Annotated in this window: 47 protein-coding genes and 1 tRNA gene; 16 read left to right on the forward strand and 32 right to left on the reverse strand. The window is 37.9% G+C overall.

The features are described from left to right. The first annotated feature begins 264 nt into the window (after positions 1–264). Positions 265–1,092: a tyrosine-type recombinase/integrase gene (locus ACOH2D_RS12525; RefSeq protein WP_449535444.1), complete on the forward strand. Its 828-nt coding sequence runs from the start codon at positions 265–267 to the stop codon at positions 1,090–1,092. Beyond that, positions 1,092–2,231, forward strand: a complete 1,140-nt coding sequence (locus tag ACOH2D_RS12530) for an IS91 family transposase (protein WP_449535445.1) — start codon at positions 1,092–1,094, stop codon at positions 2,229–2,231. The genes ACOH2D_RS12525 and ACOH2D_RS12530 overlap by 1 nt, the downstream gene beginning before the upstream one ends. 304 nt (positions 2,232–2,535) lie before the next feature. On the opposite strand, the gene ACOH2D_RS12535 is transcribed toward ACOH2D_RS12530, so the two are convergent. Next, positions 2,536–3,282: an SDR family NAD(P)-dependent oxidoreductase gene (locus tag ACOH2D_RS12535; protein ID WP_449535446.1), complete on the reverse strand. Its 747-nt coding sequence runs from the start codon at positions 3,280–3,282 to the stop codon at positions 2,536–2,538. 105 nt (positions 3,283–3,387) lie between these two features. Between ACOH2D_RS12535 and ACOH2D_RS12540 the strand changes: the two genes are divergently transcribed. The 3 genes from ACOH2D_RS12540 to ACOH2D_RS12550 all read left to right on the forward strand — a co-directional run bounded on the left by ACOH2D_RS12540 (position 3,388) and on the right by ACOH2D_RS12550 (position 6,025). Further along, positions 3,388–3,720, forward strand: a complete 333-nt coding sequence (locus tag ACOH2D_RS12540) for a winged helix-turn-helix transcriptional regulator (protein ID WP_449535447.1) — start codon at positions 3,388–3,390, stop codon at positions 3,718–3,720. A gap of 338 nt (positions 3,721–4,058) precedes the next feature. Continuing rightward, positions 4,059–4,886, forward strand: a complete 828-nt coding sequence (locus ACOH2D_RS12545; protein WP_449535444.1) for a tyrosine-type recombinase/integrase — start codon at positions 4,059–4,061, stop codon at positions 4,884–4,886. Then, positions 4,886–6,025 carry an IS91 family transposase gene (locus ACOH2D_RS12550; protein WP_449535445.1) on the forward strand — a complete coding sequence of 380 codons (1,140 nt, stop codon included), beginning with the start codon at positions 4,886–4,888 and terminating at the stop codon, positions 6,023–6,025. The genes ACOH2D_RS12545 and ACOH2D_RS12550 overlap by 1 nt, the downstream gene beginning before the upstream one ends. Positions 6,026–6,474: 449 nt before the next feature. Here the strand turns inward: ACOH2D_RS12550 and ACOH2D_RS12555 are convergent, their stop codons facing one another. The 4 genes from ACOH2D_RS12555 to ACOH2D_RS12570 form a co-directional block, all read right to left on the reverse strand. Beyond that, positions 6,475–6,840, reverse strand: a complete 366-nt coding sequence (locus tag ACOH2D_RS12555; protein ID WP_449535448.1) for a hypothetical protein — start codon at positions 6,838–6,840, stop codon at positions 6,475–6,477. A gap of 159 nt (positions 6,841–6,999) precedes the next feature. Continuing rightward, on the reverse strand, positions 7,000–7,425 hold the full coding sequence (locus ACOH2D_RS12560) for a hypothetical protein (RefSeq protein ID WP_449535449.1): 426 nt from the start codon (positions 7,423–7,425) through the stop codon (positions 7,000–7,002). Positions 7,426–7,627: 202 nt separating this feature from the next. Then, positions 7,628–8,038: a hypothetical protein gene (locus tag ACOH2D_RS12565; RefSeq protein WP_449535450.1), complete on the reverse strand. Its 411-nt coding sequence runs from the start codon at positions 8,036–8,038 to the stop codon at positions 7,628–7,630. A gap of 105 nt (positions 8,039–8,143) precedes the next feature. Next, positions 8,144–9,208, reverse strand: a complete 1,065-nt coding sequence (locus ACOH2D_RS12570) for a tyrosine-type recombinase/integrase (RefSeq protein ID WP_449535451.1) — start codon at positions 9,206–9,208, stop codon at positions 8,144–8,146. 211 nt (positions 9,209–9,419) lie between these two features. On the opposite strand from ACOH2D_RS12570, the gene ACOH2D_RS12575 reads away from it, so the two are divergent. After that, positions 9,420–9,773: a hypothetical protein gene (locus ACOH2D_RS12575; RefSeq protein WP_449535452.1), complete on the forward strand. Its 354-nt coding sequence runs from the start codon at positions 9,420–9,422 to the stop codon at positions 9,771–9,773. A gap of 61 nt (positions 9,774–9,834) precedes the next feature. On the opposite strand, the gene ACOH2D_RS12580 is transcribed toward ACOH2D_RS12575, so the two are convergent. Next, the gene (locus tag ACOH2D_RS12580; RefSeq protein ID WP_449535453.1) at positions 9,835–11,082 is read right to left on the reverse strand and encodes a site-specific integrase; all 1,248 of its coding nucleotides are present in this window, start codon (positions 11,080–11,082) and stop codon (positions 9,835–9,837) included. A gap of 249 nt (positions 11,083–11,331) precedes the next feature. Continuing rightward, positions 11,332–11,416 (reverse strand) — tRNA-Ser (locus tag ACOH2D_RS12585). Between the two features lie 177 nt (positions 11,417–11,593). Here ACOH2D_RS12585 and ACOH2D_RS12590 point away from each other — a divergent pair. Both ACOH2D_RS12590 and ACOH2D_RS12595 read left to right on the forward strand, forming a co-directional pair. Then, positions 11,594–12,223 carry an NAD(P)H-dependent oxidoreductase gene (locus tag ACOH2D_RS12590; RefSeq protein WP_348036038.1) on the forward strand — a complete coding sequence of 210 codons (630 nt, stop codon included), beginning with the start codon at positions 11,594–11,596 and terminating at the stop codon, positions 12,221–12,223. A 68-nt stretch (positions 12,224–12,291) separates the two neighbouring features. Continuing rightward, positions 12,292–13,485 (forward strand): DegT/DnrJ/EryC1/StrS family aminotransferase, encoded by a 1,194-nt coding sequence (locus tag ACOH2D_RS12595; RefSeq protein WP_449535454.1) that lies wholly within the window; start codon positions 12,292–12,294, stop codon positions 13,483–13,485. Positions 13,486–13,693: 208 nt separating this feature from the next. On the opposite strand, the gene ribB is transcribed toward ACOH2D_RS12595, so the two are convergent. From ribB to pheT, 7 genes are all read right to left on the reverse strand, one after another. Then, on the reverse strand, positions 13,694–14,842 hold the full coding sequence (gene ribB, locus ACOH2D_RS12600; RefSeq protein ID WP_449535455.1) for a 3,4-dihydroxy-2-butanone-4-phosphate synthase: 1,149 nt from the start codon (positions 14,840–14,842) through the stop codon (positions 13,694–13,696). 30 nt (positions 14,843–14,872) lie between these two features. Next, positions 14,873–16,855 carry an LptF/LptG family permease gene (locus ACOH2D_RS12605; RefSeq protein ID WP_449535456.1) on the reverse strand — a complete coding sequence of 661 codons (1,983 nt, stop codon included), beginning with the start codon at positions 16,853–16,855 and terminating at the stop codon, positions 14,873–14,875. Positions 16,856–16,869: 14 nt separating this feature from the next. Next, positions 16,870–17,511: an outer membrane lipoprotein periplasmic chaperone LolA1 gene (lolA1, locus tag ACOH2D_RS12610; RefSeq protein WP_348035982.1), complete on the reverse strand. Its 642-nt coding sequence runs from the start codon at positions 17,509–17,511 to the stop codon at positions 16,870–16,872. A gap of 41 nt (positions 17,512–17,552) precedes the next feature. Next, positions 17,553–19,982, reverse strand: a complete 2,430-nt coding sequence (locus ACOH2D_RS12615) for a DNA translocase FtsK (RefSeq protein WP_449535457.1) — start codon at positions 19,980–19,982, stop codon at positions 17,553–17,555. Between the two features lie 127 nt (positions 19,983–20,109). Further along, entirely contained in the window at positions 20,110–20,481 is a 372-nt protein-coding gene (locus ACOH2D_RS12620) for a diacylglycerol kinase family protein (protein ID WP_348035319.1), read from the reverse strand. A gap of 9 nt (positions 20,482–20,490) precedes the next feature. Then, on the reverse strand, positions 20,491–20,991 hold the full coding sequence (gene tpx, locus ACOH2D_RS12625; RefSeq protein ID WP_348035320.1) for a thiol peroxidase: 501 nt from the start codon (positions 20,989–20,991) through the stop codon (positions 20,491–20,493). A gap of 161 nt (positions 20,992–21,152) precedes the next feature. Further along, a complete protein-coding gene (gene pheT, locus ACOH2D_RS12630; protein WP_449535458.1) occupies positions 21,153–23,579 on the reverse strand; it encodes a phenylalanine--tRNA ligase subunit beta in 2,427 nt (808 codons plus the stop codon). 196 nt (positions 23,580–23,775) lie between these two features. Here pheT and ACOH2D_RS12635 point away from each other — a divergent pair, with 196 nt between their 5' ends. Continuing rightward, positions 23,776–24,987 (forward strand): peroxiredoxin family protein, encoded by a 1,212-nt coding sequence (locus ACOH2D_RS12635; RefSeq protein WP_449535459.1) that lies wholly within the window; start codon positions 23,776–23,778, stop codon positions 24,985–24,987. An 89-nt stretch (positions 24,988–25,076) separates the two neighbouring features. Here ACOH2D_RS12635 and ACOH2D_RS12640 read toward each other — a convergent pair whose 3' ends face one another. The 5 genes from ACOH2D_RS12640 to recG form a co-directional block, all read right to left on the reverse strand. Further along, complete coding sequence (locus ACOH2D_RS12640) at positions 25,077–25,658, reverse strand: MiaE family protein (protein WP_449535460.1); 582 nt, start codon at positions 25,656–25,658, stop codon at positions 25,077–25,079. Positions 25,659–25,801: 143 nt separating this feature from the next. Further along, positions 25,802–26,767, reverse strand: coding sequence for a tRNA dihydrouridine synthase (locus tag ACOH2D_RS12645; protein WP_449535461.1), 966 nt, complete (start codon positions 26,765–26,767; stop codon positions 25,802–25,804). A 283-nt stretch (positions 26,768–27,050) separates the two neighbouring features. Continuing rightward, positions 27,051–27,986, reverse strand: coding sequence for a serine hydrolase (locus ACOH2D_RS12650; RefSeq protein ID WP_449535462.1), 936 nt, complete (start codon positions 27,984–27,986; stop codon positions 27,051–27,053). A gap of 37 nt (positions 27,987–28,023) precedes the next feature. Beyond that, the gene (locus ACOH2D_RS12655) at positions 28,024–29,163 is read right to left on the reverse strand and encodes a serine hydrolase domain-containing protein (RefSeq protein WP_449535463.1); all 1,140 of its coding nucleotides are present in this window, start codon (positions 29,161–29,163) and stop codon (positions 28,024–28,026) included. A gap of 526 nt (positions 29,164–29,689) precedes the next feature. Next, complete coding sequence (gene recG, locus ACOH2D_RS12660; protein ID WP_449535464.1) at positions 29,690–31,792, reverse strand: ATP-dependent DNA helicase RecG; 2,103 nt, start codon at positions 31,790–31,792, stop codon at positions 29,690–29,692. A 216-nt stretch (positions 31,793–32,008) separates the two neighbouring features. Between recG and ACOH2D_RS12665 the strand changes: the two genes are divergently transcribed. The 3 genes from ACOH2D_RS12665 to ACOH2D_RS12675 all read left to right on the forward strand — a co-directional run bounded on the left by ACOH2D_RS12665 (position 32,009) and on the right by ACOH2D_RS12675 (position 35,961). Then, entirely contained in the window at positions 32,009–34,003 is a 1,995-nt protein-coding gene (locus ACOH2D_RS12665) for a M1 family metallopeptidase (protein ID WP_449535465.1), read from the forward strand. Positions 34,004–34,092: 89 nt separating this feature from the next. Further along, the gene (locus ACOH2D_RS12670; protein WP_348035377.1) at positions 34,093–35,007 is read left to right on the forward strand and encodes a patatin-like phospholipase family protein; all 915 of its coding nucleotides are present in this window, start codon (positions 34,093–34,095) and stop codon (positions 35,005–35,007) included. Continuing rightward, entirely contained in the window at positions 35,008–35,961 is a 954-nt protein-coding gene (locus ACOH2D_RS12675) for a patatin-like phospholipase family protein (protein WP_348035378.1), read from the forward strand. It abuts the gene before it with no gap. 86 nt (positions 35,962–36,047) lie between these two features. Here ACOH2D_RS12675 and ACOH2D_RS12680 read toward each other — a convergent pair whose 3' ends face one another. Next, on the reverse strand, positions 36,048–36,572 hold the full coding sequence (locus ACOH2D_RS12680) for a DUF7935 family protein (protein ID WP_348035379.1): 525 nt from the start codon (positions 36,570–36,572) through the stop codon (positions 36,048–36,050). A 192-nt stretch (positions 36,573–36,764) separates the two neighbouring features. Between ACOH2D_RS12680 and ACOH2D_RS12685 the strand changes: the two genes are divergently transcribed. Next, the gene (locus tag ACOH2D_RS12685; RefSeq protein WP_449535466.1) at positions 36,765–38,303 is read left to right on the forward strand and encodes a hypothetical protein; all 1,539 of its coding nucleotides are present in this window, start codon (positions 36,765–36,767) and stop codon (positions 38,301–38,303) included. Between the two features lie 169 nt (positions 38,304–38,472). Further along, positions 38,473–40,788, forward strand: coding sequence for an ATP-dependent helicase (locus ACOH2D_RS12690; protein ID WP_348035381.1), 2,316 nt, complete (start codon positions 38,473–38,475; stop codon positions 40,786–40,788). A gap of 332 nt (positions 40,789–41,120) precedes the next feature. Here ACOH2D_RS12690 and ACOH2D_RS12695 read toward each other — a convergent pair whose 3' ends face one another. Beyond that, a complete protein-coding gene (locus ACOH2D_RS12695) occupies positions 41,121–41,306 on the reverse strand; it encodes a hypothetical protein (protein WP_449535467.1) in 186 nt (61 codons plus the stop codon). Between the two features lie 45 nt (positions 41,307–41,351). Between ACOH2D_RS12695 and ACOH2D_RS12700 the strand changes: the two genes are divergently transcribed. Next, a complete protein-coding gene (locus tag ACOH2D_RS12700; RefSeq protein ID WP_348037328.1) occupies positions 41,352–41,972 on the forward strand; it encodes an L-threonylcarbamoyladenylate synthase in 621 nt (206 codons plus the stop codon). Positions 41,973–42,276: 304 nt separating this feature from the next. Here the strand turns inward: ACOH2D_RS12700 and ACOH2D_RS12705 are convergent, their stop codons facing one another. The 3 genes from ACOH2D_RS12705 to ACOH2D_RS12715 all read right to left on the reverse strand — a co-directional run bounded on the left by ACOH2D_RS12705 (position 42,277) and on the right by ACOH2D_RS12715 (position 44,832). Next, on the reverse strand, positions 42,277–43,146 hold the full coding sequence (locus tag ACOH2D_RS12705; protein ID WP_348037324.1) for an OmpA/MotB family protein: 870 nt from the start codon (positions 43,144–43,146) through the stop codon (positions 42,277–42,279). A gap of 95 nt (positions 43,147–43,241) precedes the next feature. After that, complete coding sequence (locus ACOH2D_RS12710; protein ID WP_449535468.1) at positions 43,242–44,255, reverse strand: glycosyltransferase family 2 protein; 1,014 nt, start codon at positions 44,253–44,255, stop codon at positions 43,242–43,244. 127 nt (positions 44,256–44,382) lie between these two features. Next, a complete protein-coding gene (locus ACOH2D_RS12715; RefSeq protein WP_449535469.1) occupies positions 44,383–44,832 on the reverse strand; it encodes a type I restriction enzyme HsdR N-terminal domain-containing protein in 450 nt (149 codons plus the stop codon). 106 nt (positions 44,833–44,938) lie between these two features. Between ACOH2D_RS12715 and holA the strand changes: the two genes are divergently transcribed. Further along, positions 44,939–45,943 (forward strand): DNA polymerase III subunit delta, encoded by a 1,005-nt coding sequence (gene holA, locus ACOH2D_RS12720; RefSeq protein ID WP_449535470.1) that lies wholly within the window; start codon positions 44,939–44,941, stop codon positions 45,941–45,943. Between the two features lie 199 nt (positions 45,944–46,142). Here holA and ACOH2D_RS12725 read toward each other — a convergent pair whose 3' ends face one another. From ACOH2D_RS12725 to ACOH2D_RS12760, 8 genes are all read right to left on the reverse strand, one after another. Then, entirely contained in the window at positions 46,143–46,727 is a 585-nt protein-coding gene (locus tag ACOH2D_RS12725; RefSeq protein WP_449535471.1) for a hypothetical protein, read from the reverse strand. 121 nt (positions 46,728–46,848) lie between these two features. After that, positions 46,849–47,319 (reverse strand): hypothetical protein, encoded by a 471-nt coding sequence (locus tag ACOH2D_RS12730; protein ID WP_348037316.1) that lies wholly within the window; start codon positions 47,317–47,319, stop codon positions 46,849–46,851. A gap of 6 nt (positions 47,320–47,325) precedes the next feature. Beyond that, the gene (locus ACOH2D_RS12735) at positions 47,326–47,703 is read right to left on the reverse strand and encodes a DoxX family protein (RefSeq protein WP_348037314.1); all 378 of its coding nucleotides are present in this window, start codon (positions 47,701–47,703) and stop codon (positions 47,326–47,328) included. 84 nt (positions 47,704–47,787) lie between these two features. Continuing rightward, positions 47,788–50,199, reverse strand: coding sequence for an alpha-ketoacid dehydrogenase subunit alpha/beta (locus ACOH2D_RS12740; RefSeq protein WP_449535472.1), 2,412 nt, complete (start codon positions 50,197–50,199; stop codon positions 47,788–47,790). A gap of 152 nt (positions 50,200–50,351) precedes the next feature. Continuing rightward, a complete protein-coding gene (locus tag ACOH2D_RS12745) occupies positions 50,352–52,718 on the reverse strand; it encodes a S9 family peptidase (RefSeq protein ID WP_449535473.1) in 2,367 nt (788 codons plus the stop codon). A 368-nt stretch (positions 52,719–53,086) separates the two neighbouring features. Continuing rightward, entirely contained in the window at positions 53,087–53,470 is a 384-nt protein-coding gene (locus ACOH2D_RS12750) for a hypothetical protein (protein WP_449535474.1), read from the reverse strand. 6 nt (positions 53,471–53,476) lie between these two features. After that, positions 53,477–56,323, reverse strand: coding sequence for a gluzincin family metallopeptidase (locus ACOH2D_RS12755; RefSeq protein WP_449535475.1), 2,847 nt, complete (start codon positions 56,321–56,323; stop codon positions 53,477–53,479). 214 nt (positions 56,324–56,537) lie between these two features. Beyond that, the gene (locus tag ACOH2D_RS12760) at positions 56,538–57,227 is read right to left on the reverse strand and encodes an LOG family protein (RefSeq protein WP_348038661.1); all 690 of its coding nucleotides are present in this window, start codon (positions 57,225–57,227) and stop codon (positions 56,538–56,540) included. Positions 57,228–57,671: the final 444 nt, after the last annotated feature.

Here is a 57,671-nt window from a genome sequence, read left to right on the forward strand (position 1 = left end):
AATATTGACCGAGCCTGTGGAAATTCCGCAGGAATTTCCAAGTAGGCGAGAACTAAGCAATTATTTTTACACGGTGTTGAACGAATCCTCCCTACCGGTCGGAAGCCCTCCTGAAAAGTTCAGATCCAATGTCCTTTCGTAAATATAATAGATTTATTAATTTGTAGCTAAATATTAAATCTAATATCATGTTTAAAAAAAAGTAAAACCATTGCTGAGCGTGCTTTTGAGGAAGTAGCTGGTTTCAGCACACTTCAAAACAAATTGGAGCAGAGCTTTTCCATCAACGGCAAAGCGAAAAGCACCTTAAACAATTACCTCCGATGTTTGGCACATCTTGCCCTGCACTACAAGCAAAGCCCAGAAACGCTCTCGGTCGAGAACATTGAAGACTATCTTTACCATTGTCAAAAACTTCACAACACACCTTCCGAAAGCTTCTTCAAACACACCATTTTTGGGCTCAGGGCCGCCTACAAAGTCATGGGGATGGAGGCCAAGCGCGTGGCCTTGCCCCAGATCAAACGAGACTTAAAACTTCCAACAGTATTGAGCCAAGAAGAAGTCAGGCGGCTTTTAAAGGCGCCCAAGTATCTTAAACACCGTCTGATCATTGGGATGCTCTACGGCTGCGGACTTCGCAGCTACGAACTGTGCAACCTCAAACTGTCGGACATCGACTTTGATCGCAGAACGGTCTTTGTTCCCAAGAAAAAAGGGAAGATTGACCGCTATGTACCCTTGAGCAAATATTTATCGAGAGGGTTAAAGACGTATATAAAAACGGAAAATCCCCAACTCTATCTTTTCAACAGCCAGGTTACCAAAGATGGGGAATCGCGGGGGCTGACCACCAATGGCATCGGTTGGATAATCAAAGAAAACCGCAGCAAGATAGGCAGTTCCAAAAAGATAACCGCCCACACCTTACGCCACACCTATGCCACACATCTGTTGGAATATGGCGTTGATATTGTCAGTCTAAAGGAACTTTTGGGCCATGCGCATATCGAGATGACCCTGACCTATCTGCATGTGGCCAATCTGCCCAGTGGTTCGAAATTTTCGCCACTGGACAAGCTCTATGATTAATGCGTCCCAAACATACGGTTGCTGACATTTTAGAAATGGAACAGCTACAGCTCAAGAGTTTGAGCCTGACCTCGTGGCATTACCGTGCCCTGCAGGCCATAAGAAGGTGCCGAACCAAAGCTATGGGCGGACATATTGATAAATGCGATTGTTGCCACGCACTGCACATCAGCTATAACAGTTGCAGGAACAGACATTGCCCGACCTGTCAGGGGCACAAGCGCGAGGAGTGGATCAGGGCACGAAAGGACGAACTCTTGAACGTTCCCTATTTTCATGTGGTGTTTACACTTCCCAGCGAGTTTAATGGCTACGCTTTGAGCCATGGCAAAATAGTGTACGGCAGTCTGTTCAAAGCTGCTTGGCAGACCCTGCAGCAATTTGGGGACAATCCCAAGCACCTTGGTGGGAGAATGGGCATGATCGCGGTGCTGCATACTTGGGGCCAGAACATGAGTTTGCACCCGCACTTGCACTGCATTGTGCCAGGTGGTGGCTTGAGCAGATCGGGACAATGGAAAAAGGCTAAGAACAAGGGCAAATATTTGTTCAATGTAAAAGCTATGAGTCCAGTTTTTAGAGCAAAATATATCGCTGAGCTTAGAAAAAGTGGCTTAAAGATCCCTCAAAAAGTTTATAATGCGGTGTTCGGTAAAAAGTGGGTAGTTTATGCCAAAGAACCTTTTAGAAGTCCAAAATATGTGATCGAATATTTGGGCAGATATACCCATAAAATAGCCATTAGCAACCATCGGATTACTAATATTGATCTCGAAAACAGAAGTGTAACCTTTACAGCCAAAGATTATCGCCGTGCAGGAAAGAAAGTCCCCTTGACCTTGTCGAGCCAGGAGTTTATCAGACGCTTTGCACTGCATATTTTACCCAAGGGGTTTACCCGAATACGACATTATGGTATTTTGAGCAGCAGCTGGAAAAAGGAGAAATTGCCACAACTACAGGCAGAACTTGCTACGGTAAAGTTGGAGGCCATCAAAACAATACAGCCGCTTTTACACCGCCGATGTCCTGTCTGTAAAAAAGGGAGACTGCATACAATTTTGCTTTTTAATGACCGTGGGCCTCCCGAGAATTGGCGCGTTTTACAAAAAGATAGAAAATTGAATAAGAGCAGCTAAAAATTATTCTGCAAATGCAGACTGGCTCTGCTATGCCTTGACTTTAAAATTGAAAGATAAAAACCAGAGATCGTAAATTGAAACCACTTAAAAGCCACGGAGAATGTTATAAAATAATTGAAACCTATACATCTTGACCACACAAATACCAGCGTAACCTCCAAGTATCCTTTCCTCAACTTAACGTTTTACCCATAAGGCGGCAAATCAACCGGATTCGTCAACACAGGATTCAGCTCTGGCCTATCGGCGAGCCGAATCCTTAGTTATTGGCAACTGGCTTTTTTCCAGTTATTTGGTTTTTTTAATTTCTTCCAGCCATTACACCTCCATCTGTGTCCCAAATTGCTCCAGTAACCCAAGACGCTTTTTCCGAAAGTAGAAATAAAATACTGTTCGAGATGTCAGAAGGTGCTCCATTTCTTCCAATTGGATGAAATCCATTAAAACCCTCTAATGCTTTTTCAGCTTGTTCTTTCCCTCCAAAGACTCCGTGATAAACAGGTGTATTTACTACAGCTGGGGAAACTGCATTAACTCTGATATTATCATATGCTAATTCCATAGCTAAGTGTTGAGTTAAAGAATGTAAACCTGCTTTTTGCATAGAATAAGCAGAAGATGGTGTAGCTTTTACAGCTTGCTTTGCCCACATAGAACCTACATTTACTATAGAACCTCCATTTGTATTTTTCATTTTATTTGCTACACTTTGAGTTATGAAAAAGAAACCTCTATTTAAATCTAAATACGAATTATAATCTTCCATTGTGTGTTCCAGAAATGGTTTTGGCCCAAAAATACCAGATGCATTGACCAAATAATCTATATTATCTAATGATTCAATTTCCGCAATCAATGATTTTACTTCTTCGGTATTAGAAATGTTTACTTTATGTTTTATCAAGTTAGGCATATCAGTTACTTTTTCCACATTTCTACCAACAATATGAACTATAGCTCCATTTTCTAATAAAGCATTTGCTGTTGCACTTCCAATCCCACTTGTACCTCCAATTACTAAGGCTACTTTGTTTTTAAATTCTTCCATTTTTATTTGTTTTAATCACTATACTATTTATAGTTGCAAAACTAAGTATAGTTTTATACTTTTGCAATAACGGTCAAAAAGGATAGTTTAACTTTTATCTGAATTATGTATAAATTTAAAGGAAGAGAATACCCTTGTTGTACAAGTTTAACAATGGGAATAATAGGTGGGAAATGGAAAACAGTAATTTTATTCCATTTGTTAAGTGGAAAGTTACGTTATAATGAGTTAAGAAAGGAAATGCCAACAGTAACTGAAAGAACTTTGAGTTTACAGTTGAAGACATTGGAAGAAGACGGAATAATTAAAAGAGAGGTTTTTACTTCAAAGCCTCCGTTAAAAGTAGAGTACTCCTTGACCGATTTTGGTAAAACTTTAATCCCGTTAGTGAAATCGATTGCTGATTGGGGTAATTTAGTGGTCAAGGATTATTCTTAGTTGATGTTCGCTTTAGCTTGTTGCCAACGTTTATGCGTAAGAATAGTTGCGTGGGTTAAACACCTAAAATAGTAAAAATTGACCGAGCTTGTGGAAATTCCGCAGGAATTTCCAAGTAGGCGAGAACTAAGCAATTATTTTTACACGGTGTTGAACGAATCCTCCCTACCGGTCGGAAGCCCTCCTGAAAAGTTCAGATCCAATGTCCTTTCGTAAATATAATAGATTTATTAATTTGTAGCTAAATATTAAATCTAATATCATGTTTAAAAAAAAGTAAAACCATTGCTGAGCGTGCTTTTGAGGAAGTAGCTGGTTTCAGCACACTTCAAAACAAATTGGAGCAGAGCTTTTCCATCAACGGCAAAGCGAAAAGCACCTTAAACAATTACCTCCGATGTTTGGCACATCTTGCCCTGCACTACAAGCAAAGCCCAGAAACGCTCTCGGTCGAGAACATTGAAGACTATCTTTACCATTGTCAAAAACTTCACAACACACCTTCCGAAAGCTTCTTCAAACACACCATTTTTGGGCTCAGGGCCGCCTACAAAGTCATGGGGATGGAGGCCAAGCGCGTGGCCTTGCCCCAGATCAAACGAGACTTAAAACTTCCAACAGTATTGAGCCAAGAAGAAGTCAGGCGGCTTTTAAAGGCGCCCAAGTATCTTAAACACCGTCTGATCATTGGGATGCTCTACGGCTGCGGACTTCGCAGCTACGAACTGTGCAACCTCAAACTGTCGGACATCGACTTTGATCGCAGAACGGTCTTTGTTCCCAAGAAAAAAGGGAAGATTGACCGCTATGTACCCTTGAGCAAATATTTATCGAGAGGGTTAAAGACGTATATAAAAACGGAAAATCCCCAACTCTATCTTTTCAACAGCCAGGTTACCAAAGATGGGGAATCGCGGGGGCTGACCACCAATGGCATCGGTTGGATAATCAAAGAAAACCGCAGCAAGATAGGCAGTTCCAAAAAGATAACCGCCCACACCTTACGCCACACCTATGCCACACATCTGTTGGAATATGGCGTTGATATTGTCAGTCTAAAGGAACTTTTGGGCCATGCGCATATCGAGATGACCCTGACCTATCTGCATGTGGCCAATCTGCCCAGTGGTTCGAAATTTTCGCCACTGGACAAGCTCTATGATTAATGCGTCCCAAACATACGGTTGCTGACATTTTAGAAATGGAACAGCTACAGCTCAAGAGTTTGAGCCTGACCTCGTGGCATTACCGTGCCCTGCAGGCCATAAGAAGGTGCCGAACCAAAGCTATGGGCGGACATATTGATAAATGCGATTGTTGCCACGCACTGCACATCAGCTATAACAGTTGCAGGAACAGACATTGCCCGACCTGTCAGGGGCACAAGCGCGAGGAGTGGATCAGGGCACGAAAGGACGAACTCTTGAACGTTCCCTATTTTCATGTGGTGTTTACACTTCCCAGCGAGTTTAATGGCTACGCTTTGAGCCATGGCAAAATAGTGTACGGCAGTCTGTTCAAAGCTGCTTGGCAGACCCTGCAGCAATTTGGGGACAATCCCAAGCACCTTGGTGGGAGAATGGGCATGATCGCGGTGCTGCATACTTGGGGCCAGAACATGAGTTTGCACCCGCACTTGCACTGCATTGTGCCAGGTGGTGGCTTGAGCAGATCGGGACAATGGAAAAAGGCTAAGAACAAGGGCAAATATTTGTTCAATGTAAAAGCTATGAGTCCAGTTTTTAGAGCAAAATATATCGCTGAGCTTAGAAAAAGTGGCTTAAAGATCCCTCAAAAAGTTTATAATGCGGTGTTCGGTAAAAAGTGGGTAGTTTATGCCAAAGAACCTTTTAGAAGTCCAAAATATGTGATCGAATATTTGGGCAGATATACCCATAAAATAGCCATTAGCAACCATCGGATTACTAATATTGATCTCGAAAACAGAAGTGTAACCTTTACAGCCAAAGATTATCGCCGTGCAGGAAAGAAAGTCCCCTTGACCTTGTCGAGCCAGGAGTTTATCAGACGCTTTGCACTGCATATTTTACCCAAGGGGTTTACCCGAATACGACATTATGGTATTTTGAGCAGCAGCTGGAAAAAGGAGAAATTGCCACAACTACAGGCAGAACTTGCTACGGTAAAGTTGGAGGCCATCAAAACAATACAGCCGCTTTTACACCGCCGATGTCCTGTCTGTAAAAAAGGGAGACTGCATACAATTTTGCTTTTTAATGACCGTGGGCCTCCCGAGAATTGGCGCGTTTTACAAAAAGATAGAAAATTGAATAAGAGCAGCTAAAAATTATTCTGCAAATGCAGACTGGCTCTGCTATGCCTTGACTTTAAAATTGAAAGATAAAAACCAGAGATCGTAAATTGAAACCACTTAAAAGCCACGGAGAATGTTATAAAATAATTGAAACCTATACATCTTGACCACACAAATACCAGCGTAACCTCCAAGTATCCTTTCCTCAACTTAACGTTTTACCCATAAGGCGGCAAATCAACCGGATTCGTCAACACAGGATTCAGCTCTGGCCTATCGGCGAGCCGAATCCTTAGTTATTGTAGCACGTTTTTTTATATATTGTATAATATTAGAACTATTAACAGTATAAATGCAAATCCCACAAAAAAAGCAAATTTATGATGCGTGTAATCTTTGATTTTTTTCTTTTTAAAACCAGAAAAGCACCAAATCAAGAATCCTCCAACTATACTAATTCCAATATGATGCATAAATAATTATAATTTTTTGTTCCTTTCAAATGTCAAAATTGAAATAAGCCCACCAATTCCTAAATTTAAAAATAGTTGCCAAAATTCAGCGAATATTAAACTGAAAAGAAATAATGTCAGAGTTATGGTCGACAACAATACGATCCGAATATTTTTGATTAACAGATTTTTAATTTTGAAAAGTGTAGTGTTTTTTTTAGATATTCTATTTAGTAAAATAAATTCTCGTTGATTCTTTCTACGTAAATCTCTTTTTTCAGTCCGTTGGCTGTTTACGAATATTTGTACTCCTTTATCACTAATTTTATAGTTATCCACTAATGTCCATCCAATTGAGTTTGTTCCAAAATCTAGTCCTAAATATTTACTCATAGTTTGGTTTTTTTAATGTGCTACAACGTTTCGTGTATGAGCAGTGGCGTGGTACGTCATGGACAATTATAAACAGGTGCTTGCCTGAGGAAAATCCTGCGGATTTTCCAAGTAGGCGAGGACAAGCCATTGCTTATACACATTGTTGTGGTGTCGTTTTTAATATTCGTATAAAATGTTTTCGTCGGAATTTATAATGTTTAACTGAACTTTATTTCCATCAACTTTTAAATTTGAAATGTCAAACGTCAATTCTTTTGTAATATATGCTTCGCATAATTCTTCATTTTTTAATGACAATCTTAAATTCCTTTGAGGTGGATTTGATTCCATAATATCTCCAGAATCGATTAGTTTTAATTCCCACGTATTTCCATCACAACCTCCAGAACTAAAATTAATTTTCAGACAATTGTCATTTATTGTTAAATTATTAATTTCTAATTGGTCAGCAGGCGCGTTCGAATATTGTTCCGCACTTATTATAGTTCCAAAATCACAGTTGTTTTGATTTCCGTTATCGTCATCACTTGAACAGCCAAAAAATGCTATTCCGATTAATATTAAGATTAGTGCTCTTCTCATTTTAATAAATTTTATTTTTATTGTAGATTAAGATTTTATCGAATGGTTGCTCAAATGCACCACAACGTTTATGCGTAAGAATAGTTGCGTGGGATAAATACCTAAAATAGTAAAAATTGACCGAGCCTGTGGAAATTCCGCAGGAATTTCCAAGTAGGCGAGAACTAGCAATTATTTTTACGCGGTGTTGGCAAATCGTTTTTTATTTACTTATTTTTTTGAATGATAAAATCAAAAGGTTTTCATCGTCGATTTTTTTTGTGCTTACAAATAACAGAATTCCATATTCCTCTATCAAATCGGAAACAGCGAACATACCATTCGTTTCTTCTTTTACTATAATTGTTCCGTTTTCCATTGTTCTTACATACTCAAAATCGATAAATCCAATTGAGTTATTTTTGTCTGCATATTGTATATCATAACTTTTGAAAAATTTATCATAAATTATTTTTTCTACAATTCCTTGAGGTGTTTCGTAAACCATTTTACCGGTTTTTTGATTTTGTACTCCATAGTAAAACTCTCCTGAATTCCAAGTAATTTTATTGTTCTCTTGTGCATTTACTGCAATAGTAAATAATGTCAATATTGTTAAAAGTATATTTTTCATTAACAGTTTTTTTTACTTAATGATTGAATTCGGGTTAGGTTTGTCAAATGTTTGCCAACATGTGTATATATGTCATCAGCTAGGTAGGAGTGACGTATATATACCCTATGTCGGTGTTTGTTTTGGTTGATCCTTACCAAATGTAGCTGATTCATACAAGGAATCCAAGGGGCTTTTTAAAGTTTTGTTGTTTATTCCTACAACACGAGTGTAAACTTCTGTGGTTTTTGTGCTGGAGTGGCCCAAAGAACTCTGAATATAACGAATGTTTACGCCCTGTTCCATGAGATGCGTGGCATAACTATGACGCAACGTATGAGGCGTACTCCAAGGGTTGCTGTTGGTGCCCTTTACTGATTTCCGATAAATGCGCTGTATGCTTTGCGAAGTGTATTGGCCACCATCTTGCCCCTCAAAAAGCCAATAACTAGGCTTGTGCTCAAGATAGTATTCTCGCAAAATTTTTAGCAGAAATGGACTTAAGGTCGTATGTCTGTCCTTTTTGCCCTTTGAGTCTTTAATAAAAAGATAGCCATCATGGCTACGCACGTCCGCCACCCGTAAGCGCACCACTTCACCCACACGCAGGCCAGCACCATAGAGCGTATGAAGGATAGCTTTATGCTTTATATTAGTGGGATAGTTTATAATGGCGAGGACTTCATCCTTGCTTAATACATCCGGTAAATCCTTACTCTTTGTGGGTCGAGTGATATTGTAATACTCTCGAGGTAAGCCTAAAGTATGCTCATAATAACATTTTATGGCATTGATCAACTGGTTTTGCTTCTGCTCAGTGATCTTATATTTTCGCAACAGGTAATACAGAAAACCTTCTATCTGTTCCTTCGTTATGTCTCGATAGGCAACCGATCCAAAATACTGAAAAAATTGAATTAGATTGCTTTGGTAATTGCGGATCGTAGCTTGACTAAAGCCTTTAAGGATCATTTTCTGATGATTACGGTCCAGCTCAGACTGTATGCCTTCTGTAATATTAGCCTTTGGAATGACAGTGGGGGCCTCAGTGTTCTGTTTGACTAGTTTATCGCCAAAGAGAGTTTCGAGATGTTTTATGTTTACTGGAGTATTGACGATGCTCCACAACTTCTGATTGAAATGATAAAAAGTTCCATTGAGAGCTTTGAATGTCTCCCTTTCCGCAGCCATTTCATAGGGAATTCTTAGCTTGATACGACCCGCATTAGCTTGGGGGAGATAAATAATAATATGTGTTTTATCCTTCCATTCCATGATCTTCATTTTAGGGATGTATCCAAATTTAAAGTAAATAGGTAACTTAATCCGGTCTTTAACGATAATAAGTGTGGTTATCCGTTAGGAACGAATGCTTATATTTGATTGTAAAACAAAGCTTTGTATGGTTCAAGAATGTAAAGTTTGTGCAAAAACAATTAAAGGGCGATCGGATAAAATTTTCTGCTCTATACATTGTAAAAATGTGTATCACAAAAAGCTACGCTATGCCTCTAAGGTGGCTGCTATAGAAATCAATGGTTATCTCAAACGTAATTATGCCATTCTTTTGGAAGTGCTGGGAAATAATAAAACGCAGATTAAAGTTTACAGGAATCTGGTGGAAAAGAAAGGCTTTCGCTTTAAATATCATACCCATTTTCATGTTAATTCAAAAGGTAAAACATTATTTTATATATATGACATCGCTTGGATGGAATTTTCGGACGATGAAATTTTGGTCGTGCGTAGGATTTGATTCGTTTTATACAAAGTGAAAAAAAAGAATCATGATTTATTTATTTCTTAAAATATTTAGGCTAAATAGGATTTGAAACTTCTTCCATATTTGAATATTTTGACAACTTATCTTTAAGCATATTCATGTCATCACTTACCTTCTTATCTATTATTTTGGCATAATGCTGGGTGGTTTTTATCGATTTATGTCCTAACATTTTACTAACAGATTCTATTGGCACTCCATTGGTTAATGTAACAGTTGTTGCAAATGTATGTCGAGCTAAATGGAAAGTGAGATTTTTGTTGATGTGACACAAATCCGAAATTTCTTTTAAATAAGCATTCATTTTTTGATTGCTCAATACAGGAAGTAGAAATTCGGTCCCTAAAAGATCACTACTATCAGCATATTTTTGAATTATGGCAAGAGGAATTGATAAAAGCGGGATATTGCTTCTAGTATCCGTTTTACTTCTGTTGATTTTTATCCATTGTTCACCCGTAATCCCGAAAACGAGATTGTTTTTAGAGAGCTTTTTAACATCAGCATAGGCCAAGCCCGTAAAACAGCAAAAAATAAAAATATCCTTAACCTGTTCCAAGCGAGAAATGCTGAATTCTTTATCAACGAGTTTCTGAAGTTCTTTTTCAGTTAGGAATTCGCGGTCAACAATTTTTAGTTTCGCTTTCCAATGGATAAAAGGATCTTTGCTGATCCAATCGTTGGCATATGCAATTCTAATAATCTTCTTAAAATTAGTAATGTATTTAATAGCGGAGTTATGGGCGCAGTTTCGAGTAGTCTTGAGATAATACTCAAAACCAGTGATAAATTGATGGTCAACTTCTTTAACGGAAATGTCTTTTACATTATATTCTTGCACAATATAATCTTCTACATGTTTTTTGGCAGTCTTATAACGTTCCAATGTCCCGGGTGCAAAATCCTTACCAACTAACTGCTCAACTTTATCGTTATGATCTTGGAATATCTGTAGAACCATTTTATCTTTTTTACCCTTGCCGAGATAAGCATTTTTAATTTTTTCTGAGGTAACCAAAGCGTCACTTTCAGACATATGTTCCTGAATCTTATGAAGTTTGGTTTCTATAGCAGCTAAATATCTATTCAGTTCTCTTGAATCATTTGAAGAACCTTTTGCTTTACCTGCTTCTGAATTCCATTTATCTAGCGATAATTTCCGCCTAATACTGAATTCACTTCGTTTCCCATTAACCGTGATCCGTGCGTAAATAGGGGCGTTTCCGTCTTTATCTATATCGTTTCCCCTTGGATAAAACAGAATGGAAAATGTAAATAACATAGGTGCGTAGTTTTTAATGAGTTTAAATGTACAAAATTTAAATTAAAAAAAACCTATTTTCGCTCAGTAACAATAACAATAACAGTGAATTACAGGTCATTCGGTGCGTAAATTTTAAACTAAAAAATACGCACCGAATCCCGCTCCTTTTATTTGATATTATATGGTTTTAAATGATATTAGTGAAAATGCAAAAAGCCGATAAACATAGTGTTTATCGGCTTTTGATGAGATTTGGTGATCTCTCAGCGGAGAAAGAGGGATTCGAACCCCCGGAGGTATGACCCTCAACAGTTTTCAAGACTGCCGCATTCGACCGCTCTGCCATTTCTCCAAGCGTCTCATCAGGTATGCCCTGAATGCGGGTGCAAATATAGAAACCTTTTTCAATTCTGTCAAATAAAATGTCACTTTTTTATTAAATTAATTTAAGCATTGAATTAATTTATGGAAATGTCCTGAAATTGCCATTCGCATCCCTTATTTTTGCTAGGATTACAAATTGGTACCCATGAGCATTATAGAAAGTTTAAAATGGCGTTACGCCACCAAAAAGTTTGATCCCTCTAAGAATCTTTCCGCTGAAAAGCTGCACATCCTTAAGGAGGCCTTTAACTTAACGGCAACTTCATTTGGCTTGCAAACCATTTCTTTGGTTATTATTGAGAATAAAACCTTACGAAACCAATTATTGGAAGCCGCATATAATCAGCGTCAAGTAGTGGATGCATCCCATTTATTGATTTTTTGTATTAATGACACCATTAATGAAGAACATGTGGATGATTTGTATGATAACATTATTCATTTAAGACAAACTCCAGAAACTATTTTGGAGCCTTACCGAAACGATCTGAAGTTGATGATGCAAAACATGTCGCAGGAAGAACAACAGGAGTGGTCCATCAAACAGGTTTATATTGCCATTGGTAACCTCATGACGGTCTGTGCGGTGGAGCGTATAGATTCGTGTCCGATGGAGGGTTTTGATAGAACGCAATTTGATGCTATTTTAAATCTCAAGGACAAAGGACTTAAATCTGTTTTGTTATTGCCAGTAGGGTATAGAGCAGAAGATGATATGTTTTCAGGATTTAAAAAAGTGCGAAAAAAGTTGCATGATGCAGTTTTGGAAATCTAAAACTTAATTGCTTTTGACTCCAGTTTTATAAATGTTAAATTTGTTTTTATTTAAAAATTTCGATTGATATGCCAGGATTTGAATTATTTGGAAGTGCCGAACGTAAAGAGGTCAATGATGTATTGGATAGCGGCGTGTTGATGCGTTATGGCTTTGATGGCATGCGCAACGGCCACTGGAAGGCCAAAGAACTCGAGGTTGAATTACAATCGGCCTTCAAAGCCAATCATGTGCAATTGGTGTCCAGCGGAACGGCGGCAGTTTCTGTAGCCCTAGCTGCGGCAGGAATTGGCGCAGGAGACGAAGTTATTATGCCGTCCTTTACATTTGTGGCAAGTTTTGAAGCCATTATGATGATGGGTGCAACACCAGTTTTAGTGGATATCGATGATACTTTGACCTTAGACCCTAAGGCGGTTGAGAATGCGATTTCGTCTAAAACAAAAGCCATTATGATCGTGCATATGTGCGGTAGTATGGGCGATATAGATGCGCTACAAGCCATTTGTGATGTTCATAACCTAATTCTTATTGAAGATGCCTGCCAAGCCATTGGTGCCACCTATAAAGGACAGCCTTTGGGAAGTATTGGTCATTTGGGCTGTTTTTCATTTGATTTTGTAAAAACAATTACTTGTGGCGAAGGTGGAGCCGTGGTAACTAATAATGAGCAATACTATATTAATTCAGATCATTATTCTGATCATGGTCATGACCATCAAGGCACTGATAGGGGCGCAGAAGGTCATCCATTTATGGGCTATAATTTTAGAATTTCAGAACTGCATGCCGCGGTGGGATTAGCACAGGTACGGCGCTTACCAGATTTTTTGGCCATTCAAAAGAAGAATTTCAATGTACTTAGAAACGCTCTGTCCGTAATTCCTGAAGTTACGTTTAGAACCGTTCCTGAAGGCGGAGAAGAAAACTACGGATTTTTAAACTTTTTCCTTCCAGATTTGGAAACTTCCAGAAAAGCTTCCCAAAACTTGAAAGCTGCCGGTGTTGACGGTTGTTTTCACTACTTTGACAATAATTGGCATTATGTCCGAAAGTGGGATCATTTAAAAGATGTAAAGAGCTTATTTCCGATTTCTGCAGAAGTGAAAGCAGGATTAAAATATCTACAAACCAAAACCTTTGAGCAGTCCGATCATTATATCGGACGAAATATCTCGTGCCTGATCAAATTGTCCTGGACAAAAGAAGAAGTCAAAGCACGCGCTTTAAAGATGGTGGAAGCTATCAAGATGAGTTTGTAGTGGATTAAGGTTTTGTTGAAAAATCTATTTTATAATTACGTCCCCATAGTATTAAACATAAAAAAGGATTCAGAACTAACAGGGTTCTGAATCCTTTTTATATTTAGTTAAGATTTGCTACTGTCCTCTACAAACTATTTTCTACCCTCTAAAAGCGGTCTTGATTCTAGCTTCTAAAAGCGAAGCGGTCTTAATTCTATGTCAACAATTAATAACTCACATAATCCACAATCTCCAAACCATAGCCAATAATCCCGACACGTTTGGTGTGTTCGCTATTGGACATCAACAATAATTTGTGAATGTTAAGGTCGTGCAGAATTTGTGCGCCAATACCAAAATCTCTGTTGTCCATAGCAATGCTTGGTGCTTTGATGACATCAGTATGATTCTGTTCTTGTTTTAATGTTTTTAATCTATTCAATAAATCGGTAGATTGATTTTGCTGATTGATAAAAAGGATGGCGCCCTTGCCGTCATCATTGATCAACTTGAACATATCGTCCAATTTTTTATCGGCGTTATTGGTCAAAGTACCTAGAATATCATTATTAACCAAGGTAGAGTTCACTCTGGTCAAAACAGGCTCATTCGTTTTCCAAGCACCTTTAGTCAGTGCAATATGAACTTGGTCATTAGTGGTTTGTTGATAGGCTCTCAATCTGAATTTGCCAAAACGGGTCACAATTTCGAAATCTTCTTTCTTTTCAATTAAAGAGTCGTGCTGCATTCTATAAGCCACCAAATCTTCTATAGAAACAATTTTCACGTCAAATTTCTTTGCAACCTTCATAAGTTCCGGTAAGCGTGCCATGGTGCCATCATCATTCATGATTTCCACAATCACACCTGCTGGTTGTAAGCCTGCTAAACGTGCAAAATCAATCGCAGCTTCCGTATGTCCTGTTCGTCTTAACACGCCACCTTCTTTAGCAACTAAAGGAAAAATATGTCCAGGTCGTCCTAAATCAAAAGCTTTGGTATCGGGATCAATCAGGGCTTTTACGGTTTTAGCGCGGTCACTAGCTGAAATTCCAGTCGTCACTCCATTCCCACGTAAATCCACCGATACCGTAAAAGCGGTCTCCATCGGATCGGTGTTATTATGCACCATTGGATGTAAGTCCAATTCTTTACAACGTTTTTCGGTAAGTGGCGTGCAAATCAATCCGCGGCCATGGGTGGCCATAAAATTGATCATTTCTGGCGTGACCATTTCTGCGGCAGCTAAAAAATCGCCTTCATTTTCTCTATCGGCATCATCAACAACAATAATTACTTTTCCATTTTTGATATCCTCAATGGCCTCTTCAATAGTATGTAATTTTATGGCTGATGTTATCGTACTTGTTGTCATTTTTGTTGAAATTTTATGCAAAGATATGCCTTATTTTACATTTAGGATACAACTTTTGTCCAAGTCTTCCTTGATTTTGTTCTTAAGTAAAAAATGGGAAACCCCGTAAAAAGGCAAGCCAATAAGCATAAGATACGGGTTCATGGGTTTGGTCTTGAAACTAAGATTTTTGTAGAATTTATTTGCACTCAACCAAGTGACGACATAATAAAGTGCATAAACCAAAAGGGAAATAATGCTTAAGTCGATTGCTGCCGAAGCTATTTCTAAAAACTTGTTATTTTTTAGAATAAAATATAAGATGAGCAAGATGACACCGACATTATAAAAGATATACGCAAATTTTGAATAGTCGATCGCATCATCAGCTTCTTTCTTCGAAGCAATAAAGCTATCAACAATTTGAACCCCTTGTTTTTTAAGGTCTTCAATGGTTTGATTGCGTTTTAGCAATTGATTTAAAGCGAATGGTTTGACACTCTTATCAAAATTAAGCTCTTCATGATTTTTAAGGATATTGATCAGCTTGTCATTATTATAATCATTTAAAAAACTATATTGAATCAATTCACCGTCCACCATGACCGAGTTTTTAGGTCGGAGATTTAGGAATTTCTTGATCGGGTTAAGGTAGCTGTCAAAATCAAAGAGTCCTTTGTCATTGGTAGCGCGGCTTGTGAGATAGACGCCTAATGGGAGCATGATCAATGTAGAAAGCCAAGTGGCTAAAATCGGATTGAAAGTACCATCTTCCGCACTGTTTTTAGCAAAGATTCCTATAAAGTGATAGGTCAGGAATAATAGGATGGCCACCACCAATGGCAATCCAATACCGCCTTTTCTAATCAATGCCCCTAAAGGCGCACCCACAAAAAAGAGGATAAAACATGCAAACCCCAACACATACTTTTCATGGAGCGCCATCAAATGCTTGTTCAGCACTTTGTCTGAAATGTTCATGAATTGATCTTTCGTGGTTATAATTTGGGTGGTACTGGTAACCGTGTTTAACGCCAGGTTCACGATTTGCAATTTGCTTTTATTTTCAAAAAGATCGAGAATGTTGCCCTTAAAAATGCTGTCCGTTTCCACCGTTAGATTGGCATTCAGAGTATTAATTGAGGTTCTGCCATATAAGGTTTCTGCAAGCTCCTTATGTTCACTGGATTTTTTATGTTGAAGACTATCAATGGTGTAATTGAGGCCTCCTACATCCAGCATATTATATCTATTGGTATAGCTTTTCTCGTCCAGATCCACATCGTTCAACGCTGCCAAATCCACATTCATGGTGTAGGTGTCAAAATAACTCTTGACCGCTGGTTTTTTTTGAATTTCCTTCGGGTCTTTGCTGTGAATTTCTTCGTAATAATTCCCATTAAATAAAACCAGTTGCAAAATGTTAGAATTGGGATTACTGATGAGTTCTCCTGAATCGGCCAAAATCACTGTATAATTGCCCGGTCGGTTGTTGTTTTGTTGGTGCATGACCACCTTAGATAAATATTGACCACGATCGCCACTTTTTTTATCGACCTTGATATTGAAATTGCCAATTTCATTAAACTGCCCTTCGGCAATGGCCATTTGTGGTTTGAGCTTAGCAATGTTTTTTCGAAGATTGTAGGCATTATATTCCGCCCAAGGAATCACATTATTTGCAAATAAGAAGGTGGTTACGGAAAGTAATACGATAAAAACACTCAAACCTCGCATGGCACGTTGCAATGAAATACCAGTAGATTTCATCGCGGCGAACTCATAGTTTTCGGCAAACGCTCCAAAAACCATGATGGAGGCCAATAAAATGGTCAGCGGTAAAATTAAAGGGATAAGGGTGGGCGTGATGTACAATAAGAATTTGAGAATTGTATCCATATCCAAATCCTTTCCGGCCAATTCAGAAATATATAACCAAACGGCCTGTAAAACAAAAATGAGCATGAGTATAACAAACACGCTCAAAAAAGTTTTTAAGTAGGTCTGAAGTATGTACCTATCCAGTATTTTCATAAAATGATGCCTATCTAATCGAGCTTATTGATGTAATAGCCCTTGTATTTATTAGCATCAAAAGTAAATAAGGTTTTTGAAATAGGCTCATTAGTTTTAAAACTATTTACAGTTAAGGTGGTTTGTGTGCCATTCTTACCGACTTCTATAAGATTGTAGATGTGTTTGGTTTGGGCATCAATTCCTAACAACACTTGCTTGATTTCAGAATTGCTATCAATGGGAGTTAATTTTACATACTGAATTTTTCGTCCACTGATATTTTGAACGATATCCATGGCATAGTTGTAGCCTTGTTTGTAAAACGATAACATCTTACTTGGTGTAATCGTGTTTTCGTCTTCCGTGTTATTTTTTGAGATTGTGACCTCTTCGTCCTCAGGACTGATGGTGTAAAGTGTTTTTCCGTCGTAAATACGAGTTACCCCGAGAATGTTTAAAAGGTATTTTTCACCTTCAATGACTACATCACCACGAGTTTCTTGATTAATATTTTCGCTTGCGTTTCTAAGGACGTATTTAAAATCAATGCTAATGTTATTATAACTTACAACCTTAGCATTGACCTCATTCAATAAGGTCTTCGCTTTTTGTGCATCTTGTGCAAAAGTTGAAAACGATATTAAAACAATGGCAAATACAAGTAATTTTTTCATTATTAAGGGTTTTTTGATGCTTTTATAGAATTTCTATTATATTAAATTTCATTTGCTAAAAGTTGATCCAAAGATGCAAGATCGGGAACCAATACTTGGCGTGCCTTACTGCCTTCAAAATGGCCAACAATGCCAGCAGCTTCCAATTGATCAATCAATCGACCGGCTCTGTTATATCCTAGTTTTAACTTACGTTGCAATAAAGAAGCTGAACCTTGCTGCGCAGTGACAATTACTTCAGCAGCCTCTCGGAACAGTTTATCTCTGTCGGATATGTCTACATCAAGACTTATGCCACTTTCCTCTCCAACATATTCGGGTAAAAGATAGGCATCTGGATAGGCTTTTTGGCCGCCAATAAAATCTGTGACCAATTCAACTTCTGGGGTATCTACAAAAGCACATTGAATCCTGGTCAATTCATTTCCTTGAGTGAAAAGCATATCTCCACGACCAATCAATTGGTCCGCGCCCGAACTGTCCAAAATAGTCCTGGAATCAATCTTAGAAGTCACCCTAAACGCAATTCTAGCAGGGAAATTCGCTTTAATAATACCTGTGATAACATTCACTGAAGGTCGTTGTGTGGCAACAATCAAATGAATTCCAATCGCACGGGCCAATTGTGCCAAACGGGCAATAGGTGTTTCCACTTCCTTACCAGCCGTCATAATTAAATCGGCAAACTCATCCACCACTAAAACGATATACGGTAAAAATTGATGTCCTTCCTCAGGGTTTAATTTACGTTCCTTGAACTTATCATTATATTCCTTGATGTTGCGGCAAAAAGCATTTTTCAACATCTCATAACGATTGTCCATCTCAATACACAAGGAATTCAAGGTGTTGATGACCTTTGTGTTATCTGTGATTATGGCCTCTTCGCTATCGGGTAATTTCGCTAAATAATGACGCTCAATCTTATTGAATAAGGTCAGCTCCACTTTTTTAGGATCCACCAATACAAATTTTACTTCTGCCGGATGTTTTTTGTAGAGTAAAGAAGTTAGAACCGCATTTAAACCCACTGATTTTCCTTGACCAGTAGCTCCAGCCATCAGTAAATGGGGCATTTTAGCCAAATCGACCACAAAGGTTTCGTTGCTGATGGTCTTGCCAAAAGCAATCGGCAATTCCATTTCCGATTTCTGGAATTTCTGAGATGCAATAACCGAACGCATCGATACAATGGTCGAGTTTTTATTGGGTACCTCAATACCGATCGTTCCCTTACCAGGAATTGGTGCGATAATTCGGATCCCTAAAGCAGCCAATGATAAGGCGATATCGTCTTCTAGATTCTTGATTTTTGAGATGCGGACGCCGGCATTGGGAACAATTTCATATAAGGTAACGGTCGGACCGATGGTCGCTTTAATATTGGTAATGCCGATACTGTAGTTGTTAAGGGTGTCAACAATACGGTTTTTGTTTTCTTCAAGCTCATCTTGATCGATGGTAATCCCTTCAGAATCGTATTTTTTTAAAAGATCCAAAGGTGGGAACTGGTATTTGCTCAATTCCAACGTCGGGTCAAATTTTCCATACTCGGCCACTAATCGATCAGATAAGTTATTCTTTTCTGTGGCTTCTTCTGCGATATGCTCCACTTGCATCGTCAATTCATCTTCATCATCCTCCATTTCTTGCTTTTGTTGAGGCACCTCAATACGAAGTTGCGGAGTTTCAATTTTAGGTTCGGGTTTTGGCTTTACAACCGCCGCTACCACGGATTCTACTTTAGCAGGCTTTAAATCGAAAGCCGCTTTTATCGCCTCAGCTTCAGCGCTCAAATCATTATCTATAAGCGCATAAGATTCTGAGGTGTTGGTATCACTTTCAAAATTTTCTTTCATGTCATTTTTAGCCGATTTGAAAACCTTGACTATCATTTCGCCAGTGACTTCAAAGCGGATGGCCGCATAAATAATCAGTCCGAAAAGGAGTAGGAGCGCGGTACCAATAATGCCGATATAATCTTGGAAAAACGAGTTCATTTCAAAACCGATAATTCCACCAAGAGCGTCATATTTATGAGAAAAGAATCCGAAGAAAATAGACAGCCAAATAGCAATGAGCGTTCCCCAAATCCAATGGCTTCTCAGTTTTGCTTTATTGATGTTTAAGGAAACGTAAATTCCGGAAATGAAAATTAATCCAGCAAAAATAAATGCTGACACCCCAAAACCATTCATAATAAAAAAGTGGCTTACCCAGGCGCCCAATTTATTGAGCCAATTTTCGGCCACCACGTCACGAGTGCCAATTTCAGTAAGTGTGCTTTGATCTGCATTTCCTGTAAAAAAGAATGAAAGAAAGGCAATAAACAACAAAGCACCAAGAATTACCAACAAGCTACCAAAAATGAGTTTTTGCTGATTTGATAATTTGATCCCGAAGTTTCGGTACGTTTTTTTGGTTTTAGGTGTTGTAGTACTGCTTTTAGCTTTGGTTTTCTTCTTCGCCATGTGAACCTTCCGTGACCACGGAAATCTATTTTTTATAAAATTGTATTACTGAAATAAGCTAGGTTTATCTGTTTTCTTAAGGAAACAAAAATACAAATTACTAACGTTAATCCTAACCGAATTAGTATTAAAAAAGCTTTGGATAATAAATGACTGCCGCTACAATAATTGCAGAAATTGCCGCGATAAAAACGGCACCTGCTGCCACGTCTTTAATATGACCAATACTGGCGTGATGGTCTGGATGAACAAAGTCGGCAATTGCTTCAATAGCCGTGTTGACGCCTTCGATACTCATGACCAAACCAATCATGGCGACTTGAAAGAGCCATTCTGTAGTGGAGATTTCAAAGTAAAACCCAGCAATAGTTACCAGAATGGCAATCGCAAATTGAATTTTAATACTCGCTTCCGTTCGCAGTAAAATTAGCGCACCTTTATAGGCCCAACCTATACTTTTTAAGCGATTGACCAGTAACGAATCTTTTTTTTGGGACATAAATTAAGACTATGAAAGCGATGCTAGTGCGGCGTCGTAATTCGGTTCCTCTGTAATTTCAAAAACTTGTTCCGTATAGATAACTTCAGCTTTATCGTTTAAAACGACTACACATCTTGAGTGTAAGCCTTCTAAAGGTCCATCAATAATGGTTAAGCCGTAGTTTTTGCCAAAATTACCATCTCTAAAATCAGAGAGGCTCTCTACGTTGTGAATGCCTTCGGCCGCACAAAAACGGGAGAATGCAAATGGCAAATCTTTAGAAATACAAATCACTTTGGTATTGTCGAGTTGCGCTGCCTTTTGATTAAAAGATCTAACCGATTGTGCACAAGTACCTGTATCAACACTTGGAAAAATGTTTAGAATCACATTATGACCCAAATAGTCATGAAGTGATCTTGAAGAGAGGTCGGTCGCTGTTAATTTAAAGTTGGGAGCGTTCGTTCTTTTTTTCGGAAGTTCTCCAGAAGTTGTTACTGGGTTGCCTTTAAGTGTTACAGTTGCCATAATATAAAAGTGTTTATTTTGAAATGTTAAAATTAAGGATTATTTGAGGGTTTGCCTATTAATTAAAATAGAATGTTTTCGGACCTAAATTCTGAAACGAGCTTTCTATAGGATCATGTGAAAAATGTTATGACTATTTTCCATCACCTTTATATAAAAACCTATCTCAACTCTGCGCCAAGTTGCTCTTCAAAATTAGTTTGCAATTTCTTCATGATTTTATCAACCTGCTGGTCGGTAAGCGTGCTGTGTTCATCCTGGAATTTAAAACTCACGGCATAACTTTTTTTGCCTTCTGGAAGGGTGTTGCCTTGATAAACATCAAATAAATCCACACTTTTTAGTAAGCGTTTTTCGGTTTGATTGGCAATGGTATCGATAGCTTCAAAAGTGATGTTTTCATCCAATAATAAGGCGAAATCGCGTCGAGATGCTGGGTATTTAGGTAATTCCTTAAAGGCAATGTTTTTGTGTTTTACCATTTCAATCACATGGTCCCAATTGAAATCAGCAAACAATACGTCCTGAGAAATATCAAAATGCTTCATGATTTTTTTATTGACCAGACCAAAATCCACTAAGCTCTTATTACCAGTTTGAAGACTGATGCCTTCACTAAAGGCATCGTTTTGAATTGGAGATGCCGTGAATTGACCTAGGGCCAAGCGTTCTAAAACGGCGGTAATAACGCCTTTTAAGTAAAAGAAATTAGTGGGTTTCGGATTGGAGTTCCAGCGCTCTGCATTCTCATTTCCAGTTACAAAAAGCGTTAAATGTTTATTTTCAACATATTTGGAGTCCTGATTATGATAGGATTTGCCAAATTCAAACAGTTTTAAATCAGAGCGTCTTCTGTTGATATTTCTGCTGACGGCTTCAAGCCCTGAGAACAACAAGCTTTGACGCATTACACTTAAATCATTGCTCAACGGATTGAGCATCGTTACATTATGCTCTTCCTTTAAATCCGCACTTAATTTTGTATAAGCTGGCGTCGTTAAGGAATTGGATAAAATCTCATAAAAACCTTGGCTTACCAATTGATTTCCAACGACATTTTGAAGTTTGAAATCTTCAAAACGTGATGATGGAGAGATGGATGCATTTAGTTTTTGGGTAAACTTGATGTTGTTGTACCCATAAACTCTTAAAATTTCTTCAATAATATCGGCTTCACGCACCACATCATTTCTATAAGCAGGAACCGTTAATCCCAAACCTGTTTCGGTAACATTGTTAACCTTAATATCTAAAGACATCAGGATGCTCTTGATGATATCTGTTGGGATTTCTTCGCCGATTAACTTTTGTGCATTTTCAAAGGACAAGCGGACCTGAAAATCTTCAATTTTTTTCGGATAGATATCTACAATATTACTGGTAATCAATCCGCCAGCAACTTCTTGAATCAATAGCGCTGCACGTTTTAAGGCGTACTCCGTAATATTTGGGTCGACACCACGTTCAAAGCGGAAGGAAGCATCGGTATTTAGACCATGTCTTTTGGCTGATTTTCTAATCGATATTGGGTTGAAATAGGCGCTTTCTAAGAAAATACTTGTCGTTTGATCGGTTACTCCTGAAAGTTCGCCACCAAACACACCGGCAATACACATTGGTTTAACAGCATCGCAAATCATTAAATCCTCTTCATGAAGTTCACGTTCAACACCATCTAAAGTTTTAAACTTCGTTCCTTTTGGTAAGGTTTTCACAATGACTTTGTGACCTTCAATTTTATTGGCATCAAAGGCGTGCAAAGGCTGCCCCAGGTCATGTAGAACATAATTGGTAACGTCAACAATATTGTTTTTTGGTGTTAACCCAATCGCTTTAAGACGGTTTTGTAACCAAGCAGGTGATGGGCCAACTTTGATGTCTGTAATGGTAAGCCCACAATAGCGAGGCGCCAATTCTTTGTTGAGCACATCGACCAAAATTTTTGAAATGGTATTGTCTACTCTAAAAGCGCTTACGGAAGGCGTGATAAGTTCGACGTGATTTTTTTGTTGTAAAAGTCCAGCTTTAAGATCTCTGGCCGTACCAAAATGGCTCATGGCATCCGCTCTGTTTGGCGTGAGACCGATTTCAAAAACCTTATCGTTTTCAACTTCATAAATTTTCGAAAGTAATGTGCCCACGGCAAGTTCATTGTCCAAAACCAAAATACCATCATGAGAAGTTCCAAGACCTAATTCGTCTTCAGAGCAAATCATTCCATGGCTTTCTTCGCCTCTAATTTTTCCTTTTTTGATGGTCCAAGCTTCACCTTCTGCAGTATATAAAGTGGTTCCTATGGTCGCAACCGGTACCTTTTGGCCAGCGGCTACATTTGGTGCGCCACAAACAATTTGTAAGGGTGTGTCCAATCCAATGTTCACGGTCGTAACTTTAAGACGGTCCGCATTGGGATGTTGTACACAGGTCAAAACTTCGCCAACTACAATGCCTTCCAATCCGCCTTTTACAGATTGAAAAGTGTGGATGCCCTCAACTTCAAGACCTAGGTCGGTAAGTAATTCGCCGGTTTGTTCAGGAGTCCAATCAATGTTTACAAACTGTTTTAACCAATTATAAGAAATCTTCATTTTTAGAGTATTAAGCTATAGCTATATTTTATTCAATGTTTTGCAATCTGAATCCGCGTTATTCGGCCTAGCGTCCGACTTATTTTAAATTCGGGGTAAAGATAATAATAGTATATAGTTATAGAAATGGTATATAATTTTATTTTCAATGTTTTTTAGCCTTATTTTTACTAACCTAAAAAGTCCCATATTCGCTATGAAGCACCTGTCCGTCATTATACTTGTTTTTTTATTTTTATCCTGTAATAGAGATACCTCAAAGAAAATGCTGCATGGTATGTATTTGGGTCAGCTGGATGTGAATGGGCAGGAACATATTCCTTTTAATTTTGAAGTGACTTCTGATAAGGCCTTAAAGATATTTAATGCGGACGAAGTTATTTTAGTGAATGATATTACCTATAAGAATGATTCGGTTTACATTAAGATGCCTGTTTTTGAGGGCTATATTGTGGTTAAGCTAACTGAAGATGGGATGATTGGCAGTTTTTTCAATGAAAGCTTTGGGTCGAGATTGCCTTTTAAAGCTTTTTATAATTCCAATGCACGCTTCAAGTTGACGGACCCTGCAGCGACTGATGTTTCCGGCAGTTGGGAAGTGTTGTTTAGTGCTGATTCTGATGAAAAAAAATACCTGGCGAAGGGCGTTTTTGAACAAAAAGGGCAAAAGGTCACGGGTACTTTTCAGACCAAAACAGGCGATTATCGATACTTGGAAGGCGTTGTAAATGACAATCAACTTAAATTATCAACCTTTGATGGCTCGCATGCTTATTTGTTCGTGGCTACTGTGACGGATAGCACAATGAGTGGTACTTTTTTTTCGGGGAACACCTATGCCGAGCCGTTTGAAGCCAAACGAAATGATCTTTTTGAGTTGCCTGATGCCAACACGCTTACTTTTTTAAAAGAAGGTTATAAGCGTTTAGAATTCAGTTTTCCACAAGCAGATAGTACGATGGTGTCTTTAAACGACCCGCAATTTAAAGATAAAGTCGTGGTTGTTCAAATTATGGGCACTTGGTGTCCGAACTGTTTGGATGAAACGAAATATTTTTCTGAATACTATAATAACAATTCCGATAAGGATATTGAATTTGTGGCTCTGGCCTTTGAATATGCGAAAACAGAAGCAAAAGCATTTAAGAGTATCGCAGAATTAAAAAATAGAATAGGCATCGAATACCCGATCTTGTTGGCGCAATATGGAACTTCAAATAAGATTGATGCTCAAAAGAAATTGCCGATGTTGAATCATATCCTATCTTATCCGACCACTATTTTTATTGATAAAACTGGAAAGGTTCGAAAGATCCACACGGGTTTTAGTGGACCAGCAACCGGTAAGGATTATATTGATTTTAAGAATGAGTTTGAAAGTTTTATAGATGAACTTTTAGCGGAGTAAATATCAAAATTTCAATACCAACTTTTTTCAATTTCTACTTCCCGCCTTTGCTAAAGCTACGGACGGGCAAGCAATTTTAACTTCACTCTTTACCCATGAATACTCTCGCTCTTTCCATACTTTTTAATCAATTCGCCTTCAAAATCCACCAATTCTTTCCAGCGTTTATCGACATCAATATCTTTTCCGTATTTGCGCGCATAGGTAATGAAAAGTGTGTAATGACCTGCCTCACTAACCATTAAGTCATAATAAAACTTTGAGAGTTCAGGATCTTCGACGTGCTGATATAGCATTTTGAAACGTTCACAACTGCGCGCTTCGATCATCGCCGAAAACAGGAGTCTATCCACCATGCTCTGTAAACGACTGCCGCCTTTGTTCATAAACTTATAAAGTTCATTCACATAATTGTCTTTGCGCTCTCTTCCTAACGTATAACCTCTTTTCTTGATGATTTCGTGAACCATTTGAAAATGTTCTAGTTCTTCTCGGGCAAGTTCCAGTAAATCAGTAACCAGATCTGGATATTCTGAATTCTGAGTAATGATCGTAATTGCATTGGTGGCCGCTTTTTGTTCACACCACGCGTGATCGGTCAAAATTTCTTCGATATTTTCTTCAGCAATGGCAGCCCAACGTGGATCTGTTTCTAATTTAAGGTGTAGCATTTTATTCTAATAAAAATTGAACTAATAAATATTTTCAAATAATTTTCGAAGATAGTGATATTTTAAGATGGGGTTAATGCATGATAATTTATCGGGACAGAGACTGCCGCTTATAAAAATTCTTAAATAATTTGTGTGATTTTTTAAAAAGCGTTACTAACTCTCATTTCCGTGTTTAAAATGAGCTCCACCGCTTTTCTGTATTTGATAGGATTGTCCGCCTTTTTTATGGCTTTCAATGTTTTTTGTGGATTGGAGGTCGATTGCGAAAAGAATTCCCAAAAGCCTAGCATTTTCATTTTAATTGGGGTTGGGCCAGAAAGATATTCGTCGTATTGCTGGTAAATGGTGTCGTGAAATTCAGAGAAAATTGACCATCGGTTTTTTGGATATTCGGTCGTGTCATTTTTTATCATGCTTGGTAAAAAAGGATCGGCAATTAAGCCACGGCCAATCATAAAATGATCGATTTGTGGAAACCGTTCTGCAATGGCTTTAAAAGCAGCAACGCTGGTGATGTCTCCGTTATAATAAAGCTTGTGCTTGGTGCTCGTGATGCATTTTTCAAAAGCATCCAAATTGACGGGGCCTTTGTAGAGTTGCTTGCCAATTCTGGCGTGAATGGCAATGTTTTTAAGCGGATATTGATCTAAAATAGGAAAGGCATCTAGAATTTCTTCTGGGTTATCGTAGCCCATTCTCATTTTCATAGATACCAGAATGTCTGTTTCGTTGTGGGCTTTGTGTAAAACTTCGTTGATTCTGTTGGGATTGCAAATTAAGCCCGAGCCCATTCCCGATTTAGTGACCATAGGATAAGGGCAGCCTAAATTCCAATTGAGTTCTTTATAGCCTAAACTTTGCACGTATTTGGCAACAAATATAAATTCGTCGGGATCGTTGGTGATGACTTGCGGAATGACTTCTAGAGTCGTGTTGTTTTCTGGCAATAAGTCATTTTGATAGGATTGCTTGATAGTTAGCTTTCCATTCAGCCGAATGTAGGGCGCGTAAAAAGTGTCGATACCACCAAAGTAATGCTGAAAGGCATTGCGAAACCGAAAATCTGTAAAGCCTTGTAAAGGCGATGAAAGTAGAGTAGAAGCCATCTTAATATTTAGGACGGCAAAGATAAGTTAATTGGTGGTTGAGTTGGTGTTTAAATTTACAGTCAAATCTAAATTATTGAAATTTTTCTGGACAAATTTATTAAGTTTTAGTATCAGCCTTGAACATGAGCTCTCAGCATTTTAGAAAAACCATGAATAGCACCGAGCTTTAGCTCGGGGCCTATTAGTCAGAAGTGTGTGGGACTTTAGCCAACTTATATTTTCATTTGCTAAATATATTTTCTTTTGCTGATACTTGTTAAAGCGAGGGGGAATTCAAAATTTAAGGTGTTATTTTTAATGGACGATCATTATTACTGCTGACATAATCATAAATCGTTTTAGATATTTTAGCCAATTGATCGGTGCCTTTATCGAAATCTTTTAAATTTTTAGAAAGCAATACCAGTACATAAGCGCGGCCATCAGGTAAATAAATGATTCCCGCATCGTGATGCACTCCAGTTATCGATCCTGTTTTATGAGCCACTATGACTTCTTTAGGCAAATACACCGGAATCATATCATTGTGTTGTTGATCTTTTAAAATGGCGAGCATGGCATCACAATCTTTTTGGTTCCCGGCAGTTTTATTGGCAATGGCTTCCATAATCATCATTAAATCCCTTGCGGTGGTTGAATTGCTTAAGCCTAAATCAAAGGCTTTTTGATCTTCGACGCCTCTTAAAACTTCGATATGTTTCGCGCCTAAATCCCGCATGGTTGCCGTTGTGTTTTTAGCATCGACCAGTTCAATCAAAACGTTGGTGGCTAAATTACTGCTGATGGTAACCATGCTGTGCATTAAATCTTTTAACGTTACTTTGGTGCCGATTTGTTTGTAGATAATGTCATCACTATCATCGTTGATATCCATGCTGTACAAACTGCCGTCCATAATACTTTTAAATTCATTTTTCAACACGATCGAATCGTTCAGGTTTATTTTTCCTTCTGAAGCTTGTTTGAATAATTCGATCATCACAGGCACTTTCATGGTGCTGGCCGCATGAAATTTTTCATCAACATTGATCAATAAACTGTCTTTAGGTTCTGACAAACTATAAAAAGCAACCGCAACAGTGCCTTCTATGGAGTCAATTTGAGCCTTTACGGCACTTTCTAAATTTTGTTTCTTAGAAATTTTCTCATTACAGGAGAACGTGAACATTAATAATGAAGCGAGCGCAATTGTACAAGCAGTTTTCAGATGTTTCATGATTTTTGGTTAGTTGATAAAAAGAAAAGCACGTTTTTTAACTTTTAGATGGTTTTTGCAGCCAATTGTTTTTGATTAGCCATTCTGAAATAAATGCTGTAAACCCATCTACATCTCTTGGGGTATTGCAAAGAATAATAAAAGTAATATCTTTTTCGGGAACTGTGACGTAGTTGCATAAAAAACCACCTTGGCTCCCGGTGTGTCCCACCGTTTTAAAGCCGTCGGGAGTTTTGTCGATAAACCAAGACCAGCCCATAAATGGAGGAGTGGCCTCTTGCCAATCTGGCCAAGGTTTTATGGTTCTGGAATCTTGTAAAATGGCCCCTGAAATAAATCTGTGTTGTTGCAATGCCAATTCGTATTTGGCCAGATCGCTAACGGAACTCCAAACGCCGCCGTTGCCTGCCGCTGCAAATGTAGGTTCCTCGCCATAATCTTTTTCGATCCAATTTCCGTTGCTTTTAATATAAGCATGAGAAACGCCAGTTTCAGGATGTGGGCCATCCGTAATGGTGCTTGTTTTCATGCCAGAAGGCGTGAAAATTTTATCCGCCACATAGTTTTGCCATTTCATGCCCGTGACTTCTTCAATAATTAAAGCCAAAGCATTGTAGGCAGGGTTGGAATATTCGTAACGGGTGCCAGGTTCAAAATTCAGATGTTCAGCTTGGGTTGTAGGATACCAGTTTTCGGCATCTTTAGCGGTCAGATAAAATAAAGAATCCGTTTTGGTTTGTCTATTATCTTCTAATCCTGAAGTGTGCGTTAAGAGGTGTTTGATTTTTACTTTTTCTGCAATGGCCTTGTTTTTTAAATTAGGGAAGTATTTGTCCATATTATCCTCCACCGAAAGTTTGCCTTCATCTTGTAGCATCAAAATGGCATTGGATACGAAGGTCTTTGAAATGGAGCCGATGTTGAATAAGGTATTGGCATCGATCTTGGTCTTCAGTTCGAGGTCGGCGAGCCCGTATCCTTTACTGAAAATGATACTATCGCCCTTAATAATTAAAATAGCTCCTCCAGGTTCATCGGCTGGCATTTCCTTGGAGAAATATATATCTAATTGGCTTGTGTCTGGGATGTCGGTTTGCTTGGTTTCTTCTTTATTGTCCTTGCAGCTGAGCATTACCAATACCATGGCGATTGGTAAAATAAAATTGAATTTTCTCATATTGTTTATTTGGCGGTTTTTTTGAAGCTATCAAATTAAGTTAAATCTATGAATTTTAGTGAATCTTGCTTTGATTTCTAAAAATTTTGACACGGATTTCACGGATTTTCACGGACTTCTCATGATGCCTACTCGAATTTTTCACTATAAATTTCACGAATGCAATAAGCTTTTAGTCAGAATTAGGATCTACCAGAGCATTTGTCGGGTTGGAATCTACTTTTTTAGTGCATCTCGCTTTGATTTCTAAAAATGTTGACACGAATTACACTAATCTTCACAAATTCATCTGTTTTTGGAAATTACGACACTAAAATATTTTCTATGAATTTCACGAATGCAATTGGCTTTCTGTCTGTTTTAAAACCTGCAGAATATTATATACTTAAATGGAATGGATACCAATAGATCGCGTTAATCAGCATGTTATTACTAGATAAGTTAGAAGGTTGCTGAATTATGATTACAAACTGTTAACTGCCAGCTGCCGACTGAAGACTGCCAACTGAAAACCGCCAACTGAGTACTAAGAAATGTAATTCCAAATATTCTTATACTTACTCAACTGTCCGTAAGTATAGCGCAATACTTTATTTTCGGGAAGCGATAGTGAAGGGTCGGCTTTTAAAATAGCTTTCGCATGATGGCGTGCATGTTGCAAAATGTCTTTGTCCTTAATGACATCGGCAATTTTGAGATTTAATACACCGCTTTGTTGCGTGCCCATCAAATCGCCTGGGCCACGAAGTTGCAAATCAACTTCGGCAATTTCAAAGCCGTCATTCGTACTGACCATAGTTTGAAGTCGGGTTTTGCTGTCTTCACTAAGTTTGTGGCTCGTCATCAAAATGCAATAGCTCTGCTCGGCACCACGACCTACGCGACCTCTTAATTGGTGTAATTGAGATAATCCGAAGCGTTCTGCACTTTCGATAATCATGACGGAGGCATTAGGAACGTTAACACCAACTTCAATAACTGTGGTGGCGACCATGATTTGCGTTTCGCCTTTTACAAAACGCTGCATCTCGAAATCTTTATCGGCAGGTTTCATTTGCCCATGAACAATTGAGATTTGATATTCGGGCATTGGAAATTCCCTAACGATACTTTCGTAGCCATCCATCAAATCTTTATAATCCATTTTTTCGCTTTCTTGGATCAGCGGATATACGATATAAATCTGCCTGCCTTTTGCAATTTCCTCTCGGATAAATTTGAAAACTTTTAAGCGATTTTTATCATATCGATGGACGGTTTTTATGTCCTTTCTTCCAGGTGGTAATTCGTCAATTACGGACACATCCAAATCTCCATAAACGGACATGGCCAAAGTTCTTGGAATCGGGGTTGCGGTCATAATTAAGATGTGCGGAGGCGAGGTGTTTTTATGCCATAATTTACTGCGTTGCGCCACTCCAAAACGATGCTGTTCATCAATGACGGCAAGCCCTAAATTCTTGAATTTTACCTTATCTTCGAGCAGGGCATGGGTGCCAATTAAGATGTCTAATTCGCCATTTTCGAGCGCCTCATGAATTTTTCGTCGCTCTGAAGTTTTAGTTGAACCAGTGAGTAGTTTTATACTGATGTTCAAATTATTACATAGCTCAACTAATCCGTGATAGTGTTGGACTGACAAAATAGCAGTCGGCGCCATTAAACAGGCTTGAAAACCGTTGTCAAGTGCCATTAACATTGACATGAGGGCAACTATAGTCTTTCCGGAACCAACATCGCCTTGCAATAGGCGATTCATTTGCGCATTGCTTCCTAAATCGGCTCTGATTTCCCGTAAAACGCGTTTCTGTGCGTTGGTTAAATCGAAGGGCAGATGCTCCTGGAAAAAGGTGTTAAAATAGTGTCCGACATGCGCAAAATTAAAACCTTTAATTTTTGATTTATGGATCAAATTCTTGATGATCAATTGGAGCTGAATGTAGAATAATTCTTCAAATTTTAATCGGAATTGTGCCTTCGAAAGTAGTTCTTGATTCTCCGGAAAATGGATGTTAAAAAGGGCTTTGCTTTTCGAAATTAATTTCAGTTCTGACAGTAAATTATCGGAGAGTGTTTCTTCAAATCGACCTTTGGTTTCCAAAAATAATTGCTGCATGATCTTGTTCAAAACACGATTGGAAATTCCTTTGTTTGCCAATTTTTCGGTAGATGGATAAATCGGTTGCATGGCCGATCGGAGGTTTTTTTCGTGCTCTTCCACCAGTTCCATTTCAGGATGTGGCATGCTGAAAACACCATTAAACCAATTGGTTTTTCCGAAAATCACGTATGGTTTTCCAAGTCTAATACTTTCTCGGATCCATTTATGACCTCTAAACCATACCAATTCTACAATGCCAGTATCGTCCTTGAAGGTGGCAACTAAGCGTTTTCCTCTGCCTTGTCCAGCTTCCTTTAAGCTTGTGATTTCTCCGATAATTTGAACGTCAGCGCTATTTTGTTGCAGTTGGTTGATTTTATAGTACTGCGTTTTGTCAATATAGCGATTGGGAAACAAATTGATCAAATCTTGATAGGTGTGAATGCCAAGTTCGCTTCGCAGCAAAGCGCCACGACTTGGGCCGACGCCTTTGAGGTAATCGATAGGGGTTTGTAGTTGGGCATTCATAGCTGCGAATTTAACCAATTCCTGCGAAAGCAGAAATGAAATTGTGTAATGTGTTGAGCTTTAAAATATCAAATTATAAATTGTTCAACAAGTTGCTTCACGCTTCGTTCTTCATGCTTTGTACTCGACACTTCGTACTTAATACTTTGCACTTCTAACCTTATGCTTCAAGTGGTTTTTTTTCTTAATTTGGTCATACCTAATTATGTGTCATAAATGAACCGCTTTCTTTCTCTTTGTTTTCTTCTGTTTCTCGGACCTGTTTGCGCGCAGCAAACTGATGTTGTTGATTTTGAAAGAATTAAAGCAGAATTGAGTTTTGAGGGCTTAAACAAGGTTTCTGGTTTTGTTTTTATCAACTTCAAAACCTTAAAAGATATCGATTCAGTTTATCTTGATGCTGTAAAAATGGATTATAAGAGTTTGAAATTGGGTGATCGAAAGAGCGAGTTGGTTGAAGGCGTTGATTATCGCGTTGAAGCTGATAAAATAGTCATCTTAAATAATTTCAAAAAAAACACGGATTATCTCTTGCAATTATGGTATTCTGCTCAGCCCAAAAAAGCCTTATATTTTGTAGATGATCAAATTTGGACCCAAGGACAAGGGAAATATACGAGTAATTGGCTGCCGAGTATCGACGATATGAATGAGAAGATTGAGTTCGATTTATCTATTTCTTTTGATGATGGTTATGTTGTTTTGGCCAACGGAGAACTTGTGAAAAAAGAGTCTGTCCCACAGAATAAGACGACATGGCATTACGATATGAAATCGCCCATGAGCAGTTATCTTGTTGCGCTTGCTATTGGGAAATACAATAAAAAAACGGAAACTTCGAAGAGCGGTGTTCCTTTAGAATATTACTATTATCCTCAAGATTCCGCTAAAGTAGAAGCGACCTATCGCTACAGCAAACAGATGTTTGATTTTTTGGAAAATGAGATTGGCGTGTCGTATCCTTGGGGTGTTTATCGACAGGTGCCGGTCAAGGATTTTCTGTATTCAGGAATGGAAAATACGTCATTGAACATTTTTTCAGATGCTTTGGTGGTTGATCCGATAGGATTTAACGACCAGAATTACGTCAACGTCAACGCTCATGAGCTTGCGCATCAATGGTTTGGCGATTTGGTGACCGCAACGAGCGGCACGCATCATTGGCTTCAGGAGGGTTTTGCGACCTATTATGCACTTTTGGCGGAGCGGGATGTGTTTGGTGAAGATTATTTCTATTGGCAATTATATGAGTACGCACAACAGCTTTTGAAGCAGGAGCATGCGGGGGAAAGCACTTCTTTGCTCGATCCGAAGTCAAGCAGCGTGACGTTTTATCAAAAAGGAAGTTGGGCCTTGCATGTGTTGCGTGAGCTGGTGGGTGAGGTCGCTTTTAGGGCAGCTGTGAAAAATTATCTCGAGAAACACCAATATCTAAATGTGGAAACTTCCGATTTTGTAAAGGAGGTTGAAAAGGAAAGTGGTCAAGATTTGTCTGAATTCGTCAGAATTTGGATCGAAGATGTTGCGCTTCCGCAGGATGATATGGTGAAAAGCTTACATAAATCGGCGTTTATCAAGGAGTTTCTTGATGTCAGCTGTGAGACTTATCCTTTGAAATGCAAGGATTATTTAGTTTCTAATATTTCCGATAAGGCAAAAGTCAAGATTCTTTCCAAAGATGCTTATGAAGTGAAATTAGAGGATTTTAATAATAATCTTGAGGTGCGGCAGGCCATCGCTCAAAAGATGACCGCTATTCCCTCAGAATTTAAGAACGCATATGAGTCGCTTTTAATGGACAAATCTTATAAAACGATAGAAGTGGCATTGTATAATCTATGGGTTAATTTTCCAGCAGATCGGGCTAAATATCTACAGCAAACCAACTCTATTTACGGTTTTAGCGATTATAATGTGAAACTACTCTGGTTAGCCTTACATTTAAATACATTAGAATATCAACCGGATAAAAAACAGGATATTTTTAATGAATTAAGAGGTTATACGAATCCAAAATACAGTTTTGAGTTGCGGATGAATGCTTTTAATTACCTGAAACTGGTTAAGGGATTTGATGCGGTTTCAATAGAAAATTTAATGGACGCCACGAAGCATCACAATTGGCGGTTTCAACAGTTTGCAAAACGGATGGTTGAGGAGTTGGAAGGTGATGTAAGTTTTAAGCAGATTATTGATAGTCTTAGAAATTAGTTGTTAATTGTTGATAATTAATGGATGACGTGCTGATAAGCCTATACGGCATGCTTTAGTTTTCTTTAATAACGAATAACGATGAGTCAATGAGAGCATTAATCATATCTGGTGGAGGTAGTAAGGGCGCATTTGCTGGTGGTGTGGCGCAGTATCTCATTGAAAATAAAAAGCTGGATTACGATTTGTTTATTGGTACGTCAACCGGAAGTTTGTTAGTGTCGCATTTGGCCTTAAAAAAAGTTAAGGAGGTCAAAGAGCTTTACACGAGTGTAACGCAAAAGGATGTTTTTAATGTGTGTCCGTTCAACATCAAAAGAAAAAATGGGATTGAGACCATCAGCATCAATCATTTTAATGTGTTGCGTAATATTTTGAGTGGCAGAAAAACTTTTGGTGAAAGTCAAAATTTGAGAAAACTTATTACGGATCACGTTACTGAAGAAGGTTTTAATGCTTTAAAACTATTGAAAGCTGATGTGGTGGTGACGGTTTCGAATCTGTCGCTTAATCAAGTGGAATACAAGTCGGTTAAGGACTTTGAATATGAGGAATTTATGGACTGGATTTGGATTTCTTGTAATTACACGCCTTTTATGTCGTTGGTTAAAAAAGGAGGGTGTGAGTATGCCGATGGTGGTTTAGGGTCGATGGTGCCAATTGAGGAGGCTATTAGGCGTGGCGCAACGGTTGTGGATGCTGTGGTTTTGCAGACCGAAGTAACACAGTACAACAGGATGCCGTCCTTGAATGCGTTCTCTTTGTTGACGAATATGTTTGCATTTATGTTGGATAGAATCGAATACCAGAATATTAGAATTGGAAAATTTGTGGCCACCAATCAAAAAGCTATTATTAATTTTTATTACACTCCGACTGTGTTGACGACCAACTCGCTGGTGTTCAGTAAAGAGAAAATGACAGCGTGGTGGCAAAGTGGTTTTGATTTTGCGAAGCATAAAAATCAAGAATCGAGTCCGTTGAAACCAGAAAAAACCAATTAGATGAAAAGAGCATTAGTGATTTCAGGAGGAGGGAGTAAAGGCGCCTTTGCTGGCGGCGTGGCGCAGTATTTAATGGAAGATAAAGGCAGGAGATATGATATGTTTTTAGGAACATCTACCGGGAGTTTACTGGTGCCGCATTTGGCGGTTAATAATATAGGGAAACTGTATGATATTTTCACAAATGTCAGTCAACGCGATGTTTTTAGTATTAGTCCGTTTGTGCAACATAAAAAAGATGGACGTGAATATGTCTCGATCAACTATTTTAATTCCTTGATTCAGTTTATAAGGCGCAAAAGAACTTTTGGAGAAAGTGGTGCGTTGCGAAAGAATATTAAACGCAATTTTACGGAAGAGGAGTTTGAAAGCATTAAAAAGTCGGGCATTGACGTTGTGGTCACCGTGGCAAATCTTACCAAAAGTAGCGTCGAATATAAGTCGATCTTAGATTTTGATCACGATGAATTTTGCGATTGGATCTGGATTTCGTGCAATTATATCCCCTTCATGTCGTTGGCCGTTAAAAACGAATGTGAATATGCCGACGGCGGATTAGGTTGTGTTATTCCTATAAGGGAAGCTATTTTGCGAGGGGCCACAGAGATTGACGCGGTTATTCTAGAATCTGAAAATATGGAAGGCAATAAGGTGCTTGGGAAAAATCCCTTCTCGCTCATGATTAATCTGTTTTCATATTTGATTGAGCAGGTTGAGAAAAGGGATATCACGATTGGTCAATTGGCCGCTGCCAATCACAATGTAAAGCTCAATTTGTATTATACACCAACAATGCTCACGGAGAATTCGCTGATTTTCAGCAAAAGATTAATGACCAAATGGTGGGAGCAAGGTTATAGTTATGCAAAGTTGAAGCATGATGACGATAAAACAGAAACAAGAATAAATGGAAAGCATCAAATTCCAAAACCTAAATTACCGGTTGAAAAATAGCGATTGTTTACTGCTAACTGAACCCTGAGACTGTACACTGTTGACTGCCAACTGAAGACTGCCAACTGAAGGCTGCTGACTAATTTTTACCACATTTCGCCCACTTCTTGTTTGATATAGGAAAGTGCTGCATCGCTAGGGGCGCGTTTTTCCATCATTTCTGTTAAAACCACCTCTCTCAATTTGTTGGCGGTATCGGTTTTTTCTAAAAGACTGGCTTTTCTAATTAATTGAATTGTGGCATTTTTTGCGGCACATATAATGTTCCAGCAATCGTCGGTAACGTAGATTTGTTGCGATAAATTATGTTCAAATTCCTGCTCAACGTTTGCTATAAGCAAGCTTTCGTAATCTTCTTTATTAGAAGATATTGGTGTAACTCTGATTAGTAATTTAGCAGGAGAGATGCGTTCCAGAAAAATAGCCATCCGTTCGTAGGCTTGTAGGCGCAGTGGCATTGTGTTTACTTGCATGTCTTTTTGCAGTAAAAACCGCCGTCTTCCATCTTCATTTTTAGTGTGTTCCTTAAAAAAATAATAGGCTACAAGTCCTGTGATTAAGGCAGGGATTGCATAGAGCAAGGCGTCAATAAGTTTTGTTGCTAAATCCATAACGGGTGTAAAATTTTATCAAACATAAGTTGTTTTTTTTAAAATTTCCGTAAGAATTTTAAAAAACAAGGATTTAAAACCTTTCGAGAGTCTGTTAGGATTTCAGTTACAAATATTTTTATTGAGATACTAAAAAACATATCAATTGGATACCTTTAGCTTATGACGAAACCTTTAAAGATCACTTTTATTATGCTGCTGGCACTAGTAGTGCTTAGTATTGTTGGGTATTTTGTAGCTGATGCCATCATCGCTTCAAAACTTGACAAGTTTCTTAAAACAAAGCTACCTGAAACCATCGGTATGGAGTACGAGTCGATTGATATTAATATTTGGCGGGGAAGTGCGGTTATGGTGCGTCCTAAAATTGTGAGTAAAGGTGGCGACACTTCAAAAGTCAGTGCTGAAATTGAATTAGACGCCATCATAGTCGATGGCTTTGGTTATTGGAATTATTTCGTAAATGATAACATTCATGTGGAGAGCGTTCAACTAAGAAGTCCGAAATTGCGTTATAATCATGACAAAACAATTCCCGAAAATGACAGGAATAACTCCAGTTTAAATCAACTTAAACAGGAAATTAAAGTCGATCGCTTTAATATTCAAAACGGAGAACTTACGATTCGTGATAGGGTAACAGATTCCATTGTGCTACATTCAGAAGGAGTTGCCGCAAATGTTATGAGCATTTTATTAGATGCTGCGTCGGTAAAAAAGCCATTTCCCTTTAGTTTTGAAGACTATAATCTTTCATTCAATGATTTTTTTTATAGCATGGGAACTTATGAGAACCTGACCATTTCAGACGCTCAAATAGACCATAAAAAAGCGTTGTTCCATCAATTGAAAATATTTACGAAATACTCCAAAACAAAGTTGAACCAAATCATCTCGACTGAGCGCGATCATTTTGATATCACGATGCCTTCGTTGGTTTTTGAGTATCAAAAATTCGGATATGAGCAGGATTCTGTTTTCTATTTTAAAAGTCCAAAAGTCATTTTCGAAGATGCTGAAATGTATATCTATAGAAATAAGTTGATTGCAGATGATACTACGCGTAAAGAGCTTTATAGCAAGATGCTAAGAGATCTGAAGTTTGATTTAACTTTAAGTGAAGTTGAGCTTAAAAACGCGACTATTGTTTATTCTGAAAAGGTAAACACTGATATGCAGGCGGGTAAGATTTCATTTACAAAGTTGAATGCCCACTTGAAAAATATCAGTAATACGTACGCTGCTGGAGAAAATACCACTTTAGATATTGATGCTATTTTTATGGCAAAAACACCTATTAAAGTCCATTGGGAATTTGATGTTAATGATGTCAACGATGCGTTTGTGTTCAAGGCGGATATTGGTAAACTACCCGCGCCAGATTTAAATCCGTTTTCGCAACCCAATTTAAAAGTGCTTCTTGAAGGCGAATTGTTCCATACCTATGCGACCATTTCAGGGAATAAAAATACTTCACGGGTCAATATGAAAGCCAAGTATGAGGATTTTAAGGTGGACATTTTGGATAAAGAAGGAGAAAAGAAGAATAAAGTGCTGTCTGCCATCGCCAATTTATTTATCAAAAAGAGCAGCGATCAAGCTGATCTGGGTTTTAGAGAAAGCTTTAAAGATGATATAGAGCGCGATAAAACCAAGTCGATTTTTAATTTCTTATGGTTAAACTTAAAAGCAGGTTTGGTCAGTATTATGACTGGTAACGGCAATCAATAAGATTGGCCAAGCTATTTCTAAAATTTTAATAGTATTAATCGCTCACGATTTTATCTTTTTCTTAGGTTTATCCGCATATAGAAGGGCTTATTGTTCATAATTATTAGCGAAATCATTCGTTAAAAACAGAAGCTTTGGTTAATTTCACGCTTTAATAATTGGAGGAGTTTTGGAGAAATATTTAAGTCAGTTAAATGAGGCACAATTAGCGCCAACATTGCAGAAAGATGGCCCTATGATTGTGATCGCAGGTGCTGGATCAGGGAAAACGCGTGTCTTAACTTTTAGGATTGCTTATTTGATGAGTCAAGGTGTGGACCCATTTAATATCCTGTCGTTGACCTTTACCAACAAGGCAGCGCGTGAAATGAAGAACAGGATTGCCGAAATTGTTGGTACTAGTGAAGCGAAAAATCTATGGATGGGAACGTTTCACTCCGTTTTTGCTAAAATTCTGCGTATTGAAGCAGATAAATTGGGTTACCCAAGCAATTTCACCATTTATGATGCACAGGATGCGCAACGTTTGATTTCATCCATTATAAAGGAAATGGGTCTGGATAAGGATATTTATAAATACAAACAGATCAGTTCCCGGATTTCATCCTATAAAAACAGTTTGATTACGGTTAAAGCATATTTTCAAAACCCGGAGTTGATGGAGGCTGATAAAATGGCCAAACGTCCACGAATGGGAGATATCTATAAACAATATGTAGAGCGCTGTTTTAAGGCAGGTGCGATGGATTTTGATGATTTGTTGTTGAAAACCAACGAATTACTGACGCGCTTTCCCGATGTTTTGGCAAAATATCAGAATCGATTCCGTTATATATTGGTGGATGAGTATCAGGATACAAATCATTCGCAATATTTGATTGTCAGGGCATTGTCTGATAAATTCCAGAATATTTGTGTGGTTGGGGATGATGCGCAAAGTATCTACGCCTTTAGAGGTGCCAATATCAATAATATTTTAAATTTCCAGAAGGATTATGACGATGTGAAGCTGTTCCGTTTGGAGCAGAATTACCGATCGACCAAGAATATAGTCAATGCTGCCAATTCCGTGATCGATAAGAATCAGACCAAACTTGAAAAAGTGGTTTGGACAGCCAATGACGACGGACCCAAAATCAAGGTCAATCGTTTGATGACCGATGGCGATGAAGGCCGTTTTGTAGCGAGTTCCATCTTTGAAAACAAAATGGAACATCAAATGATGAATAGCGATTTTGCTATTTTATACCGTACCAACGCACAATCTCGTGCTATGGAGGATGCTTTGAGAAAGCGCGGGATTCCTTACAGAATATATGGCGGTCAGTCCTTCTATCAGCGTAAAGAGATTAAAGATGTCCTGTCTTACTTACGATTAATTATCAATCCTGCCGATGAAGAAGCGCTTAAGCGAGTCATTAATTTTCCTCCACGTGGTATTGGACAGACAACCATAGATCGACTTATTGTCGCAGCCAACGGTTATAACCGTTCCATTTTTGATGTGATGAAACATGTAGATAAAATCGACATCAATATCAACTCAGGCACAAAGAATAAACTTCAAAATTTTGTGACAATGATCGAGAGCTTTCAGGTGATGAATCAAACAGCAAACGCTTTTGAATTGTCAGATCATGTGACGAAAGTTACCGGACTTATCAAAGAATTTAGAAATGATGGCACGCCAGAAGGGATTGCCAAAATGGAAAATATAGAGGAGTTACTGAACGGGATCAAGGATTTTGTGGAGGGTCAGGAAGAATTGGCAGATGCCACTGGTGCTTTACCTGAATTTTTGGAAGATGTCGCTTTGGCAACCGATTTGGATGCTGATAAGGGCGATGCAGACCATGTGGCGCTGATGACCATTCACTTGGCAAAAGGATTGGAGTTTCCTTATGTATATATCGTTGGGATGGAAGAGGACTTGTTCCCAAGTGGGATGAGCATGAACACCCGAAGCGAATTGGAAGAGGAGCGACGCCTATTTTATGTGGCCTTAACCAGAGCAGAAAAGCAAGCGTACTTGACTTATACGATGTCACGCTACCGTTGGGGAAAATTGATTGATGCTGAGCCTAGCCGTTTTATTGAAGAAATTGACGAATCTTTTTTGGAGATTTTGACGCCCATTGATGAAAGACGATTCAATCCGATGCTTTCTCCTGATATTTTTGGCGATATTCCACCAGATCAAATCCGATTTAAAAGACCTGTAAAGCGAAAATCAGAAGAAAAACCACCAAAATTTATTCCGCCAGCAAAATTAAAGCCGGTTGGAAAGTCCGTAGGAAGTCCAAATATCAATTTATTTGATGGAAAACTGACGGTTGGCAATGTGGTAGAACATATGCGTTTTGGAAAAGGCGAAGTTTTAAAAATTGAGGGCGTAGGTGCAGATACCAAAGCTGAAATCAATTTTCAACATGGGGGCGTTAAAAAATTATTGTTGCGTTTTGCCAAATTGGATGTGTTGGGGTAGATTGGAGTTCATAGTTATGAATTCAGAGTTATGAGTTGTGAGTTTGAAGATAAGTGAAGAAGTTAAAAGTATTTTGTGAAACTATTCTTGAAGGACATTAAGGGTTTGGTTAAAAACCGCCGAACTTAATGTTCTTAATACCTAAATGATCTTAATGGTTCAAAGAAAATAAATTATTTGGAAGTTAAGGAGTATTTTCTTTTTCACGCGCTGTGCTCCGTGCTCCGTGCTTCAAACTTCATGCTTTTTACAGCAAATGCATTTGTATAAACTGCTTTAATTTTGACTGTGTATCCAATAATTCGTTTTCTGACCAGGTATGACGCGCATTTTTATACCAATTCGTGGTTCACATCCAACATCCTCCGCCATGGATTAAAATCATAACTTTTGTGGAGCTCTTCGAAATATTCAGAGGCATTCAAACTTCCGTTTGGAGCATCTATTGTATCTTTATTACAGGAGAATGTCACATAAGCAAATGCAATTGTGAGTAAAAGTAATTTTACGGCTTTCATAAAGACTATATTAATTACATTATAAACGTTATAAAAATACATATTATGGCTGAATTTATTAAAATCTATGAGGAGAACCCGAATGCTAAGGAGATAAAGAAAGTAATTGATGTGCTGAAGGCTGGTGGATTGATAATTTATCCTACCGATACTGTTTACGGATTGGGATGTGATATCAATAATATCAAGGCCTTGGAGCGTGTGGCGCAAATTAAAGGTATAAAATTGGACAAAGCCAATTTTTCTTTTATCTGTAGTGATTTGAGTAACTTGAGTGATTATGTGAAGCAAATAGATTCAACCACGTTTAAAATATTAAAACGCGCCTTGCCAGGGCCTTACACTTTTATTCTTCCAGGTGCCAAAACGCTTCCGCATCCTTTCAAAAAGAAGAAAACCGTTGGTATTAGGGTTCCTAATAACAATATTGCTTTAGAAATAGTAAGACAATTGGGACGGCCAATTATTTCAACATCCATTAGAGATGAAGATGAAATTATTGAATATACCACAGATCCAGAGTTGATTTTGGAGAAATGGGACAACCTGGTGGATTTGGTAATTGATGGTGGTTATGGCGATAATTTGGCTTCTACCATTATTGATTTGTCTGAAGAAGAGCCTGTAATAGTGAGAGAAGGTAAGGGGAGCTTGGAGATTTTTTAGCAAGCTATTTTCTGGTGTCAATGAAAGATTCATCATTGATCTTAAAGGATAGAAAAAAAAATATAGAGTCAAGACTTTTGACGTAAGGGGTTAAAATACATTTTTTAAAACTTGAATTTTATCAAGGACTGTATGTTTTAAAAGCGTCCCAGACCATTAATAAAAGGGATAGCATAAACGTTTTTATATATCAAATCCAAAAACAAAGATTAGCTTCGGTGAACCTACGGTTTCCTGCCTTCGCAGAAATAAAAAAAGCTCAACCGTTAAGTTGAGCTTTTTTAATTATATTAAAACTTATTGCTTATTTTCTTGCGTCTTCAGCAATCATGTTTTTCATTTCTTTTTCAACCATTTCGTAGAATTGGTCAATTTTAGGAAGTACTAAAATACGAGTACGTCTGTTGATTGATCTGTTTTCAGCAGTATCATTAGATACTAATGGCACATACTCGCTACGTCCTGAAGCAATTAATTGTTTTGGATTAACACCTAATTGTTCCAATACTCTAACAATAGAAGTTGCACGTTTAACACTTAAATCCCAGTTGTCTTCAATTACGCCACCTTTTTTGTAAGGTACGCTATCTGTATGACCTTCAACCATACATTCGAAATCAGGTTTTCCGTTTACAACTGTTGCAACTTTAGCTAAAATTGTTTTAGCTTTTGCAGTTACGTTGTAGCTTCCGCTTTGAAACAATAATTTGTCAGCAATAGAAATATAGACAACACCTTTTTCAACATTGATTTGGATGTCTGGATCGCTCAAACCAACATCTTTCTTCAAGCTTGTTACAATAGCTAAAGTAACACTGTCTTTTTTAGTTAACGCGTCTTGTAAACGTGTAATTTTAAGATCTTTTTCTTTAAGGCTTTCTAGAGATCTTTCAAGATTCTCAGCACCTTTCTGAGTTAAAGTTGTTAAGTTGCCTTTGGTGTCAATTAAATCCTGATTGGTTCTACGCATATCAGCCAATTGCTCCTGTAAACCTTCAACACGTGCTAAAGCAGTAGCTCTCTCAGAGATGCAGCTGTTTAATTTTACTGTTGCGGTGTTTAATAAATCTTGTGTTTCTTTTTGTTTAGCTTCAAGTGCTGTGTATTGTTTTTTAGATACACATGAACTTAAAATAAGCAATGAAAACACGCTTAAAAAAATGATTTTTTTCATAATGGTAGTGATTAAATAATTAGAAATTTACGTGCCAAAAATATATAAAAAACCTCACTTAATAGACGGATTAACAAAAATTTTAACAGATTTGATTATTCGCTAAATTTCTTCCGATTTTTTACAAAATAAAGCCATACAATGGATCTCGTTTTATAATATTTTGAAAGCGAATCGACGTGCATATGTTGTTTTAATAACTGACGTTTTCTCAGCAAATACGGGAGGCTAGCATAGAAACTATAATGCGCTTTTAGGATGGCCATAATATGTTTGAGTTTAAACTCTGACAGAAATTTTAAAGCAGCAAGACCGTCCAGAAAAAGTCGCGTAAATATTAAAATGAACAAGTTTTTAGGAGCATTTTTTGTTAAAGTGAACAAACTGTTTCTGAAATTGAGATAAGTCTTCCTTGGATTTGTTGTTTTTAAAGTGGCGCCGCCAACATGATATACGGTCGAAGCACCCACATATTTTGCAATAACTCCTGAGTTATGGGCGCGCCAGCACAAATCAATTTCTTCCATATGGGCAAAAAATGATGCATCAAAACCGCCTAAGGTTTTAAACACCGATTTTCTGATAAAGAAGCAAGCGCCAGAAGCCCAAAAGATCTCAGTGGTGTCATTATATTGACCAGTATCTTTTTCAATCGTATCAAAAATGCGCCCTCTGCAGTATGGATATCCGAATTTGTCGATAAATCCACCTGCCGCGCCAGCATATTCAAAATAGGCTTTGTTTTTATAATCTAGAATTTTTGGTTGGACGATAGCCGTTTCAGCTTCGGTTTGGAATATTGATTGAATAGGGCTTAGCCAATCTGCCGTGACTTCAACATCACTGTTTAAAAGGCAATAGATGTCTTCGTCAACGTATTTTAAGGCATCATTATAACCTTTGGCATAGCCACCATTTTCTTTGTTTTCAATGATTTTCACCGTGGGATATGTCGATCTTACAAACGCAACCGAATTATCAGTAGATGCATTATCTGCCACATAAATAACCGCATCCTCAGAATGCAGAATTACTGAAGGCAAGAATTTCTCCAACAAATCTTTACCATTCCAGTTTAATATAACAATTGCTATTTTTTCTTTAGCCACGAATTCACGAATTTTATTTTTTATTAATGAATGGTATAAAAAAAAGGTTGATTATTAATCTGCTAAATTTTTGTCGATCCATACTGATTTTTTATTTTTCTAACCTCTAACCTCTAACCTCTAACCTCTAACCTCTAACATACTCCGGAATATCCTTCAAAAACACATACGTCTCCGCCTCAAAATCCATCTGACAGTAATAGTGTTCCAAACCATTAGTTACCATTAAATAGGTGGCTTTTAGTGCTAAGTTATAACGTGCAATTTGATCAAATGTACTTTGGTCAATGGCGATTTGTGGGGCTTTACATTCGACAATCAAATGGACATCGCCTTGTGTGTTGAAAACCACAATATCATAACGTTTTTTCAAGTTGTTGATGGTCAATTCCTTTTCAACATTAATCAAGGAATGCGGGTATTTCTTTTCGGTCATTAAGTACTGTACGCAGTGTTGACGCACCCATTCTTCGGGTTGTAAAATGATAAACTTTTTACGAACGGCGTCGAAAATAGATACTTTATTTTCGCTATTTTTGAATCGAAACGAAAACTTTGGAAAATTGAGTGGTTGCAAGGCTTTTAATTTAGACAATCCCAAAGTTAATCTTCAATAGTCAAATACCAAATTCCTTGAGGGAAAATCGGGGTTTGGTCATTGAGAATTTGAAAATTTATAAATTTTGGACGAAGTAAAACAGATAGTTGCTGATATCAAGAGCAGAAAGTTGAAACCGATTTATTTTTTAATGGGCGAGGAGGCGTATTATATAGATCGGATCTCAGATTTTATTGAGGATAATGTGCTTACTGAAGATGAACGCGGATTTAATCAGATGGTGCTTTACGGACGTGATGTGTCCATAGATGATATTGTATCGAATGCGAAGCGTTTTCCTATGATGGCCGAATATCAAGTCATTATTGTCAAAGAAGCTCAGGATTTATCGCGAACCATCGAAAATCTTGTCAATTACGCCAAGCAACCACAACCTTCGACCATTTTGGTAATGAATTATAAGTACAAAACGATTGATAAGCGAAAGTCACTCTACAAAACCCTGAATAAAATGGGCGTGGTTTACGAAAGCAAAAAGCTTTATGAAAACCAAGTGGCGGATTGGATCAAACGGGTGTTGGCGCCAAAAGATTATGGTATTGCTCCCAAAGCAGCTCAAATGCTGGTCGAATTTTTGGGAACGGATTTGAGTAAGATCAATAATGAACTGAATAAACTTCAGATTATTTTACCCAAAGGAACGCAAATCAGTCCGGAGCATATAGAAGAGAATATTGGGATTAGTAAAGACTTCAATAATTTTGAATTGCGAAAGGCTATTGGCGATCGCGATATAAAAAAGGCACATCAAATCGTTCACTATTTTGCCGAAAACCCGAAGGACAATCCGATGGTGGTTACCGTGTCTTTATTGTTTAATTTCTTTTCACAATTGCTCCATTTTCATGGTATGACCGATAAATCACCTCGAAATGTGGCTTCAGCATTAAAAATAAATCCTTATTTTGTAAATGAATATGTGACGGCAGCTCGTAATTTTCCGATGCGGAAAGTGAGTGAAGTTGTGGGTGTTTTACGTGAATTTGATGTTAAAAGCAAAGGTGTGGGTTCCAATGCGGTTTCGCAAGGCGATTTACTTAAGGAACTGTTGGTGCGGATTATGAGATAGATTGAGGTTTCCCGCCTTCGCTAAAGCTACTGACGGGTGAGCTTATTTCTAGTTTCTTGTTTCTTGTTTCTGGTTTCAGGTTGAGCTTGTCAATTGTTGAATGTATCTGCAATTGTTTTTAAATTCCTGTTGTTTTTTAGAACTTCAATTTCAACTTCAATTTCAACTTCAATTTCAACTTCGATTTCATTTTCACGTTTTACAACCTCTTAAACTCCAACATCACTTTTTCTAACCTTTTAAAATTGGCATCATAGGTCTCTCGAGTAGACGTTAAATCAATCCATAGATAGGATTTGGAAGTTTCAACAATGATATAGCAACAGTTGTAAAAAGTGTCATAAGCTTTCAATTGTACTTTAAAAGCCTTTCCAATAGTTGCAAATTCATCCATGTTTTTTTTGAACAATACGATATGATCTTCCGACCATTTGGGAGTATCGCCTGACTTGTATCCAGTAATGACCCAGTTTTCAAAATTTGCTAAGGATTTAAATTTATCCTTATCAAAAGCCTTAAATAAAAGGGCAGCTTTCGATTTGTCTATTTCAGGCAAAGTGCCTCCAAAAAAGTTAGTACTTGGTGTTTCTTTGATTTCCCACCATTTAGGAATAATTACTTGGTAGGCGAATGTAGTGTCTGTGTAATTCAGTTTGTCCTGACCTGATTTTTGTTTTTTTATAATTTCTGAAACAGAATTAGTAGCTGTTGACTTTGTTTGAGAAAAACCTATAAAAGACACTTGCAAAAGAAGAATCAAGGTCACCGAAATTTTTATGTTCATGCGCGAAAATTAGGGTTTTGTGATATATTTTTTTATTTCAGCTGCCTCGGTGTCGAGAGGTATTGGTATTCTCTAATCTAGAGAATTAGAGTTTGAATACTTTCGAAGTGAAGATTTTATCTTATAATTTCTCCAGCTCCAAATGATAATCGTATTGTAAGTCTTCATGTAAAGTGCCTACAATCTTTTTTATAAGCAAAATCTGACGCTCATAGATATTGATGAGCGTCACATTATCAAAAATGGAAGGTTTGAACTCTTTTAAAACAAAACAAAAATGGAGTAAGAGTTCCACTTCGGTTTCTTTTTTTAACGAATATCGGGCGTATTTCTTAATATTTCTAAGAATCTTACGAACGCTTTTCTTAATATAGAAATAACTATTGGTATTGATCTCCTCAAACTGTTGATCTATTTCAGCTTTCACGGTTTCGATATACCCAGATTCATCGTGCGCTTCAAACAACAAATAAGTAAGCAGTTCCTTGTTTTCTTTTTTAAACTTAGAAAGACGCAAACAAAGCTCCAGCAATTCTTCGGCGGAGCGATGCTTTAATTCTTTCTTAATGGTAACAACAGAAACCGCTTTCATCTCAAACTATTTTTTACCGTCCACGGAATACTTTCCAGCACCCGCCAAAGCGATAGCGATAAAGGCAATCATATACATAATCGCTTTTTCCTTAACGGCAAAATCGTCATGAGCATGCACTACAAAAGTCGCAGCTGCCATGGTCAAAATAGTAGGAATGGCCGCAATCCGTGTTTTAAAGCCGATGAGCACTAATAATGGACCAATGGCTTCACCTAAAACTGCTATGATAAGTGTGGCGGTTCCACCAATGCCAATAGGATCAGGGAATCCAGAAGGATTGCTAAAAAGCATGCTGACTTTTGGAATACCGTGCGTCAACATGGCTCCTGAAAAGCCAATTCTTAAAATAGCAAGTGCAAAATCGTTAAAATTATTTTTCATTTAAAATGGTGGTTTTAAGAATGAATGGATGTATTCAGAATAAAAATGTGATGTCTGAATCAGAAAATGAACTGGATTTATAAATTATCTTAATTTCGGATATTTGTCAGGACTGACTTCATGCATCATCGCATAAACATTTTCAAAAATATCTTCAACTGAAGGTTTTGAAAAATAGTCGCCATCCGTACCATAGGCAGGACGGTGTGGACGCGCCGTTAAGGTTTTTGGCTGACTGTCTAAATATTGATAGGCGTTTTGTGTGCTTAAAATTTCATTCAGGATAAATGCAGAAGCCCCACCCGGAACATCTTCATCAATGATCATTAATCGGTTGGTTTTGGCAACACTTTGGACAATATCATGATTTAAATCGAAAGGCAACAAGGACTGAACATCAATCACTTCGGCGTCGATTCCCACTTCTTGTAATTCTTTGGCCGCTTGTTCAACCAAACGCAAAGTGGAACCATAGGATACTAAGGTGATGTCATTACCCTTTTTAACTGTTTCCACCACGCCGATCGGTGTTTTAAACTCTCCCAAATTAGTTGGTAACTTTTCTTTAAGGCGGTAACCGTTTAGGCATTCCACCACTAAAGCAGGTTCATCACACTCCAAAAGTGTGTTGTAAAAACCAGCAGCTTTAGTCATATTTCGGGGCACCAAGACATGGATGCCTCTGATCAAATTCAAAATACCTCCCAATTGAGATCCCGAATGCCAAATACCTTCCAATCTGTGGCCTCTTGTTCTCACAATTACTGGTGCTTTTTGCTTGCCGTGTGTTCTGTAATGTAAAGTGGCAAGGTCATCGCTCATGATCTGAAGCGCATAAAGAATATAGTCCAAATATTGAATTTCGGCAATAGGACGTAAACCGCGCATAGCCATCCCAATACCTTGACCCATAATAGTAGCTTCACGAATGCCAACATCGGCAACTCTAAGCTCTCCATACTTTTCCTGTAAGCCTTCCAAACCTTGGTTAACATCGCCAATTGCTCCTGTGTCTTCACCAAATATCAAAGCTTCAGGATGTTTATTGAAAATGACATCAAAATTATCGCGAAGCACCAAGCGGCCATCTACATCTTCTGCGGAAGCGTCATAGGTTGGTAGAACCTCTTTGATATATAAAGCCGATTTTTTTGATTGGCTAAATAAATGGGAACTGTATTTTGGTTGAATCCGCTCTAAATAGGCATCGATCCAAGCGTTGGTAGCATCTTTTTGGACAGAATTTTCGGAAATCACATAACGCAATGATCTTCTTACCGCTGATGCAATATCTTTTCTGACAGGCTCCGCAATATGGGATAATTCCGTAATCACATGTTCAATGAAAACTTTGTTGGCACTTGAATTGGCTAAATTAGTAATCAATTGAAAAGCTTCCTGTTGTTCCTCTTTTAAAGGGGATTGATAGGCGTCCCAAGCGGCTTTTTTGCCTTCTCTAACGTTCTTTTTTATGTTTTTATCGATGGTATCCAATTCAAATTCCGTAGAAATGCCATTGGAAATCATCCAGTCGCGCATTTTACGAATACAATCGCGTTCGATTTCCCAATCTAAACGCTCTTTGCTTTTGTAACGCTCATGGGATCCAGAGGTGGAGTGGCCTTGAGGCTGTGTAAGTTCAACAACATGAATCATCACAGGGACATGTTCTTCCCTTGCAATTTTTGAGGCTCGTTGATAGGTTTCAACTAAGGCGACATAATCCCAGCCCTTAACTTTTAGTATTTCGTAGCCTTTATTTTGCTCGTCGCGTTGGAAACCTTTTAGGATTTCTGAAATACTTTCTTTGGTAGTTTGATGTTTGGCGTGCACTGAAATGCCATATTCATCATCCCAAATACTGATAACCATCGGTACTTGCAAAACTCCTGCAGCATTGATGGTTTCAAAAAACAAGCCTTCACTGGTACTGGCATTTCCGATGGTACCCCAAGCCACTTCATTTCCTTTATTTGAGAATTTAGTGCTGTCAATACCCTTGACATTTCGATATATTTTTGAGGCTTGTGCTAAGCCTAAAAGCCGTGGCATTTGTCCTGCGGTAGGAGAGATGTCGGCACTTGAATTTTTTTGTTGTAAGAGGTTTTTCCACTCGCCTTTTTCATCTAAACTGTGTGTGCCAAAGTGGCCACCCATTTGACGTCCTGCCGACATCGGATCGTGGTTAATATCAGGATCGCCATATAATCCGGCAAAAAACTGCTGAATACTCAATTCGCCAATCGCCATCATAAAGGTTTGATCCCTGTAATAGCCAGAGCGGAAATCGCCGTTTTTAAATACTTTGGCCCATGCCAATTGAGGCACTTCCTTTCCGTCTCCAAAAATTCCAAACTTCGCTTTTCCAGTCAGAACTTCGCGTCTGCCCAACAAACTACACTCTCTGCTGGTCATTGCAATTTTATAATCACTTAAGATTTCGGATTGAAATTCTTCGAAGGATATGTCTTTGGTTATTTTTGGCGTCGTTTGCATATAGTGCGTATTGGTTATTGCAAAAGTAGTTAAATTCGAATGGTTTTGCAATTCAAATACCTATTCAACGATAATATTACATTGTGGTCATTAAACAGAAACACCTTACCGTGTTAGGGGTAAGGTGTTGTTTTGTAGCGTTTTATTTGTGTTTACTCCTCGAGTAAGGTCGTGTTAAAGAGTTTTAAAATACGCTTATATTCATCCGTCCAACTGCTTGGCTCCACAAAACCATGATCTTCTGCTGGATAAACGGCCATTTCCCAATTGTCCTTGCCCAATTCAATCAAACGTTGGGCTAAACGCACCACATCCTGAAAATGTACGTTAACATCCAGCATGCCGTGAGCTATGAGGAGATTGCCTTTTAAGCCTTCTGCAAAATAAATAGGCGAGGAGCGTTCGTAGGCGATAGGATCATTAAAAGGCTCGTTTAAAATATTGGCAGTGTATCCGTGATTGTAATGTGCCCAATCTGTAACCGAGCGCAATGCCGCACCAGAAGTGAAGGTATCCGCTTCATTAAACAGAGCCATTAACGTGATAAATCCGCCGTAGCTGCCACCATAGATACCGATTTTATCCTTGTCAATGCCGTAATTTTCCATCAGATATTTAGCGCCATCCACTTGATCAGATAAATCTTTTCCGCCCATATGTCTGTAAATTCCAGTACGCCAATCTCTGCCGTAACCTGCACTTCCTCTGTAATCGATATCGATAACGGTGTAGCCTAAATCGGTTAATAAGTTATGAAACATATATTCTCTAAAGTAAGAAGACCACCATTTATGGACATTCTGAAGATAGCCTGCGCCATGGACAAAAATTACCGCAGCATTATTTTTAACTGAGGCTTCAGGTACATAAAGTCTGGCAGGCACCTGCGCGCCATCTTCAGCTTTAAAGCTAATGAGTTGTGGATCTCTCCAATTATAGCTTTTGAAAACGTCAGATTGTCCTGAAGTCAATTGAATGGCTTTGGACTTAGCGTCGTTCTTTTTTAGATAAAGCTCCCAAGGTTGGTTGCTATAGGAATGAAGAATCGCAATATTTTTTTCATCTGGAGATAAGCTCACGTCATTATTACCAGTCATACTGGTCAATTGCTCCATTTTCCCTCCCATTAAAGGCATTTTATAGAACTGACGTTCGCCAGGACCTACTTCAGAAGTGGTGAGGTACCAGCTTTTTTGATCATTGGACATAAACGGATCGAAAACTTCATAATTCCCTGAAGTCAAGGCTGTTTTATTGCCATTGTTGACTTCTAAAAGATATAAATGAGAATAGCCAGTGGCTTCCGATTGAAAATAAATATGCTTGTTATCTGGCAACCAGCCCAAAGTGCCACCGCCCAGCGACCATCCAATACCAGGGCCGGCAATCCATGCTTCATCACGCTGTCTGTCTAAACTGGTTAAGGCACCAGTAGTTAAATCTATTTTGGCAATCCAACGGTCTTTATTGTCTTTGGAGCGCACATTCACGATCGCCTGTTGGCCATTATCAGAAAAATAAGCGTTTGAAATCGTAATATCGCGGTCTTTTTCTTCCCAAACCTTGTTTGGATAATCTTTAACGTAATCTGGTAAATCTTTAATGCCAGGTAAGGTGTTGGTTTGAACTTTATAAACCGTGTCTTTTTCTATATTATAAATGGCCAATTCCACTTTGGTTGGGTCATCGCCAACTTTAGAACGGGTGTTCAAATCTTTGGTGTAGCTGGACGCATCAATATAATTTGGAACGATGGTATTATCGCTTTTACCACGATGGTAGAGGTTAAACGTTACATATTTTGCATCTGGAGACACTTTCAGATTAAGGATTTGATTGTCACCAGCATAATAAGTATAGGGATCTTTGTCTTTGCGTTCGTCTTTGATTTTTTTTGTGCTTTCTTGTTTGTCTTTGCGTTCTTTGACAACACTTAGTAATTTCAGATTTTCCTCTTCCAAAAACGAGGCTTTTTCTGATGATTTAGGCTCTTTCTTTTTCGATTCGTCTCCCGATTTAATTTCGGTTAACTTCTTTAAGATGCCTGATTTTTGTGAATAGATATAGGCATTGTTCTCCGCTTCAAAAGCTATCCAATCTTCATTGGCCAAGAAATAAGGGCTACCGATGTTTTTTGGGAATTGTAGCAATTCTGTTTTTTTACCAGATTTGACATCAAGGACAATTAAAGCGTTGCCTTTGGAATAAATCTTTTTGGTTTTTGCTTTATCGAAAGTGCCTCGAGTAAAATCGATGTTTTTTTCTTCGGTCCAGCTTACTTTTTCAATTTTTTTAGGATTTGCCAATCGGAGGCGGTACAAAGAATCCGATGGATCATTATCCGAATTGTAATTAAAATAAATAGCACTGCTGTTTTGGTCCCATTTTACATTTGAAGGGAATGTCCCCATCCATTTGGGATCTTGCATTATTTCCTCAACGGAAAGTTCACTTTTTTGCGCGTAGATGTTGATGAATAGAAATGAAAATAGGAGGCTGAAGAAAATGGATTTACTCATTGATATGAAGTTAGTTGTTGGTTTTAAATTAAAGCACAAATGCTCGATTACAAACTTATCAATTTTCAATAAGTTTTAAGCATAGACTTGGCGTTAAATAAATTTGAAAATAAGTGATGGATTTAGATGATAACGGATTGCTAAGTGTTATTACACAGAGATGCGCGGAGATTTTATTGAGCTTCACGGAGTTTTATGGACTTGGCAACTTAACAACTCACATCTCAACGTACATTACAAAATCTTTGCAGTTAATCTTCATGCTTGTGTTTAAACGCAAGGACGCTAGGTTTTTTCGCAAAGGTCGCAACGGAATGGCGATGTTTTTGTGTTTCATTTTCTAATTCAAGTTCAGATTCATTTTCAATTTAAACTTCATTTTCAATTTCAAATTCTCCGCGTCCCTTGCGCTCAACTTTGCGCCCTTTGAAATTAAACTTCATTCTTGTGATTAAACGCAAGGACGCTAGGATTCTTCGCAGAGGTCGCAACGGAATGTCGTTAATCTTTTGTATTTCAACTTCTAATTCAAGTTCTGATTCATTTTCAATTTCAAATTCTCCGCGTCCCTTGCGCTCAACTTTGCGCCCTTTGCGGTTAAACTTCATTCTTGTGTTTAAACGCAAGGACGCTAGGTTTCTTCGCAAGGGTCGCAACGGAATGTCGTTAATCTTTTGTATTTCAACATCTAATTCAAGTTCAAATTCATTTTCGATTTCAACTTCGATTTCAACTTCAATTTCAATTTCCAAACAGCATCAAAACCACTTCCGCCTGAAAAGACCCAATAAAACCTCAGGATCTAATGTGAATTTAATACGGATGCGTTGGCTGTAGTTAGGTTGATCAATTTCCCATCCTAAATTTGAATAGAGCGGGAAATAAAGTTCGAAATAATCGGTTACTAAATTGAGTCGAATTCCAGAGTCATACATAAATTCGGGATTGAAGGATCGGTTTTTCACCAAACCAATATCGCCATAAGCTTCAATATAGCGCCATATAGTTGTGCTCACATTAGCAGTAGCCATCCATTGATTGGCGAAAGGCGTCTCTAGTTTGGACTTAAATCCACCTTCGGCAATGATAATTTGCTGACTGAAGATCCCTGAGTTTTCAGAACGTCCCAAATAGTTATAATCAAATAGGTAATCGGTTGGTCGGTCTAAAGCAAAGCTAAAATAGTCGGAGGTTGGATCGGTTTTATTGTATAGAAATGTCCCAGCAAAAAACCTGAAATTGAATTGTCGGTTGCCTTCTGTAAGTTTTCGCCACTCGTAGTTGATTGCTATTTTTCCGAACTTTTTAGCGGCTTGAAAATCATAATAAAATTTTGAAAAATCAATCAAATCAGTATGGGCATTCACATATCGGATGTTAAAAACACTATAATCAGGATCGATTACGGTAAGCATTGGATTGTCCTTGAGGGATCTGGAAATATCTAAATACCTCAAATTTATATAACTCGATTTGTTGGATCTAAAGTTATTGTTGTCTCTAAAATGAAAGGAGACACTGGGACTGATTTTGGTTACAAAGGCATTTTTCGCAAAAGAGGCATAAGCACCGCTCAGGCCATAGGTGATCATATGTAGGTTTTTATCGTCAACATGCTGTGTATAGAGACCCATGGCGCTGCCAGTAATGGTTTCTGAATTAAAAGAATATTTGGGTGACAGTCTATAGGTGAAATTTTTCATCAATAGCGTTTTGTTATAAATTTTGGCACCCAGCGTGAAGCCGTCATAAATATTGTTGAATTCTACTAATGGCATAAAAAACACCTGATCATAGTTGGGATCTTCAAAGTCCTTAAACAAGCGAAACTGTAAAGGTTTGTTGTTGAAAAACCAGCCTCTTAGTGACTTCCAATTGTCTCGAAGGTTATTTTCGGGAATTGTATTATCGTAATTCAGCACCAACTTGGTAGCCTCGTTGCGCGGAATGGTTAATGTTTTTGAACCATAGATATGCTCGATCCATGTTTTTGATAGTACGGAATCATTTTTAAGAGTAAATAGAGAAACAGGGAAATTGTTTTTTCGTTTATTCTTAATGGTAAAGGTGACAGAATCATCAGTTTTGACAATATCCTTAATTCTAAAGTCTATTTTTTTTCTGCTATTGAGATAGTCTTCAAAAAACCAATCGACGTCTTTATCAGTATTCTTTTTTAATAAGTTTTCAAAATCGGCAGAGGTCGTGTTTTTTAATTTTGAAATTTCAAGATATTCTTGAATGGTTTTTTCAACGACATCACCATTGACAAAATCATCTAAATATTTCAATCCGATCCCTGCTTTATATTTCCCGGCGATACTGGCGTTGAATTTCAATAATGCATCTTTAGGCATTGTTAAGGCTTGATCCCTGTTGGTGCGCGCCATTTGCATGAAATAAAGATTGTATTGCTCATTAAAATTAAGACTGGCGGCATGAAATGAACGAGCGCCCCAATAATCGCCTAAAGTGCCCAACAATTTAAGATCCGGATAGTTCTCTTCCACATATTTCATCAAATAATAAATCTGAATGCCATCACTTAGCCAATAATCCTCTCGCGGATTTAATAAGAGCGTGTTGTCAAGGTAGTTGCCGAGGGTGGTTTTCAAAAGCTTAAGCTCATATTGCAGGTTTCCAGGAAATGGATTCAGGAATTTGGGCAATTGATTCAAGCCATAAAGTGGATCTTTTTTATATTCGATATTTGTTACTAAAAGAAAATCATGCGGATATTTCCCTAGGTTTTTAGTAATGAATTGCGTGATTTTATCGGTAAGGATGGCACGATCGATAGGCATGATGCCTTCATTTTCCAAATCAGTAATGACCGTGAAATTATCTGTCTGTACAAAATTAAATTTCGGGAATTTATTGAGATAGAGTTTGCTGTCCACCCGATCTTTTCCATAAAGATAAAAGGTTTGTGTGCTGTCATGGGGCACCGTTTCTTGAATGGCGAGTTCAGAATAAACGCCATAATTTTTCGGAAATTCTATTTTGAGACTGATATCGGCTTTTGGAACAAACAGATCGTCCAAGTTTTTATTGCTGTAATAATGCCAAGCTCCATCATAAACGGCAGGAGTGATGTACCAATATTTTAAATTAAGATCGTTAGCTTCCGTAATTCCATAATCCGTAAAGGTATCATCGGGAAATCGCAGATTGTAAAAAAGGTCAATTTGATAATACTCGTTTGGCAATAGCGGCGTGGACAGCTCTACTTCTACAACATCAGGATGCTGTTTTAATCTGGTATGATTGAGTTCCTTTCCAGTTTCATCTTTTATTGCGGTAATATTTGTAAAACCTCGCATTTCATTGGTCGCAAAGTGGAATTTTGTACTGTATTCTTCGGCAAACCGAATGGCCAACGGAGTTCTTTTGGTTGAGAAACTATTGTTCCAATCGTTTAGGTAAATCGTTTTTAATGTATCGTTTGTGTTATTTTGATAGCGAATGGTCTGCGAGACTTTTGCACTCTTTTTTCCCACGTCAAATGTAGCATCGATGTCGATCTTATTTTGACCAAACATCAATGCCGCATAGAAAACCAATAAACTGAAAAGAAACCGTCTTTTTAATGTGCTAAATGACAAATTTTAAAGTTTTAAAATTCTGTTAGAGCCCGAAGGATTATTCCTGGTTTTTCGCAAAAAAAAGATTTCGGCCAAGGAATCTCTAATTTAAGTTGTTGGTGATTTATAAGAAATTATCTGATATATTTTCCGCCAACATATCAATTCGTATCGTTATACGAGCTCTAATTTATTCAAATTTTAGAACTAATAGTAAAAATTTATTGTTTAAAATTTAGAAGTTCGGACTTAATTCAAACTCCTTGTAAAAACTGTTTAGAATTTCAATAACCTCATCAGGCGTATCCACTATATGAACAAGATCCAAGTCCTTTGCGCTGATGGTGCCAAATGAATCTAAAAGTGTACTTCGTACCCATCCTAAAAGGCCTTCCCAAAACTCAGTGCCCACTAAAATGATCGGGAATTCTTCAATTTTATTGGTCTGAATTAGTGTAATGGCTTCAAATAATTCGTCCAAAGTTCCAAAACCCCCAGGCATCACCACAAAACCTTGCGAATATTTTACAAACATGACCTTTCTGACAAAAAAGTAGTCAAAATCCAAGCTTTTATCAGCGTCTATATAGGGATTGTCGTGTTGCTCAAAAGGTAAATCAATATTCAGACCCACCGAAGTTCCGCCAGCAATATGGGCGCCTTTGTTTCCTGCCTCCATGATGCCCGGACCGCCACCAGTGATAACACCGTAACCATGTTCGACAATTTTTCTGGCCACTTCTTCTGCTAATTTATAATATTTATGATCTGGTTTGGTACGGGCTGAACCAAAAATGGAAACACAAGGTCCAATTTTGCTCAATTTTTCATAACCGTTTACAAACTCGCCCATTATTTTAAAAATGGCCCAAGAATCGTTTGTTTTTATTTCATTCCAAGATTTACTGTGTTTTTCTAATCTCATTAGATATATTCTTTATTGATTGTGTTATTAGTCTTCAGTATTCAGTCTTCAGTCTTCAGTCTTCAGTCGGCAGTTGGCAGTCGGCAGTTGGCAGTTGGCAGTCTTCAGTCTGAGAACATCTGTCATTGGTCTTCTCTAAATTCTATCCTCTTTCTTCTCCCTTTAGAAATGCCAAAACAGACAAATTTAATGGAAAATATCATAATAAGTTCGATTCGATCAATTTTAAAAAAATTTTAGATTGGAAATTGGAAAGTTAGATGGATGGTTAATGACCTGCTTCAAATTGTTGATTATTTAGGTTAGATAAGGTGTTGTTTGGTTATTGAATCTCGACGATCATGTACTATTTCGTGGGAATTCTTGAAGCCATAGAATGGTGACATCATCGTAAATTTCCTATAATTTGGTTAAAGATGATGTCATTATGAAGAAAAGCAGGAT

It is taken from the genome of Gelidibacter sp. (assembly GCF_053579655.1).

What these genes read in the sequence shown, in the direction of transcription:
- ACOH2D_RS12620 (WP_348035319.1), bottom strand. Translation starts at nt 20,481, where the DNA reads ATGTCCCAAAAAAAAGATTCGTTACTGGTCAATCGCTTAAAAAGTATA.
- recG (WP_449535464.1), bottom strand. Translation starts at nt 31,792, where the DNA reads ATGAATGCCCAACTACAAACCCCTATCGATTACCTCAAAGGCGTCGGC.
- ACOH2D_RS12700 (WP_348037328.1), top strand. Translation starts at nt 41,352, where the DNA reads ATGGCTGAATTTATTAAAATCTATGAGGAGAACCCGAATGCTAAGGAG.
- tpx (WP_348035320.1), bottom strand. Translation starts at nt 20,991, where the DNA reads ATGGCAACTGTAACACTTAAAGGCAACCCAGTAACAACTTCTGGAGAA.
- ACOH2D_RS12605 (WP_449535456.1), bottom strand. Translation starts at nt 16,855, where the DNA reads ATGAAAATACTGGATAGGTACATACTTCAGACCTACTTAAAAACTTTT.
- ACOH2D_RS12670 (WP_348035377.1), top strand. Translation starts at nt 34,093, where the DNA reads ATGAGAGCATTAATCATATCTGGTGGAGGTAGTAAGGGCGCATTTGCT.
- ACOH2D_RS12730 (WP_348037316.1), bottom strand. Translation starts at nt 47,319, where the DNA reads ATGAAAGCGGTTTCTGTTGTTACCATTAAGAAAGAATTAAAGCATCGC.
- pheT (WP_449535458.1), bottom strand. Translation starts at nt 23,579, where the DNA reads ATGAAGATTTCTTATAATTGGTTAAAACAGTTTGTAAACATTGATTGG.
- ribB (WP_449535455.1), bottom strand. Translation starts at nt 14,842, where the DNA reads ATGACAACAAGTACGATAACATCAGCCATAAAATTACATACTATTGAA.
- ACOH2D_RS12560 (WP_449535449.1), bottom strand. Translation starts at nt 7,425, where the DNA reads ATGAGAAGAGCACTAATCTTAATATTAATCGGAATAGCATTTTTTGGC.
- ACOH2D_RS12570 (WP_449535451.1), bottom strand. Translation starts at nt 9,208, where the DNA reads ATGGCTGCGGAAAGGGAGACATTCAAAGCTCTCAATGGAACTTTTTAT.
- ACOH2D_RS12640 (WP_449535460.1), bottom strand. Translation starts at nt 25,658, where the DNA reads ATGCTACACCTTAAATTAGAAACAGATCCACGTTGGGCTGCCATTGCT.
- ACOH2D_RS12580 (WP_449535453.1), bottom strand. Translation starts at nt 11,082, where the DNA reads ATGTTATTTACATTTTCCATTCTGTTTTATCCAAGGGGAAACGATATA.
- ACOH2D_RS12675 (WP_348035378.1), top strand. Translation starts at nt 35,008, where the DNA reads ATGAAAAGAGCATTAGTGATTTCAGGAGGAGGGAGTAAAGGCGCCTTT.
- ACOH2D_RS12680 (WP_348035379.1), bottom strand. Translation starts at nt 36,572, where the DNA reads ATGGATTTAGCAACAAAACTTATTGACGCCTTGCTCTATGCAATCCCT.
- ACOH2D_RS12615 (WP_449535457.1), bottom strand. Translation starts at nt 19,982, where the DNA reads ATGGCGAAGAAGAAAACCAAAGCTAAAAGCAGTACTACAACACCTAAA.
- ACOH2D_RS12655 (WP_449535463.1), bottom strand. Translation starts at nt 29,163, where the DNA reads ATGAGAAAATTCAATTTTATTTTACCAATCGCCATGGTATTGGTAATG.
- ACOH2D_RS12695 (WP_449535467.1), bottom strand. Translation starts at nt 41,306, where the DNA reads ATGAAAGCCGTAAAATTACTTTTACTCACAATTGCATTTGCTTATGTG.
- ACOH2D_RS12735 (WP_348037314.1), bottom strand. Translation starts at nt 47,703, where the DNA reads ATGAAAAATAATTTTAACGATTTTGCACTTGCTATTTTAAGAATTGGC.
- ACOH2D_RS12650 (WP_449535462.1), bottom strand. Translation starts at nt 27,986, where the DNA reads ATGAAACATCTGAAAACTGCTTGTACAATTGCGCTCGCTTCATTATTA.
- ACOH2D_RS12590 (WP_348036038.1), top strand. Translation starts at nt 11,594, where the DNA reads ATGAGCATTATAGAAAGTTTAAAATGGCGTTACGCCACCAAAAAGTTT.
- lolA1 (WP_348035982.1), bottom strand. Translation starts at nt 17,511, where the DNA reads ATGAAAAAATTACTTGTATTTGCCATTGTTTTAATATCGTTTTCAACT.
- ACOH2D_RS12535 (WP_449535446.1), bottom strand. Translation starts at nt 3,282, where the DNA reads ATGGAAGAATTTAAAAACAAAGTAGCCTTAGTAATTGGAGGTACAAGT.
- ACOH2D_RS12555 (WP_449535448.1), bottom strand. Translation starts at nt 6,840, where the DNA reads ATGAGTAAATATTTAGGACTAGATTTTGGAACAAACTCAATTGGATGG.
- ACOH2D_RS12745 (WP_449535473.1), bottom strand. Translation starts at nt 52,718, where the DNA reads ATGAGTAAATCCATTTTCTTCAGCCTCCTATTTTCATTTCTATTCATC.
- ACOH2D_RS12645 (WP_449535461.1), bottom strand. Translation starts at nt 26,767, where the DNA reads ATGGCTTCTACTCTACTTTCATCGCCTTTACAAGGCTTTACAGATTTT.
- ACOH2D_RS12725 (WP_449535471.1), bottom strand. Translation starts at nt 46,727, where the DNA reads ATGAACATAAAAATTTCGGTGACCTTGATTCTTCTTTTGCAAGTGTCT.
- ACOH2D_RS12760 (WP_348038661.1), bottom strand. Translation starts at nt 57,227, where the DNA reads ATGAGATTAGAAAAACACAGTAAATCTTGGAATGAAATAAAAACAAAC.
- ACOH2D_RS12665 (WP_449535465.1), top strand. Translation starts at nt 32,009, where the DNA reads ATGAACCGCTTTCTTTCTCTTTGTTTTCTTCTGTTTCTCGGACCTGTT.
- ACOH2D_RS12705 (WP_348037324.1), bottom strand. Translation starts at nt 43,146, where the DNA reads ATGAAAAAAATCATTTTTTTAAGCGTGTTTTCATTGCTTATTTTAAGT.
- ACOH2D_RS12565 (WP_449535450.1), bottom strand. Translation starts at nt 8,038, where the DNA reads ATGAAAAATATACTTTTAACAATATTGACATTATTTACTATTGCAGTA.
- ACOH2D_RS12595 (WP_449535454.1), top strand. Translation starts at nt 12,292, where the DNA reads ATGCCAGGATTTGAATTATTTGGAAGTGCCGAACGTAAAGAGGTCAAT.
- ACOH2D_RS12550 (WP_449535445.1), top strand. Translation starts at nt 4,886, where the DNA reads ATGCGTCCCAAACATACGGTTGCTGACATTTTAGAAATGGAACAGCTA.
- ACOH2D_RS12575 (WP_449535452.1), top strand. Translation starts at nt 9,420, where the DNA reads ATGGTTCAAGAATGTAAAGTTTGTGCAAAAACAATTAAAGGGCGATCG.
- ACOH2D_RS12635 (WP_449535459.1), top strand. Translation starts at nt 23,776, where the DNA reads ATGAAGCACCTGTCCGTCATTATACTTGTTTTTTTATTTTTATCCTGT.
- ACOH2D_RS12740 (WP_449535472.1), bottom strand. Translation starts at nt 50,199, where the DNA reads ATGCAAACGACGCCAAAAATAACCAAAGACATATCCTTCGAAGAATTT.
- ACOH2D_RS12530 (WP_449535445.1), top strand. Translation starts at nt 1,092, where the DNA reads ATGCGTCCCAAACATACGGTTGCTGACATTTTAGAAATGGAACAGCTA.
- ACOH2D_RS12540 (WP_449535447.1), top strand. Translation starts at nt 3,388, where the DNA reads ATGTATAAATTTAAAGGAAGAGAATACCCTTGTTGTACAAGTTTAACA.
- ACOH2D_RS12685 (WP_449535466.1), top strand. Translation starts at nt 36,765, where the DNA reads ATGCTGCTGGCACTAGTAGTGCTTAGTATTGTTGGGTATTTTGTAGCT.